Source organism: Pseudomonas sp. IPO3774, assembly GCF_013386835.1.
Taxonomy (GTDB): Bacteria; Pseudomonadota; Gammaproteobacteria; order Pseudomonadales; family Pseudomonadaceae; genus Aquipseudomonas.
Map to the genome: position 1 here is coordinate 16,387 of NZ_JACAQY010000023.1, position 55,221 is coordinate 71,607.

A 55,221-nucleotide genomic window follows, 5' to 3' on the forward strand; every position below is an offset into this window, starting at 1 on the left:
AACGCAGGTATTGCGCAGCGGCGGCCCTCGCTGTAAGAGCGAAACCATAGGTAGCCGGTACCCAGATAACGGATATACACCCATACCAAAAGAGTATCAAACCATACCAACCCGATATTAGACGAAAGCAAAACCAGCAGAGGAAACTACCCACAATTACAAAAATACCTAAAGAGTATAAAAAATGCCCACCCACTCCTCATGGATCGTACTGTCCATCACCGGCCTGTACATGCTCAGCCTGGCACTGATCAGCTACGGCGTGCGCCGTCACTCCCGCAGCGCCAACAACTACACCACCGGCGGCGGCCACTTCCCGGCGTTCCTGATCGGCTTCCTGATGCTCTCGGAATTTATCGGCACCGCAGTCAGCATCGGCACCGCCCAAACCGGCTTCAAGGTCGGCATCTCCGCCGCATGGAACCTGTTCGCCCTGGCCCTGGGCTTCGTACTCTTCGCCTGGCTACTGGCGCGCAAATACAAGGACCTGGGCGACAACACCATCTCCGGCGTACTCGCGCGCAACTACGGCCAACGCACCCGCTTCGCCACGTCGATCATTACCATCTTTGCCCTGGAGATCGTCGCCGTCTCGATCTACGCCAGCGGCGGCGCCGTATTGGCCAGCGTGATGCAAGTAGACCGAACCCTGGCGATCGTGATCGTCGGCGTAGTCTCGGTGGCATACGTCAGCATCGGCGGCATGCGCTCAGTGATCTACACCAACTTCGTCCACGCCGCCCTGAAATACCTGGGCGTCGGCCTGGCCTTGTGGTTCGGCTTGAAGCAGGTGGGCGGCATCGGCCAGCTGCAAGCGCAATTGCCCGCCAGCATGTTTGACTGGACCGCCGTGGGTTGGGGCCAGATCATCGCCTGGATGATCGCCGGGATCGGTTCGATCTTCTCCACCCAATACGTAATCCAGGCGGTGAACACCGTCAGCCATGCAGGCAAGGCCCAGCGCGCCTGTTTCTACGTGGCGGTGCTGATGGTGCCGTTCGGCATCGGCGCAGCACTGATCGGTATGTGCAGCGCGGTGCTGTTCCCCCATGTCGACTCCCTGCAAGCCTTCCCCACCCTGATCGCCAGCATGGACCAACTGACGGCCGGGCTGGTGGTGGCAGGCCTTGCCGGCTCGCTGTTCGGCACCATTTCGGCGGTGAGCATGGGCTCGGCGACGTTGTTGCTGCGGGACTTCTACGAGCCATGGTTCAACCCTGAAAAAAGCGACGCCAAGTCCCTGCGCTTCGTGCGCCTGGCGACCATCGCTGTCGGCCTGTTGCCGATTGCCCTGGCACTGACCTCGGACAAGGTGCTGATGATCGCCTTCCTCGGCAAGGCGTTGCGCGCCTCCCTGGCCGTGCTGGTGTTGATGGTGTTCTACGCGCCGAAATTCGGCACGGCGGCCGGGGCATTCCTGAGCATCATTGCCTCGTTGCTCGCGACCGTGGGCTGGTTCCTCGCCGGTAATCCGTGGGGCATCGACAACGCCTACATCGCCCTGTTCACGCCGTTGATCATCATGGGCATCAGCCATGTGACACGCCGCAAGACACCGGCCGAACCCCTGGTGGCGGCCACGAGCTGAGGTAGGATGGCAGCCTCACCCAAAAGGAACTTGTGAAATGCTGCCGATTCGCACCCCGTTGATCCTGCACCCCGGCTTGTCTACCGCTACCCGGCGGGTCTGGCTGAAGCTCGAGAACCTGCAACCCTGTGGCTCGTTCAAGTTGCGCGGCATGACCACGCTGTGCGCCTACGCGGCGAGCCAGGGCAAGACCACGGTGGTATGCCCCTCCGGCGGCAATGCCGGGCTGGCCACGGCCTTCGCGGCGCGCGGCCTGGGGTTACAGGCGCGGATCGTGGTGCCGACCACCACCCCCGAAGCCACCCGCGCACGCATCCGCCAGGCCGGGGCCGAGGTGGTGGTGCACGGTGATCTGTGGGATCAATCCAATGAGCTGGCGCTGCAACTCTCCGAATCACCTGAGGCACTGTATGTGCCGGCCTTTGATCACCCGCTGTTGTGGGAAGGCCACAGCAGCATGATCGATGAGATTCTCGAGGACTGCCCTCAGGTGGGCGCCATCGTGACCTCGGTGGGTGGCGGTGGACTGCTCGCGGGCGTTCTGACGGGCCTGGAGCGTCATGGGCGGTTCGGCTGCAAGGTGATTGCGTGTGAAACGGCGGGCGCGGCTTCGTTTGCTGCTGCCGTAGAGGCTGGAAAGCCCGTGCGGCTGGCGAAGATCGATACCGTGGCCAAGTCGTTGGCCGCGACCCAGGTGGCGGCGTGGCCGGTGCAGCATATCGGCAGGTTTGCCCATCAATGCGTGGTGTTGAGTGATGCCGACGCGATGATGGGCGTGGCGCGGTACGCCGATGATTTACGCCAGTTGGTGGAACCGGCATGTGGGGTTTCGTTGGCCGTGGCGTATCTGGAGCATGGGGCGATTGCCGGGATTGAGGATGTGGTGGTGATTGTGTGTGGTGGGGTAAGCATCAGTGCCGAAACGGTTGCCCAGTGGCAGAACACGGTCTCTCTACCGAATTAAATCCCCCTGTGGGAGCGGGCTTGCTCGCGAAGGCGGTGGTTCAGTCGACATATCCAGCGCCTGACACACCGCCTTCGCGAGCAAGCCCGCTCCCACATTTTATCGGTGGTGCACTCAGGCATCCTGCAGGATCAGATCCGCACCCTTCTCCGCCACCATCAACACCGCCGCATGGGTATTGCCCGAGGTCACGTTGGGGAAAATCGACGCATCGACAATCCGCAGCCCTTGCATCCCGTGCACCTTCAGGCGCTTGTCCACCACCGACACCAGCGGGTCCGAGCCCATGGCGCAAGAGCCACACAGGTGATAGATCGAGCCGCTGTTCTCGCGGAAGTACTGCAGCATCTGCTCATCGGTTTGCACCGCCGGCCCCGGCAATACCTCGGCCACCGTCACGCCCTTGAGCGCCGGAGCCTGCATGATCTTGCGCATCAGCCGGCTGCCCTGGATCACCTCGTCGATGTCCTTTTGAGTGCTCAGGTAGTTGGGGTCGATCAAGGCCGCGTCCCGTGGGTTTTTCGAGGCGATGCGGATCGTCCCGCGGCTGGTAGGCCGGCACGGGTTGAAGCACAGCAGGAAGCCTGAATACGGCTCGGGCTTGAGGCTGGCCTTGTTGTTTTTCGGGATCTGGTACGACAGCGGGTTGAAGTACAGCTGCAGATTGGGGTGCGCCTGCCCTTCGTTGCCGCGAAAGAACCCGCCGGCCTGGTTGACGCTCATGGCCAGCGCGCCCTTGCGGGTCAGCAGGTATTTGAGGCCGAGTTTGAACTGGCCAAACAGCGAACTGAGCTGGTCGTTCAGGGTCGGGATATTGGCCTTGTAGTAATAGCTGGCGCAGAGGTGGTCCTGCAGGTTCTGCCCCACTGCAGGCAGGTCCTTGACCAGCGGGATGTTGTGTTCGGCGAGCAATTGCTTGTCCGCCACACCCGACAGTTGCAGGATCTTCGGCGTATCCACCGCCCCGGCGCACAGGATCACCTCCTTGCGCGCGGTAAAGGTGCGAACCACGCCGTGCTGGGTCACGCTGATGCCGGTGGCGCGTTGTTGATCGTCGAACAGCACGCGGTCTACCAGCGCATGCAACTCCACGGTCAGGTTCGGCCTACCCAACGCCGGGTGCAGGTGCGCAAAGCTGCTGGAGCAGCGCTCACCGTTGCGGGTGTTGACGTCGTAGAGGCCCGCACCTTCGAAGTTCGGCCCGTTGAAGTCATCGCTCAGGCCATAGCCCAATTGCTCGCAGCCCTTGAGAAATACATCGCAGATGGCGTGAGTCTGGCCCTTCATCGGGGTGATGCTGATGGGGCCGCTGCTGCCGTGGTATTCGGTGTCGCCCAGGGGGTGATTTTCCAGCTTGCGGAAGTACGGCAGCACGTCCTTGAAGCCCCAGCCGTCGTTGCCATTGGCCGCCCAGTCATCGAAATCATGGGCCTGGCCGCGCACGTAGATCATGGCGTTGATCGAGCCGGAACCGCCCTGCACCTTCCCCCGCGGGGCATAGATGGCACGGTCGGCCAGCTGTTTTTGCGGCTGGCTGTAGTACATCCAGTTGAAGGTCGGGTTGTAGTACATCTTGGCGAAACCGACCGGGATCTTGAACCACCAGGAGCTGTCCTTGCCGCCGGCTTCCAGCAGCAATACCGAATGCTCGCCCGAGGCGGAGAGTCGGTTGGCCAGGACGCAACCTGCGGCGCCGGCGCCGGCGATGATGTAGTCGTATGTCATTCACGGTTACCGCATAAGTCGTTTTTTTTAGCCCTTGGCGGGCGAAGTGTCTTTCACGTCAGCAGGCGTGGGCGCCATTTGCAGGTGCAGCCGCTCGCCGGTGTACGGCGTGTGCTTGCGCACCACGTCCATGTTCAGCTCCACCCCAAGGCCCGGCTCGGTGGACGGGATGATGTAGCCGTCCTCCCATTGCAGCGGCTTGGTCAGCACTTCGGCATGGAAACCGCCCCAGGTCATGATGCTTTCCTGGATCAGGAAGTTCGGCGTGCACGTGGCCAACTGGAAACTCGCCGCTGCGCCGATCGGTCCGTTGTACAGGTGCGGGGCGATCTGCGCGTAGTAGGCCTCGGCCATGCTCGCGATTTTCTTGGCTTCCAGCAGGCCGCCGCAGCGGGCCACGTTCATTTGCAGGATCGATGCACCACCGGCCTGCAAGAGCTTGAAGAACTCGTACTTGGTGGTCAGGCGCTCGCCGGTGGCGATGGGAATGCTGGTCTTCGCCGCGACCTGGGCCATGGCCTCTTCCTGGCCTGGTGGCACCGGTTCTTCGAACCACAGCGGGTCGTATTTCTCCAGGCGCTTGGCCAGGCGAATCGCCGACGACGGCACCATCTGCCCGTGGGTGCCGAACAGCAGGTCGCACTTGTCGCCCACCGCCTCGCGAATCTTGCGGCAGAAGGTTTCGCAGCGTTCCAGCACTTCCAGGGAGATCTGGTGGCCGGAGTACGCGGTGTACGGGCCTGCCGGGTCGAACTTCACGGCGGTGAAGCCCTTGTTCATGTTCTCGATCGCGCATTCGGCGGCCAGGTCCGGGTCGTCGTAGTCGTACTCGCCCTTGCTGTTGACCGGGTACAGGTAGGTGTAGGAACGCAGGCGTTCGTTGACCTTGCCCCCCAGCAACTCATAGACCGGTTTGTTGGCGGCCTTGCCGATGATGTCCCAGCAGGCCATTTCCAAGCCGCTGACCACCCCCATCATGGTCAGATCGGGGCGCTGGGTGAAACCGCTGGAGTACGCCTGGTGGAAGAAGCGCTCGATGTGGTGCGGGTCGTGGTTGAGCAGGTAGCGCTCGAACACGTCCTCGATGATCGGCAGCATGGCCTTGGGGCCGAAGGTGGCGGCGTAGATCTCGCCCACGCCTTCGATGCCGCAGTCGGTTTTCAGTTTGACGAACAGCCAATACATGCCGCCGATGTGCGGCGGCGGTACGGCGACAATATGGGTTTCAAGGGCGACGATTTTCATCTCAGGCACCTGTCTGGTTGAATTTTTTACGATTGATCCGGGCGCGCAAGGTCAGGGCCGCGAGGGTCCCGAGCACGCCGATGAAGGCGATGTAGCCGAAGTACAGGTTGTAGCCGACCTGCCCCGGGTATGTGTCGGTGAGGTAGCCATTGATCAGCGGGATAAAGGTGTCCGGCAGGTAACCCACCACCGAGACGATGCCGATGGCCAGGCCGGTGATGCGCAGCGGGATGTCGCAGCTGTCGAGGATCGCCCAGTACAGGCCGCGAATCGCGTAGGTCATCAGGCCGATAAAGATCACCGTGCCGATCAGCAAGCCGAGGCTGCCAATGGCCGGGAACACGATCAGGCCGACCATCGCCAGGGTCACCAGCAGCAGCGCGACGATCAGCACCGAGATGTTCGAAAACTTGTCCCCCAGCCAGCCGCCGCCGATCCCGCCGATGGGTCGCATCCACAACTTGATGGTGGTGATGGTGCCGGCCATCACGGCGGTCATGCCGCTGCCTTGCAGGTAATCGGAGAAGCTGTAGGTGGCCCAGAACATGTGGTAACCGCAGAACACGATGGCGGTCACCAGCCACAGCTCGGGGATTTTCACCAGGGTGGTGAGGTCGGCGATCAGGTTGAACTTGCCCTTCTCGACCGCCGCAGTTTCGGCCATGGACTTGGGGTCCTTGAGCAGCACCAGCACACAACCAATGGCGATACACACGAACGAATACAGGTACACCACGTGCTTGAAGCCTTCGGCCGCAGTTTGGCTGCGGGTCTCGGTGGCGTAGGCGAACAGCCCCAGGGCCACGGTCGCCAGCAAGGCTTCCACCAGGCCACGGCCGCCGTCGAGGATGCCGAAGAAGCGGCCCTGCTCACTGTGATGGGCGATCATCTTCACCCGCTTGAGCACCGAAGCCCAGAAGGTCAGGCCGGTGGTCAGGCCCCAGCAGCCGAAGATGATCATCAGGCCGGTCATCGACGGCACGGTGGAGTACCAGATACCCAGGGCCCCGGTGGCCACCAACGAAAAGAAGATCAGGAAGCGTGGCGGCAGGCGATCGGCCAACCAGCCGCTCGGCAGGTAGCTGAGCAGGAAGATCGTACCGAGCATCGAGTACAGATAACCCAGCTGGCTGTGGTTGATCTGGAACACCTCGAGCATGGTGGTCTGGTAGACCTGGCGCAGGTAGAGGATCGGGTAGATCGCCCCGGCAGCCAATACCAGCAACATCAATTGGAAGTAGCGACTGGCTTTGTCGCTGTTAGCCGCGGACACGGCATCGAAACCCTGGGCAACGGGTGCAGGCTTGGACATCTTGTAGACCTCGAGCACCCACTGTGCAGGTGCCCCGATAATTGTTTTTATTGAGGTGAAGCCGGTGGTCGGTGAATCAGTACTTCATGACCACCAAACGGGTCTGGGTGAATTCAAGCATCCCGTGCTTGCCGTCATCGCCGCCCAGCCCTGAGCGTTTCCAGCCGGCGTGGAAACCCTGGTAAGGGTCGGCCGGGGTGCGATTGACGTACAACTCGCCGGCCTCGATGGCGTTGGCGACTTTCATGGCCGTGCGGTAGTTCTCGGTATAGAGCACCGACGACAGGCCGAACTGGTGATCGTTGGCCATGGCCAGCGCTTCGTCGATATCGCGGTACTTGAGCACCGGCAGCACCGGGCCGAAGATTTCTTCCTGGATGATTTCCATGTCCTGGCGGCAGGCGCTGAGCAGCGTCGGCGGGTAGAAATGGCCCGGACCTTCGGGAAGTACGCCGCCTGTTTCCAGTACAGCACCGTCGGCGATGGCGCGCTCGACCATGGCGTGAATATTCTGCCGGGAGCTGGCGTTGACCAGTGGGCCCATCAGGCCCGCATCCGTGGCACGGTCACCGAATTTGACGGCGCTGATCTTGGCCTTGAGCAGGGCCAGGAATCGGTCATAGACGCTTTCCTGCACATACACCCGCTCGACGGCCGTGCACAGTTGGCCGCAGTGGGTGGTCTTGGAAGCGATGATGTCGCTGGCGGCTTTTTCCAGGTCGGCGTCGGCCTCGATGATCGCCGGGGTCTTGCCGCCCAGCTCCAGGGACGGCTTGGCGATGTTGGCCTTGCAGTAGTCGAGCACGATGCGCCCGGCGTTGACGCTGCCGGTCAGGGTGATCAGGCCCACGGCCTTGTGGGTGCACAGGGCGGCGGCGGTGGCGTGGTCCATGGTCAGGATGTTGATCACGCCGGCCGGCATGCCCGACTGCTCGACGGCACGGGCGATTTCAAAGGCGGACAACGGCGTGTTGTTGCTCGGGCGCACCACCACGGTGTTGCCGGCAATCAGCGCCGGGGCGATTTTGCGCAGCAGGGTATAGACCGGGTAGTTGAACGGAATCAGGCAAGCCACGACGCCAATGGGCTCGCGTTGCAGGAACAGGTTTTCGTCCGGGGTGTCGCTGGGGATGATTTCGCCTTCGATGCGGCGTGCCCATTCGGCGTGGTAGCGGGTGATCTGGGCGGCGTAGCGCGCTTCGTTGCTGGCGTCGTCGAGGCTTTTGCCGGATTCGCTGGCCAGCGCCCGGCCTATGCTTTCAGCGCAGGTTTCGAGGGCGGCGGCGAAAGCCCGCAGGTGTTCGGCGCGCTGGATGCTGGTGAGCTTGCCCCAGGTTTTCTGTGCGCTGGCGGCGGCATCGACGGCCGCAATGGCTTCATCAGGGGTGGCGGCGGACACCCGGCCTACCTGGGCCTCGGTCGCGGGGTTGTAGACCGCGATTTGGGCGGTGCTGGCAGGTTCGGCGAAGTGGCCGTTGTAAAAGTTGCGCTCGATTTGCATATGGTTTTTTGCCCAATCGTTGTTGTTTTGCGAGTGACTTGCAGTTTTGTCATTGGGCGGGGGTTGGACAAACGATTTATTGACGGGGGTAACGTGCGAAAAATGCAGGTTAGTGGCTGATCCGTATTAATGACCCGGGTCTGAGTCTGTATTGTTCTACCCATACTTCCTACAGTGCCGCCCACTTGGAACCGTGGGAGGACTAAGCATGCAACCACCATCAACCGCACAGGCCTACAACTACAAGGTCGTGCGTCAATTCGTCATTGCAACCATCGTCTGGGGCGTGGTCGGCATGGCCATGGGCGTGTGGATCGCCTCGCAACTGGTGTGGCCCGAGATGAACCTCGACCTGCCGTGGACCACCTTCGGCCGCCTGCGCCCGCTGCACACCAGCCTGGTGATTTTCGGCTTTGCCGGCAGCGCGCAATTCGCCGCCAGCTACTACGCAGTACAGCGCACCTGCCAGGTACGGCTGTACTCGGACAAGCTCGCTGCCTTTACCTTTTGGGGCTGGCAGTCGGTGATCGTGATCATGCTGGTCAGCCTGCCACTGGGTTACACCACCACCAAGGAATACGCCGAGATCGAGTTCAGCGGCGCGGTGTGGATGACCGTGGTGTGGGTGGCCTATGCGATCGTGTTTTTCACCACTGTGGTGCAGCGCAAGACCCAGCACATCTACGTCGGCAACTGGTTCTTCGGTGCGTTCATCGTGGTGATCGCCATGCTGCACGTGGTCAATCACCTGTCGATCCCGGTGGACTGGTTCAAGTCCTACCCGGTGTATTCCGGGGCCACCGACGCGATGGTGCAGTGGTGGTACGGGCACAACGCCGTGGGGTTCTTCCTGACCACCGGTTTCCTGGGGATGATGTACTACTTCGTGCCGAAGCAGGTCGGGCGGCCGGTGTATTCCTATCGCCTGTCCATCGTGCACTTCTGGGCGCTGATCACCCTGTACATCTGGGCCGGTCCGCACCACCTGCACTACACCGCGCTGCCGGACTGGGCGCAGTCGCTGGGGATGGCGATGTCGCTGATCCTGCTGGCGCCGAGCTGGGGCGGGATGATCAACGGCATGATGACGCTTTCCGGGGCCTGGCATAAATTGCGCACCGACCCGATCCTGCGCTTCCTGGTGCTGTCGCTGGCGTTCTACGGGATGTCGACCTTTGAAGGGCCGATGATGGCGATCAAGACCGTCAACGCCCTCTCCCATTACACCGACTGGACCATCGGCCACGTCCACGCCGGCGCCCTGGGCTGGGTGGCGATGATCACGTTTGGCTCGCTGTACCACATGATCCCGAAAATCTTCGGGCGCGCGCAGATGCACAGTGTGGGGCTGATCAATATGCACTTCTGGCTGGCGACCATCGGCACGGTGCTGTACATCGCGTCGATGTGGGTCAACGGCATCACCCAGGGCCTGATGTGGCGGGCGGTGAACGATGACGGCACCCTCACCTACTCGTTTGTGGAAGCGTTACAGGCCAGCCACCCGGGATTTGTGGTGCGATTCGTCGGCGGGGTGTTCTTCCTCAGCGGCATGTTGCTGATGGCGTACAACACCTGGCGCACGGTGCGAGTGGCGGATTTGAAGGTGGCGCAGCTTGACGCGCAGATCGCCTGATGTGGGAGATAGTGCTGAACCTGGCGGCGGTGATCAGTCTGTATGGCGCGGTGGAGTATTGCCTGCGGGGCCAGTCGAAGGAGAGCCTGGATGAGGCCAGCCTGATGCCGTTCGCCGATGACCCGGAGGTGGCACGGCGGGTGGAGCTGGCCACGGGCAAGCGGGTCAACGCGGTGGCGCCTGAGGAAACAAAGCAGGACTGGGGCAATATAGAGATCTAATTGTGGGAGCGGGCTTGCTCGCGAATGCGGTGGTTCAGTCAACATATACAGCGACTGACACACCGCTTTCGCGAGCAAGCCCGCTCCCACACAAGCACCACATTGAGCGACTAGCCGCGTTCGCGGGGAATCAGGCTCTGCAACTGCAACGCCAGGAAGTTGGCATCGAAGCCGAACGTATCCGGGTCTTTCAAACCGTTGGTTTTCTTCCACAGCCAGTCGTTTTTCCCCGGCAGCAATACCAGGGAAATGCTGCCGTAGCGGGCGGCGGTCAAACCCATCACCGACAGCGAAATCAAACCGCCGGCGCCCATCACATCCGGCACGAACTCCACCGGTTTGCCGGCGATATGGATGGTCAGTTTCTCGGTCTTGAAGGTGGAGGTCTCCACCGGCACGCTGGGGCCGGAAGCCACGTACGCCTCGCGCTGCACTTCCAGCAAACCGACCGTCTTCACAGGCGCAAGCCACTGCTCGATCTGGCCGAACAACTCGCCGATCTTCTGCGCCCAATGGGCCGACTGCACTTCGAACTGCTGTTTCTTGTGGGCTTCGCTGTCGGCGTAATGACGCAGCATCTCGCCCAGTTGTTGTACATCGTCCATTGCCGTGTTCCTTGGGTGACCCATGTTGCGAGCCTTGATCATGGCAGATGCCGCACACCGGCGTATGACTAAAGCGCAGCGCGCGGGTAATGTGGTGCCCTCGCCCGTCCAATTCAGGAGCATCGCATGCGCACCATCGGCCTTATCGGCGGCATGAGCTGGGAGTCCAGCGCCGAGTATTACCGCATCATCAACCAGAACGTGCGCGACCAGCTCGGGCCTCTGCGCTCGGCACAACTGTTGATGTACAGCGTCGACTTCGGCCCGGTGGAGCAGGCCCAGCACGCCGGGCGCTGGGACGACGCGGCGCTGATCCTCGAAGACGCCGCCCGCCGCCTGCAAGCCGGTGGCGCCGAATGCATCGTGCTGTGTACCAACACCATGCACTTGGTAGCGCCGCAGATTGAAGCGGCGGTGTCGATACCGTTTCTGCATATTGCAGACGCTGCCGGCGCGGCGGCCGTGGAAGCTGGCACCCTGAGCGTTGGCCTGCTGGGTACCGCGTTTACCATGGAGCAGGAGTTTCTCAAGTCACGCCTGGCGGCGCAGGGGCTGACCGTGCTGGTGCCGGACGCTGAAGAGCGCCAGGCCGTGCACCGGATCATTTACGAAGAGTTGTGCGTCGGGGTGATCAGCGACGCATCGCGTGAGGTGTACCAGCGGGTGATCGAGTCTTTGGCCGCCCGTGGCGCCCAGGCCATCATCCTCGGCTGTACGGAAATCAGCCTGTTGATCAAGCCGCAGCACAGCGACCTGCCCTTGCTGGACACCACCGAGCTGCATGCGCAGGCTGCGGTGGCGTTTGCGTTGCAGGACGACTAGGCCGGCTTGCGGATGCGCGCCATGGTCAGCGTGTCGACGAATGCGCCGTCACGCACGGCGTAGTCGCGCAGCAGGCCTTCGGTCTCGAAGCCGAACTTGTGGTACAGCCGGTGGGCGGCTTCGTTGTCGGCGTACACCGTGAGTTCCACCCGGTGCAGGTTCATCCAGTTATCCGCCACCTCCAGCGCCGCGCCCAGCAGCCGGGAGCCCACGCCCTTGCCCTGCCAGGCGGTGGCGACGCCCATGCCGAATGAACCGACGTGGCTTTGGCGCACGCGCAAATACTGTTCCAAACCCAGCTGGCCGATCACTTCACCGGCATGCAGCGCCACCAGCTGTAGCCGCCGCTCGTTGTCCTGCACCAGGCGTTTGCGCCAGGCCTCGACTGACTGGAAAGGCATTTGCAGCACCTGACGGCAGACAGCCGGGTCGTTGTAGAGCGCAGCGACGCCTTCAAGGTGGGCCTCGGTGAAGCGCGTGATCACGATTTTGGGTTCAGGTGTGTGCATGGTGTTTCGTCCTTTGAAAAACACGTGGCCGACCAGTGTAGGCGGCACAGCGGTTTTTTGGCGAGTACAAATCCTGCCGCACATCATGCATCTGTAGGATAGCGATCAGCCCCCGCAGCGCCGATACTTCACCCAGGCCCTGCCCCGTTTCGGCCTTTAAACCCTGTGACTAGAACAATAAAAAAGTCCCACAGAGGAACGCCCATGAGCCGTCTTGATCCCCCCGGCCTGTTACAGGCTTTCAGCACCCTGACGCTTGATCTGCAACGCCTGGCCCAGCATCAGGACATCGAACAGTTTCATGGCCATGCCCTGTCGCGCATCAGTCAACTGCTGCCCTTCGACAGCGCATGGTGGGGGCGTGCCGCGATCATCGATGGCCTGCCGGAAGAACACAGCAGCTACCTGCATCACCTGCCAGACACGTACTTGGCCGACTGGCAGTCGATCCGCCATGTGGACGTGACGGTCGGGCTGGTGCACGAAGCACCCGGCCAGGCAGTGATTGTCGACATGCTCGACCCCGCCAACGGCCCGGGCCAGAATTGGTTGGGTCAGCGCCATGACATTGGCGAGTTGTTGTGTGTGATCCACGTCGACCCGCAAACCCGCCTCAGTGACCACTTGAGCCTGTACCGCAAACCGGGAGCGCCACGGTTCAACCAGGACGACTGCCAACTGCTGAACAACCTGATGCTGCACCTGGTGGCGGCCGTCTCGGCGAACCAGATCCGCACCCTGGTGGCCATGCGCGAAACCCTTACCAGCCCGCGCAACCTGGCCCTGGCGGTCTGCGACCAGCGCGGGGTGTTGCAGTGTGCCGAACGCGGGTTTGTCGACCTGCTGCTCAGTGAGTGGCCGCAATGGAGCGGCCCCGCCCTGCCGGTGCCGTTGAATCAGCGCGGGCATGAGGGCAAGCACATCCATATCGAAGCCTCGGCCGTGGGCGATCAGTTTCTGTTGGCCGCGCGCCTCAACCGCGCCCTGCCCCAGCTCAGTCCCAGAGAGAACGACGTGGCCCAGGGCTTTGGCGAAGGCAAGACCTACAAGGAAGTCGCCCGCGACCTGGGCTTGTCGCCGAACACCGTGCGCCATCACATCCGCGCCATCTACAGCAAGCTCGGGGTCAAGGACAAGGCGCGCATCGCGCACTTGCTGCACGCCCCGCCCGACTGACCTCACCCCTTAATTCGTTGCTTTTTTGCGCTGTCGTTTTGACGGCCTCGGGCGCCCTTTGCCCATTTTCCGCTGCCATCCATCACATTCCATAAGAGATGCCTTGCGATGAATCACTCCACCTTGCGTCACCTGGCCATGCTGCTGGGCGGCACCCTACTGAGCCTCGACAGCCAGGCCGCCGACCTCAACGCCCGGGACTTTTTCGGCGCGCCGTCCGGTACCAGCCTCGGCGTGCTGTACTTGCCGGCGACGCGCTACGATGATTTCCACGGCCCGGCCGACACCACCGGCAAGGCCGACTTGAAGGTCAACGCCGTGGCGTACCGCCAGGTGTTTTTCACTGACGTCTGCGGCACGCTGTGCACCCCGCAATTTATCCTGCCCTTCGCCGACATCAATGCGCGCTTGCCCGGCGCCAGCCAGCACACCGGCGAGAGCGGCTTTGGTGACCCGCAGGTGGGCGGCACGCTGTTTTTCATCAACGACCCGGCCTCACGCACCTACAGCGGGCTGTTGAGCCTGATCACCGTGCCGGTGGGCGAGTACCACAGTAAAAACCCCGACGTGTCCCCCGGGGCCAATCGCTGGGGCGCGACCTTCGTTTACAACTACACCCAGGGCATTGGCGAGAAATGGGTGCTGGAAGCCAACCTCGAAGCCCAGTTGTACGGCACCAATGACGACTATTTCGGCAGCGACCTCAAGCAAGACCCGCTGTACCGCCTGCAAGCCTTCGCCTCCTACGACTTCAGCCCGGCCACCTACGGCGCCCTGCGTTTGATCCACGCCGATGGCGGCGAGCTGCGCATCAACGACCAGCGCATCGACGACACCCACAAGCGCTACACCCAGGTGGGTTTCGAGGTAGGGCATTGGCTCGACCGGCAGAACCAAGTGATGTTCAGCCTTTCGCAAAACGTCGCGGCATCCAACGGCTACGCAGGCACCGACGCCCTGTTGCGGCTGGTCCATGTGTTCTGAATCACTTTCCCGGAGCTTGCCCATGAACACTCAGACCCACGCTGCAACCGCCGGCCTTTCAGCACGGTCATGGCCGTTGCTGGCGGCGATCATTCTGTTCGCCGCCATTACCCCGACCATCCTGATGACCGCACCGGCGGTGGCCGCGCAACTGGCCAGCCAATGGCAGTTGAGCCCGTCCCACATCGGCGACCTGTTCTCCACCGAGTTGGGGGCGATGAGCCTGGCCACCCTGCCCGCCTTCTGGTGGCTGAAACGGGTGGACTGGCGCCTGGCAGCCCTGGTCGCCGCCGTGGCATTCATTGCCGCCAACCTGTTGTCGATGCTCGCCGACACCTACGCCACCTTGCTTGCCTTGCGTTTTATGAGTGCCTTGGCGGGCGGTTCGTTGATGATCATCTGCCTGGCCAGCGCGGCTGCCACTACCAATCCAAGCCGGGTCTACGGCTTGTGGGTGATGGGGCAACTGGTGGTCGGAGCGGTCGGCCTTGGCGTGTTGCCCGGACTGTTTGCGCGCTATGGCCTCGGCGCCTGCTACCTGATTCTTGCGGGACTGATGACGCTGCTGTTGCCACTCGCCCGGTGTTTCCCGTCCGGCAGCCCGCCGCGCGAGCAAACCGATGCAGCGCCGATACCTGTCTCCCGGGTGAAGGCTGCACTGGGCATCGCCGGGATCCTGGCCTTCTACGTCAGCCTCGGCGGTGTCTGGACCTTTATCGGCGCCATCAGCAGTGGCGCCGCAATCTCCGCGCAACACAGCGGTGAAGTGCTGGCCCTGGCCACCGTGATGGGCATCGTCGGCGCCGGCTGTGCCTCGCTGATCGGTACGCGCCTGCCACGCCTGCTGCTGTTGCTGGTGGGCTACGCCCTGATGGCCGGTGCGGTGCTGTTGCTGAGCGGTACGCCAACACTGCTGCGCTTTGCCCTGGCAGCGCTGCTGTTCAAATTCACCTGGACCTTCATCCTGCCGCTGATTCTCGCCTGCCTCGCCGACCTCGACCGCAGCGGCAAGCTGATGAACACCTCCAACCTGGTGATCGGTGCGGGCCTGGCCATCGGGCCGGCCATTGCCGGGCGGCTCATCGAAGCCAGCGGCGGGTTTGCCTCGCTGCTGGTGGGCGGCGCCGCCGTCACCCTGTTGTCCCTGGCGCTGATGCTCGGCAGCCGCGCCACGCCTGACGCTGTTTTAACCCGCTGAACTGGAGACTCTGATGAACCGAACCACCGCGTTTTTCTTTGATGAACTAAGCCTCTGGCACAGCGCCCGCGCCCACGCACTGACCTTGCCGGTGGGCGGTTGGGTGCAGCCGCCTGCCGGCAGCGGGCATGCCGAGTCGCCGGAGACCAAGCGGCGCTTGAAAAGCCTGCTGGACGTATCCGGGCTGAGCCGTCACCTGCAACAGCACAGCGCAGTTCCGGCCACTGACGAGGACTTGCGACGGGTACACGGTGCCGACTACCTGCAACGCTTCAAGGCCCTGAGCGATGCCGGCGGTGGCGAACTGGGCCCACAGGCACCGATCGGTCCGGGCAGTTACGAGATCGCCCGACTCTCCGCCGGGCTGGCCATCGCTGCAGTGGACGCAGTGCTGAGCGGGCAGGTCGAGAATGCCTACTCACTGTCGCGGCCGCCGGGGCATCACTGCCTGGCGGACGGCGCCATGGGCTTTTGCTTCCTGGCTAATATCGCCATCGCCATCGAGGCCGCCAAGGCGCGCCGCGGGCTGGGCAAGGTCGCCGTGATCGACTGGGACGTGCACCATGGCAACGGCACCCAGTCCATCTTCGAAACACGTGGCGATGTATTGACGATCTCCCTGCACCAGGACGGTTGCTATCCGCCGGGCTACAGCGGTGAACAGGACCGTGGCCGTGGCGCCGGCCTGGGCGCCAATATCAATATCCCGTTGCCGCCAGGCAGCGGCCACGAAGCCTATCTGCACGCGATGGAGCGCATCGTGGTACCGGCCCTGGAGCGCTTCGAGCCGGAACTGATCATCGTCGCCTGCGGCTATGACGCCAACGCCGTGGACCCGCTGGCGCGCATGCTGCTACACAGCGAGTCGTTCCGCCTGATGACCCGCACAGTACGCCAAGCCGCCGAGCGCCTGTGCCAAGGGCGCCTGGTGCTGGTGCATGAAGGTGGTTACAGCGAAGCCTATGTGCCGTTTTGCGGGCTGGCGGCGCTGGAGGAGTTGGCCGGCGTGCGCACGGCGGTGGAAGACCCGATGCTGGAGTTTGTCCAGTTGCAGCAGCCCAAGGACGTACTGCTGGGGTTTCAGCGCCAGTGGATCGACCGACTGGCGCAGGGCTTTGAGGCTTAGACCGCCAGGGCGGCCACACGCCAAACCCGGGCAATGTCCGAGGCGCGCTCGCGCAACAGGCGCGGTGCCTCGCTGCAGGCCTGTTCCAGGGTAGTCGGGCCGGACGGCAAGGCGAACGCGGCATCCACGCCGTGGGCGTACATTTGCTCGTAGCCATCCCCCAGGGTGCCGGCGATCACGATCACCGGCACGTTGTGCTGCCTGGCGATTCGCGCCACGCCAAACGGGGTCTTGCCGCGCAGGGTCTGGGCATCGAACCTGCCTTCGCCGGTGATCACCAGGTCGGCGCCACGCACGGCTTGCTCAAGCCCAACAAGCTCTGCGACCACTTCAACACCCGCGCGAAACTGCGCGCCAAGGAACGCCTTGGCGGCGAAACCCAAGCCACCGGCGGCACCGCTGCCGGGTTCGTCGCGTACGTCTTTGGGCAATACCCTGGCGCAGTGATCGGCAAAATGGCCGAGGGCCGCATCCAGTTGTTCGACTTGCTGGGGATTGGCGCCCTTTTGCGGGCCAAAAATCGCCGAGGCCCCGTGAGGACCGCATAAAGGGTTGTTCACGTCGGCGGCGATTTCGAAGCGCACTTCGTTCAGGCGGGGGTCCAGTTGTTCAAGGCTGATGCGCGACAGCTTGCCCAGCGCCAGGCCGCCAAGGGGCAGCGCTGCTCCCTCGGCATCAAACAACTGCACACCCAGGGCTAGCATCGCCCCGGCGCCGCCGTCGTTGGTGGCGCTGCCGCCAATGGCCAGGATGATGCGCTGGGCGCCGGCATCCAGGGCGGCGCGGATCAGTTCGCCGGTGCCGAAGGTGCTGCTGGAACACGCATCTCGCTGACCCGGTGGCACGAGTTGCAGGCCGCTGGCTTCGGCCATTTCGATGATTGCGGTGTGGCTCTCGGCCAACCAGCCCCAATGCGCGTCGACACTGCCGCCCAATGGCCCTTGCACACGGCTGGTGCGCAGCTCGCCCTGGCAGGCGGCGAGTACCGATTCCACCGTGCCCTCACCACCGTCCGCCATCGGGCACTTGATCAGCTCGGCGTCGGGCCACACGCTGGCCAACCCCTCGGCAATGGCATTCGCCACGCCTTCAGCACTCAGGCTGTCCTTGAACGAGTCGGGGGCGATGATGATTTTCATGGGCTTTCTCCGGTTTTTATAACGCCCATGCTGCCAGTTGGCACCGGCAATAACGCCGGTCCATTGCACAAGAGTGGCTGGGGTTTGTTGTTCATTTGGACAAAGCTTGCGGCAATAGCTGCACGCCGAGGTACAACGCGAGCATGCCGTCGAGGGTCAGCGGGTCGACGCCGCTCAGCTCGGCGATGCGTTCCATGCGGTAGCGCAGGCTGTTGCGGTGGATCCCCAGGGCATCGGCGCACGCCTGGCTTTGGCCGTCGTGATCGCACCAGCTGCGCAGGGTCGCCAGCAACTGGCCGTTGCTGTCCTTGGCCAGTACCTTGCGCAGCGGGTTGAGCAATTCATCGAGGGCGTCGTCGTTGCGGTGGCGCCAGAGCATGACCGGCAGGCGGTAGCGATTGAGGGTCAGCAACCGCGATTCGGGCAGCACATCACGGCCATAGGCGAGCAGGTCGCCGACCCGCCGGTAACAACGGCGCAGGCCGGCCAGCCCGTCCGCTTGCCCGCCGACGGCGACCCGCAGGATGTTCCAGCCCAGGCCGTCGAGCTTTTCCAGCAGGCGCGGGTTATCGACTTGCACCGACGCAGGCCGGCACCACAGCAGGGAAAACTGCGCGGAGCTGACGCACCAGCTGTCGGGGTAGCGCGAGGTCAGCCAGGCGCTCAAGGCCTCGGCCGACTGGCCGCTGCCCAGCTCGAACAGGTACGGCGTGCGCGCCAGCTGCGGCTTGAGGCCCAGTTGCTGGGCTTCATCCACCAGGCGCGGTGAATCACCGGTCTCGGCCAGCAGCAGTGCCAGCAGATCATCGCAGCGCTGGCGCCGCCATTGCTGCTCGGCTTGCTGGTGACGCTGGCTGACCAGCATTTCGGCGGTCATGCGCACCAGTTCGGCATAGGTGCGCAGCAATTCCGGCTCACCGGTAATGCCCAGCACGCCGATCAGGCGCTGGTCGTGCAGCAGCGGCAGGTTGATCCCGGGTTGCACGCCCTTGAGGTGTTTGGCGGTCTGGCCGTCGATCTCCACCACCCGCCCGTTGGCCAGCACCAACTGCGCGCCTTCGTGGCGGGTGTTGATCCGCTCGGGTTCGCCGCTGCCCAGGATCAGGCCCTGGCTGTCCATGACGTTGACGTTATAGGGCAGGATCGCCATGGTGCGATTGACGATATCCTGCGCCAGGTCATGATCCAGCTCGAACATGGGGCTAAATTCCTGAAAAAAACCGGTTGTTCATAGGCACAGCGCAAACCATGCTTCACTGTGCGCGAGCACAAAGACAGCACCCCTTGAGGTGGCCGAGACTCGTTGGGCGATCAACGTTACCCTCGCATCGCGAAAAATCATAATAAAGAGAGACTGCCATGTCACAGAGCGCCGCTGTTACCCAGGCCACCGATGACGATAAAAACGCCGTATACAAGCGCATCACCCTGCGCCTGATCCCCTTCATTTTCATCTGCTACCTGTTCAACTACCTCGACCGCGTCAACGTCGGCTTTGCCAAGTTGCAGATGCTCGACGACCTGAAATTCAGCGAGACCGTGTACGGCCTCGGTGCCGGGATCTTCTTTATCGGCTACGTGCTGTGCGGCGTGCCGAGCAACCTGGCGTTGACCAAATTCGGTCCACGGCGCTGGATTGCGCTGATGATGATCGTCTGGGGCGCCCTGTCCACCTGCCTGTTGTTCGTTACCACACCGACGCACTTCTACGGCTTGCGCCTGCTGACCGGCGCCGCTGAAGCCGGGTTTTTCCCGGGCGTGGTGCTGTACCTCTCGCAGTGGTTCCCGACCTTCCGCCGTGGGCGGATCATGGCGCTGTTCATGTCGGCGATTCCGGTATCCGGCCTGCTCGGCAGCCCGTTCTCCGGCTGGATCCTCAACCACTTCGCCGCCGGCCAGGGCGGGCTTGCGGGCTGGCAGTGGATGTTCCTGCTGCAAGGCGTGCCGACGGTGATCCTCGGCGCCCTCGCCTACTTCCTGCTCAGCGACAGCTTTGCCAACGCCAAGTGGCTCACGCCCCATGAGCGCGCGGTGCTGGAAGCCGACCAGGCGACCGACCTGGCCAACAAGCCGAAGACCACCAGCGACTCGCTGCTGGAAGTGTTCAAGAACCCGGCGATCTGGGCGTTCGGCCTGATCTACTTCTGCATCCAGAGCGGTGTGTACGCCATCAACTTCTGGCTGCCATCGATCATCAAGAACATGGGCTTCAGCGATAACCTGGTGATTGGCTGGTTGAGTGCGATCCCGTACCTGCTGGCGGCGGTGTTCATGCTGCTGGTGGGCCGCTCTGCCGACTTGCGCAAGGAGCGTCGCTGGCACCTGGTGGTGCCGATGCTGATGGGCGCGATCGGGCTGGTGATTGCGGTGAACTTTGCAACCACGCCGGCCATTGCGATCCTCGGCCTGACCATCGCCACCATGGGTGCCCTCACCGGCCTGCCGATGTTCTGGCCGGTGCCAACCGCGATGCTCAGCGCAGGTGCGGCAGCGGGTGGTCTGGCGTTGATCAACTCCATGGGCCAGATGGCGGGGTTCCTCAGCCCGTATATCGTCGGGTTTGTGAAAGATGCCACCGGGTCTACGGACCTGGCGCTGTACCTGCTGGCGGCGGTGATCGTCGCGGGCAGTGTGTTGGCGTTGCGCATGACGCGCACACTCAAGGCTTGAATCAGCGCTGACCGGTGCCGCGATATCGAGGGCGGCGCCGGTCATCTATCTGCTCATATAAAGGCGTGTTTTTATAGGCAAACAACTGCCTGACAGCCGTATTAACCTCTACGCCCATTCCAGGTAACAAATAGGCTACAACCTTTACCCAGCCTTTACTTTCGTACTCCATCATCCCGTCCGAAACCGCTGTCTGAAGCCTATGCCCGGGGATATTATCAAGACCGGTTCGGTGCATACGTAGAGGACTTATCATGATCAGTCGACTCTCAAAAATGAAAGTAGCCATGTTGCTCATTGCCACCCTCGCCATCGCAGGGCAAGCAGAAGCCCGTGGAGGATATGGCTATGGCTGGGGTCACGGTTATGGGTACGGGCATGGCGGTGGTTGGGGCTGGGGTGGCCCGGCTTTGCTGGGTGCGGTTGTCGGCGGTCTCGTAGTGGGTTCGGTGGTCGCCAACTCCCAGCCTCCGGTCTATGTGCAGCAGCAACCGGTTTACGTGCAGCCGCAGCCGGTGTACATCCAACAGCCGCCGCCGGTCTATTACCAGGCGCCGCCTCCAGGCTATTACTACCCGCCACAACCGGTTCCGGTGCCACGTTATTAAGCACGGCCCTATTACTGATAATGCAGGTCCCGCCTGAAAGCGGGACCTTTTTTATTCAGCTGCCTTTAGAGTAATCCGCCGCCGTCGACATCAATCACGCTACCGGTAATAAACCCGTTCTCCATCGCCAACACATACCCGGCAGCCACTTCTTCGGCCTGCCCCACGCGCCCCACCGGCAACGCCCCGCCCGCCTTGGCAAACATTGCCAGTCGCTGCTCATCGGACAACCCGGCATACGCCTCGGTGTCGATCACGCCCGGGCTGACCACATTGACCCGGCGTGGCGCCAGTTCCTTGGCCAGTTGCTTGCCCAGCGCTTCGGTCGCCGCATTGATGCCGGTCTTGATGAATTGCCCCGCAACCGTTTTGCGCCCCAACTGCCCCGACGTCAGGGTGATGCTGCCGCGCTCGGCGAGAAATGGCAGCGCCGACTGGATCGCCCGCAGCGAACCCCAGAGCTTCACGTTGAAGTTGTCTTGCGCCAGGTTCAGGTCGGTCTCGATCAGGGCCTTGGCCTGCACCGCAGGCCCTGCGGTGTAGACCAGATGGTCAAACGGCCCCACGGTTTCGAACAAGCGCTGTAATGAGGCTGCGTCGGTCACGTCCACCTGCTCGCTGCGCACCCCGTTCTCCACGGTTGAAGACAAGCGCCGCCCGGCCAGCACCACATGGGCACCGCGTGCCACGGCCTGCTTGGCCACCGCGGCACCAATGCCGCTGCTACCGCCAATGACGATGATGGTTGTGCCGTTGAGGGGAGATGTCATGGGGAAATACCTGGCTGAGAAAATGAGCTTTCATCTTCCCAGCTTGGCAATCGTTGAAAAATCCCGGTAAAACGACAAGATCTTTAAAGGATTTTTACAAATGAGCTCAATCCTCGACCTTGAAGTGTTCGTACGCACCGCCGACACCGGCAGCCTGTCGGCAGCCGCCCGCAGCCTCAGCCTGACCCCGGCCGCAGCGAGCATTGCCCTCAAGCGCCTGGAAACCCGCCTGGGCATCCGGCTGCTGGCGCGTTCCACCCGCAGCATGCGCCTGACCGAAGAAGGCCGGCGCTACCTCGACAGTGTGCGCGTGGCCCTGGAGGCGCTGTCGGAAGGCGAACAGGCGGTCAAGCAGCAAGGCCAGAGCCTCAGCGGATTACTGCAATTGGCCGCGCCCTCGGATTTCGGGCGCAATGTGCTGCTGGGCTGGCTGGATGAGTTCAAGCTCGAACACCCGAACGTGCGCCTTCAGTTGCTGCTCAACGACAGCAATGCCGACCTGTTCCGCGAAACCGTCGACATCGCCCTGCGTTTCGGCGTACCACGGGACTCCAGCCTGGTCGCGTTGCCGGTGGTGCCCGACCACACGCGGGTGGCGTGCGCCAGCCCCGACTACCTCGCGCGCCACGGTACGCCACGCCTCCCCCAGGACCTGGCAGAACACAGCACGCTGCGCTATATGCGCCAGGGTCGGGCGAACAACACCTGGTACTTTCGCCAGGGCGAGGTGCTGCAGGAAGTCGAGGTCGGCGGCGACTACCTCAGTGATGACGGCGAGATCGTGCGGCGCTGGGCATTGGCCGGGCACGGCATCGCCTATAAAGCGCGTCTGGATGTAGCGCGCGATATCAAGGCCGGGCGCCTGGTGCCGTTGCTCACCGATTGGCAAGGCGAACCGACCCCGTTCAATCTGATGTGTCCCCATCGGTTGCAGGTGTCGGAGCGGGTCAAGGTACTGCACCGCTTCCTGCAACTGCGCTGCGCCGAACTATTACCGCAATAACCGTCGCGGGGCTTGTTCCAGAGCCTTGCTCTCTGGTATTGGATAGGGCCTGTCTCCCCCTTTTGAGGTGTTCACGATGATTTACCGCACACTGGGCCAGTCCGGGTTGAAGGTCAGCGCACTGACCCTGGGCAGCATGATGTTTGGCGAGCAGACCAACACCGAGGACTCGCTGCGCATCATCGACAAGGCCTGGGATCAAGGCATCAACTTTATCGACACCGCCGACGTCTACACCGGCGGGCGCTCCGAGGAAATCGTCGGCGAAGCCATCGCCCGCCAGCGCCAGGATTGGGTGCTGGCCTCGAAGGTCGGCATCGGCCCGGCGGATGGCCTGCCGAACCGCAGCGGCCTGAGTCGCAAGCGGATTTTCAATGCGCTGGAAGCCAGCCTGACGCGCCTCGACACCGATTACCTGGACATCTATTACCTGCACCGCGAAGACCACAACACGCCACTGGAAGTCACGGTTTCAGCGATTGGCGACTTGATCCGCGAGGGCAAGATCCGCCACTGGGGCTTGTCCAACTACCGCGGCTGGCGGATCGCCGAAGTGATCCGCGTGGCCGAGCGCCTGGGGGTGGACAAACCGATCATCAGCCAGCCGCTGTACAACATCGTCAACCGCCAGGCCGAGGTGGAGCAGATCACCGCCGCCGCCGCGTATGGCCTGGGCGTGGTGCCTTACAGCCCGCTGGCCCGTGGCGTGCTCAGCGGCAAATATGCGCCGGACGTAACGCCTGAAGCCGGCAGCCGTGCCGGGCGCCAGGACAAGCGCATCCTGGAAACCGAATGGCGCGTTGAATCCCTGCGCATCGCCCAGCAGATCCAGCAATACACCCAGGGCCGTGGCGTGGGGATTGTCGAGTTCGCGATTGCCTGGGTCCTGAACAACTCGGCGGTCAGTTCGGCGATTGTCGGGCCGCGCACCGAGGCGCAGTGGGATGCCTACACCGGCGCGCTGGAGGTGAAGATCACGGCGGAGGACGAAGCGTTCATCGACTCGCTGGTCACGCCAGGGCATGCGTCGACGCCAGGGTTCAATGATGTGAGCCACTTTGTGTCGGGGCGAGTTGCCCGGCCATAAGTCCCTTTTATGGGGGGACCTGAGAAATCCTCCCATAAACCGCTCCAAAACAGAGCAAACATCTCACCTCAAAAGCACTATATTCCCTCCCTGAAATCCCCCCTTCTTTTGTATCAATCGGCTTTCGTGAGGACAGTGTGTCTAAAGGTGTTGTGTTATCGGTCTTGGCCTCGGTGTTGTTTGCCGTGATGTATTACTTCACGTCGCTGCTTACGCCCTTGAGCGGCCTGGAGATCTTCGGCTGGCGCATGTTGTTGACGGTGCCCTGCATGACCGTGTTCATGATTGTCAGCGGCGAGTGGCGACGGGTGTGGGAACTGGTTCGGCTGGTTGCGGCCAAACCCGCGCTGATCGGCGGGGTCGTGGTGTCTTCGGCCCTGCTGGGGGTGCAGTTGTGGCTGTTCATGTGGGCGCCGCTCAACGGTCGCAGCCTGGATGTATCGCTGGGCTATTTCCTGCTGCCATTGACGATGGTGCTGACCGGTCGGCTGGTGTATGGCGAACAATTGTCACGCCTGCAAAAGATTGCGGTGTTCTTCGCCGGTGCTGGTGTGCTGAACGAGTTGTATCAGGTGGGCGGATTCTCCTGGGCAACCCTGGTAGTGATCATCGGCTACCCGGTTTACTTCGTATTGCGCAAACGCCTGAAGACCGACCACCTCGGCGGGCTGTGGCTCGATATGGCGCTGATGTTGCCGGTGGCACTGTGGTTCGTGCAAAGCGGCGAACAGGGTTTTGCCGTGCTCGACGCCCACAAGGGCTTGTACGCCTTGATCCCGATGTTGGGCTTGATCAGTGCGTCGGCGCTGGTGTGCTACGTCGTCGCCAGCCGCTTGTTGGCCTTCAGCCTGTTCGGGCTGCTCAGCTATGTAGAACCGGTGCTGCTGCTCGGCGTGGCCTTGTTGTTGGGCGAAAGCATCAAGGCGGGGGAATGGCTGACGTATCTTCCGATCTGGCTCGCGGTGATGGTGCTGGTGTTTGAAGGCTTCAAGCATTTGGTGCGTCAGCAGAAGGCCTGACAGCGCTTTTTTTTGCTGCCATTTCGAGCATTACAGCCGTTTGCGACAACCCCCCTCGGATGGCCCCGTAATACGGAATCCTGCCTTGGATTTCGTCGCCTATTTGGGTCAGTGCGGCGTCCATTTGCGCCTTTTCAACGCCAAACAGCTTACCGAGCCGGTTGCCATGGTTGAGTTCAAGCAAGGTGCCGGTGACGGGGTTTTTGACGATTTTTTCGATGGACTGCGCCACATCCTCAGGCACGCCCAGTGCGATCAAGGCCGTCCCAATGCCTGAACCCGGATTCTTCAGTTGGCGGATGAACTCGTCGAACAGCCCCCATAAATCGTTGGCACCTACATTATCCAGGCTGACACTGACGACCGTTTTCAAGTATTGCTCTCGCGAGACAGGCGACAGCGGCTGGTCATTGTTCAGGCCGTTTTTCACAAAGTAGAAGTTGCCCTTGTTACCTCCTCCATGGAAGTTGCCGTAGGCATCGTACTGATAGAGTACGGTTTCTCCGTCCGGACGTGTGCCTGCGAAAGTCACCCGGCCATCACGGGTCTCAACTTTCAGGTAGGTCCCCGTCAGCCCGTTGACCGGTACCGGCGGCACGCTTGTGTGCTTGTCCAGGCGATTGAAGATATCGCCCTTTTCGTAGCCAAAAGGCCCGACCACGGCATTGATATCGCCTGCGGCGAAGCGCGTCATCGTGTCTTTTACCCGCTTTGTCTGATCGGCAGGCGCATTGCGGGAAAAATGCCCGGCAAATACATCCAACTTGTCAGGGTCGATGGCGACCTCTTTGAGCCAGGCGTTCATTTCTTCAAGGTTATTGAATTCGAAGAACGAATTGCCCTCCACGTCAGGAATGTACAACAGGATATTCGTTCCGGTTTCAGAGGCGGGTACGCGTTTGACCACCAGAATGTCGCTCGACTGGATCCCGTCCACCGCGAACGTGCAGACCTGCGCGCCGACGGTTGATGAGGTACCCGGGGCCAATACGGCATTGGCCAGTTCGACGCCTGCGGCGGTCAGCTCGCCCTGCGCACTGCTCCATTCCACGTTCGAGGAAAACGTCACGCGGGCGACAGTGGCAGGACTTAATGGGGAGGGAACAGTTGGGGCCAAGGGACTGATGGCGGGTACGTCGTTGACGGCTGCTGCCTGATTCAAACCTGGAGGTGGACTACCGGTGTGCGTAATGACTGTCATACATGAACCTCAACTGGGCATATGACACTGAGTAACGCTGGCAGTGAATTCCGTTCCTGGCCGCTGGCAACCGCCTGTGTCCCGATGTTTCTGCCGGGCAACAAAAAGCCCGGCCGGGTGCAATCCCGGTCGGGCTTTTTTGTGTATCGCCCAGGCGATCAGTCAGCGGTCAACACACCACGACGCACTTGGTCGCGCTCGATGGATTCGAACAGTGCCTTGAAGTTGCCTTCACCAAAGCCGTCGTCACCCTTACGCTGGATGAACTCGAAGAACACCGGGCCCATCAGGGTTTCCGAGAAGATCTGCAGCAGCAGGCGCTTGTCCCCCGCCACTGACGAGCCGTCCAGCAGGATGCCCCGTGCCTGCAGTTGATCCACCGGCTCGCCGTGGTTCGGCAGGCGGCCTTCGAGCATCTCATAATAGGTGTCTGGCGGCGCGGTCATGAAGCGCATGCCGATCTTCTTCAACGCATCCCAGGTCTTGACCAGGTCATCGGTGAGGAAGGCAACGTGCTGGATGCCCTCGCCGTTGAACTGCATCAGGAACTCTTCGATCTGCCCGGCACCCTTGGACGATTCTTCGTTCAGCGGGATGCGGATCATGCCGTCCGGGGCGCTCATGGCCTTGGAGGTCAGGCCGGTGTATTCGCCCTTGATGTCGAAATAGCGCGCCTCACGGAAATTGAACAGCTTCTCGTAGAAGTTCGCCCAGTAGGCCATGCGGCCGCGGTACACGTTGTGGGTCAAGTGGTCGATGACCTTGAGGCCCGCGCCCACCGGGTTGCGCTCGACACCTTCGAGGTACACGAAGTCGATGTCATAGATCGAGCTGCCTTCACCAAAGCGGTCGATCAGGTACAGCGGCGCGCCGCCAATGCCCTTGATCGCCGGCAGGTTCAGCTCCATCGGGCCGGTTTCGATATGGATAGGCTGGGCGCCCAGTTCCAGGGCCCGGTTGTAGGCCTGTTGCGAGTCCTTGACGCGAAACGCCATGCCGCACACCGACGGGCCGTGCTCGGCCGCAAAGTAGGAGGCGATGCTGTTGGGTTCGTTGTTGAGGATCAGGTTGATCTCGCCCTGCCGGTACAGGTGTACGTTCTTGGAACGGTGGGTCGCGACCTTGGTGAAGCCCATGATCTCGAAGATCGGCTCCAGGGTGCCCGGGGTTGGCGATGCGAATTCGATGAACTCAAAGCCCATCAGGCCCATTGGGTTTTCGTACAGGTCTGCCATTTTCGGTGCCTCATCATCATTCTTGTAATTAACAAATGTTTATTTGCGAGCAAGGATGAGGTCAGCGGGTGGCGCACAGGAGATACCCCGCACGCTGCGGGCGAGGAAGTCACCAAAGATGAGGGGGGACCCGAGTAGCTTCATGGTTACATCAGTCTCTGACGGGCGAGGCTTGCGTTAGCGCAAGTCCTTATTCTTGTATGCGTAAATCGATTCTACACAGCGTAAACAGATTTGTCCGTACTCTTATCAAATCCCCATTGCCCTGGCCCGCGCAAGGGGTTTGTTGCACAGATAGATGCCCAGCAGGATGACCGCCCCACCCAGCAGCATCGGCACGGTCAGTTGCTCGCCAAGCAGCAATGCGCCGCAGATCACTGCCGTCAGCGGATTGAGGGCGATAAATACACCCGCACGGGTGGCGCCGATGCGGCGCAGGCCATCGTAGTAGCCGATGTAGGCCAGTGCCGAGCCCAGCACGCCCAGGTACAGCAAACTCATCAGTTGGGGCAGATCAATCCGGCCCAATGCGGCCATCGTTAGCCGACCCGTCACCAGCGTGGTGATCGTCAGCATCAGCGTGCCCAGCAGGATCGACCAGGTCACGGTTTGCAACGGCCCCAGGCGCTGGTTGAGACCCCGGGAAAACAGCGAGTACACGCCCCACCCCACCACGCAGCCGAAAATCAGCAGGTCACCGACCCACGCATCTGCCGTGCCCTGCAGCAACTGCGGGTTGCGACTGACGATCACCAGCCCTGCGCCACCCAGGCACAGCGCGATCCCCACCAGCTTGAAGCAGCCCAGGCGTTCCTTGAACAGCAGCCACGAGGCCAGGCCAATCACTGCCGGGTTCAGCGCCACGATCAACGACGCCCGGGACGCATTGATGTAATGCAGGCCGTAGAAAAAACACAGGTTGTAGAAAAAGATCCCGAAAAAGCCCAGCACCATCAATTGCACCCATTGCGCGGTGGTCGGACGCACCAGGCGAATACGCGCGACGCCCAGGAAGGCCAGCAGCGCCAGGCTGGCCAGTGCAAAGCGCACGGTCGCCGCCAACAGTGGGTCCAGGCCTGCCGCCAGATAGCGCCCGGCAACGAAGGTGCCGCCCCAGATCATGGTCACGGCCGCCAGCTTCAGATACGTCAGACGGTCAGGGCTCGGGTTCATCAGATTTCTACTCACAAGACACGGGATTGGCTTATTGTTTGGCTAATCCCCGATCATCGTAAAATGAGTAAATACTCATGACCCTTACCCAACTGGAAATCTTTTCCCTGGTGGCCGAACTGCAAGGTTTCACCAGCGCCGCCAATCGCCTGGGCATCAGCCAATCGGCGGTGTCCCATGCGATCAAATCCCTGGAGCAGGAACTGGGTGTGGAGTTGATCCGACGTCATCAGTCCCAGGTCGAACTCAGCGATATCGGCCAACAACTGCTGTTGCGCGCCCGGGCCATGCTCGGGTTGGCCAACACGCTGCAACAGGAAGCCGCCGATGCCCGCGGGATGAAGCGCGGCACGCTGCGCATCGGCTCGTTCGGGCCGACCTCATCGATTCGCTTGTTGCCCGCGATCCTGCAGCATTTTCGCGAGCAGCATCCGGGCATCGAGGTGCATGTCGACGAAGGCCCCGATCGCCAGGTGACGCAGTGGCTGGAAGAGCGGCGCGTCGACGTTGGGTTTGTGGTGCTGCCTGAAGAGCGCTTCGATACGTTCCCGTTGATTGAGGACCAACTGGTCGCGCTGCTGCCCTTGGGGCATCACTTGGGCGCGCAGCCAAGTGTCAGCCTGAAAGCGCTGTGTGGTGAACCTTTTATCCTGACCCAGGCCGGTTCGGCCGAACTGGTCTCAAGGCTGTTCGTCGGTGCAGGGTTGCAGCCGGATGTGCGTTACCGCTGCTCACAGCTGCTCAGCACCCTGGACACCGTGCGCCGGGGCGACGGCGTGACCATTGTCGCCGAGTTGTCGCTGCCTGAATCCACGCAGGCGGATTACCTGATCAAACCGCTCAAGCCTGCCGTCAAACGCCAGGTGGGGCTGGCGGTACTGGACCGTCGGCAGTCCTCACCGGCAACCCTGGCATTTATTCAACTGGCCACACGGTTGAAGCTTTATTGAACATGCACAGACGCCTGCCGCCATCTATCATGGCCAATACCAATACGCTTTGTTGGAAGGCCACCGAGGTTGTCCCGACCGCATTTGAGCGTCCTATTGCCCTCTCCCGCTACAGGCTGCGCAAATGCCACTGACCGTCAAAGGCCCCCGAAAGGCCTCCACTCGCCATCTGATCACCCTGCTCAGTGGCGCGCTGCCCATTTTGCTGGGTGTGCTTATCCTGTATTGGCAAGCCGGGCGCACCCTCGAGCACAGCACCGCGCAAACCGCCCAGGAGGCCGTGCGCCAGTTTGACCTGATGCTCGACAACACCGCACTCGCCGCCCAGGACCTGCTGCCACTGGCCGGCCATGAATGTGATAACCCGACTCAACTGAAGCTGCGGGAACAGGTCACCCGCCGGCCTTTCGTGCGCGCCACCACCTTGTCCTGGCAGCGCAACATCTATTGCAGCTCGTTGTTTGGTGGCAACTACCAGTCACCGGTCAACCCTGAGGACTACGTCGGCGGCCGTCTCTGGCTGATGAAAGGCAACCCGGTGACACCCGACACCGCATTGCTGGTGTATCGCCTCACCGAGGGAGACCGGGGGGCCTTCGCCTCCATTGATGGCTACCACTTGACCAACGCGTTGCGCCTGATCAGCCGATATACCGACCTGGTGTTGCAGGTGGGGCCTAACTGGCTGGCGGCGGATGGCAAGGTGCACAGCACAGCGCTGCCGACATTTTCCGTCGCGCATCATCATCTCGACTCCACACGGTATACCTACAGCGTGGAAGCCGGGATGCCGGAGGGTGAAACCTGGCGCTACATGCAGGCGCGGTATCCTGCACTGTTCGTTCTGGTGGTGTTTTTCGGCGTGCTGGCAGGCATCCTCGCCCACTGGCTGCAAAAGCGCTCATCGGCACCGACCCTGGAACTGCAACGGGCCCTGGGCGCCAATGAATTTGTGCCCTATTACCAGCCAGTGGTGCGTGGCGACAACATCCGGCAGTGGGCCGGCTGTGAAGTGCTGATGCGCTGGAATCATCCCAGGGAAGGCCTGGTGCGCCCGGACCTGTTCATTCCCCTGGCCGAACATTCGGGCCTGATCGTACCGATGACCCGCGCCCTGATGCGCCAGACCGCCGCACAGTTGGCGCCCCACACCGCGCAGTTTGCCGACAATTTTCACGTGGGCATCAACATTACCGCTCGCCATTGTCACGACCTGGGGCTGGTGGAGGACTGCCGGGAGTTCCTCGCTGCCTTCCCGCCGGGCAAGGTGATCCTGGTCCTTGAGTTGACCGAGCGCGAGTTGATCGAACCCACGGATATCACCCGCCAGCTGTTCCAGGCGCTGCATGAAATGGGGGTAATGATCGCGATCGACGACTTTGGCACCGGCCACTCCAGCCTCGGTTATTTGCGCAACTTCAATGTCGATTACTTGAAGATAGATCAAAGCTTCGTGGCAATGATCGGTGTTGATGCACTCTCGCGGCATATACTCGACAGCATCATTGAACTGTCTGCCAAGCTGGACCTGGGCATCGTTGCCGAAGGCGTCGAAACACAAGAACAATGCGACTATCTGGCGGCCCAAGGCGTTGATTTCTTGCAAGGCTACCTGTTTGGCAAGCCTGTACCTTGCGACGAGTTCATTAGATTCCTGAACAGCCATTGAATAGCCAGCCACTTCAACGGAAATATTGTTATTTATACAAAAGACATGATTTACTCATGACTGATTAACTACTACAATTTTTCCTGCCTGTGCTGAATTGGCAGGAAGGCCACTTTCATTGAGTCGCCTTAAGGCTCTTGGCTTATCGCTTTGTTTGCAGTAGATATCAGCCAAATACACTATTGGAGTATAGATTTTGTCCAGACTCGCCGAATTTCGCGCAGCAGAAAAAGCCCTTCAAGAGCAGCTTGCCCAGCTGGAATCCCTGAAGAACGATGCTGGTTTGAAGAAAGAAATCGAATTCGAAGAAAAGCTGCAAGGGCTGATGAAGACCTACGGCAAAAGCCTGCGCGACATCATCTCCATCCTGGATCCTAACCCGGGCAAGTCCGGCGCTTCCGTCGCTGCCGCACCCAAACAGCGCCGTGCCCGCGTCGTCAAGGTTTACCACAACCCGCACACGGGTGAACTGATCGAAACCAAGGGCGGCAACCATCGCGGCCTGAAGGCGTGGAAAGAACAGTACGGCGCAGCCACAGTAGACTCCTGGCTTCGCGGCTAATGCTTTGCGGCTAGTACAAACGCACTAAGAAAAGCCCTGCACATGCAGGGCTTTTTTGTTTACAGGCATCGATAGTGAAACAAATCAGGACGCTGGCACTTTCAAAAGCGAACTTTAAAAAACATTTCACTTTGTTCAAATCGACTTATTTGTCGCGATGCCTACAACGCTCAAAGTTTAAGGCTGTCACGCACCGAACTGACTTCATCCTTGCTTGATTCGTAAGCGTCGGCCTGGCCTGCGTATGAAAAAACATAGGCCTTATCGGTATCGACAGCCCCCACCAACGTTTGCGACAGCACATGCCGACCGTTCTCGGTGATTACACAGGTAGTTTCCAATGCCTCAAGCCGGCTCAATGTTGTGGGGTGCATCTTGGTGCACACACTTTGATAACCACCCTGGGCAAAGTCCTTCTGGATGGATTTGCGCATTTCCAGCAGCACACCTTGCAGGTTGACCGTATGCCCCGCTTCGATTGGCGTGCCTGTCAACTCCATGACCATCAAGGTCGCGCCATTCTCATCATTCTTTATGGCCCGCTGGCGGGACACCGCCGACGGTTGCGCCGGGGCCTGGTCGTCGGGCGCCACTTCCTCTACCTGCCAGCCGCTGGGCCAATGAATTTCCGGGTCAGCCGCCCATGCAGCGGTGCTGCCCAGCAACAGGCCCAGGGTACTCAACAACGGTGCGCGAAATCCGGTCATTACGAAAAACACTCAAGGTTCAAGCGACAAAGTTTGGGCCCCTGCACCCGCTGGCCGCAAGGGTTGCGTGACCTTTTTCATTTGGCGCAACCGGCAGGGCTGCGTATCATGGACCGGCTGCACGGATGCCAGCCGCAAGCCAAGGGATGCTCCAACCGGAGCCACGTTTGCCCCATTTTTCTCTGGAGGGCCCATGAGCCTGCACGAACTGAACGCTTTCCCGGGCGTCACCGCCCAGCCTGACGCCGCCACCACGAACTTCGTATTCAACCACACCATGCTGCGGGTCAAGGACATCACCAAGTCGCTGGATTTCTACACCCGCGTACTGGGTTTTTCCCTGGTTGAAAAACGTGACTTCCCGGAAGCCGAATTCAGCCTGTACTTCCTGGCCCTGGTCGACAAGGCCCAGATCCCGGCCGACGCTGCCGCCCGCACCCAGTGGATGAAGTCGATCCCGGGCATCCTCGAACTGACCCACAACCACGGCACCGAAAACGACGCGGACTTTGCCTACCACAACGGCAACACCGACCCGCGTGGCTTTGGCCATATCTGCATCTCGGTGCCGGACATCGTTGCTGCCTGCGCGCGCTTTGAAGAACTGGGCTGCGACTTCCAGAAGCGCCTGAGTGACGGCCGCATGAAAAGCCTGGCCTTCGTGAAAGACCCGGATGCGTACTGGGTTGAAATCATTCAGCCAACGCCGCTGTAAGGTTCCGCCGGCAATAAAAAACCCCATGATCACTCATGGGGTTTTTCATTTCCGGGCCGGAATTTACGCCGGGGCGGAAGTGCGGATCAGGTGATCGAAAGCACTCAGGGAAGCCTTGGCGCCCTCGCCTACTGCAATCACGATCTGCTTGTACGGCACAGTCGTTACGTCACCGGCGGCAAAAACACCTGGCAGCGAAGTCTCACCACGTGCATCGACGATGATCTCGCCACGTGGAGTCAATTCCACAGTGCCTTTGAGCCAGTCGGTGTTGGGCAGCAAACCGATCTGTACAAAGATGCCTTCCAGGTCGATAGTCTTGAATTCGCCACTGTCGCGATCCTTGTAGGCCAGGCCGGTAACTTTCTGGCCATCCCCCTTGACCTCACTGGTCAGCGCGCTGGTAATCACGTCAACGTTCGGCAGGCTGTACAGCTTGCGCTGCAACACGGCGTCGGCGCGCAACTTGCTGTCAAACTCAAGCAAGGTCACGTGGCTGACGATACCGGCCAGGTCGATGGCTGCTTCAACGCCGGAGTTACCGCCGCCGATCACCGCCACGCGCTTGCCCTTGAACAGCGGGCCGTCGCAGTGCGGGCAGAAGCACACGCCCTTGGCCTTGTATTCCTGCTCACCCGGTACACCCATTTCGCGCCAGCGGGCACCGGTGGCCAGGATCACGGTCTTGGACTTGAGGGTCGCACCGCTTTCGAAACGGATTTCGTGCAGCTCACCGTTGTTTTTCGCCGGGATCAGCGCAGTAGCACGCTGCAGGTTCATGATGTCCACGTCGTACTGACGCACGTGGGCCTCCAGGGCGCTGGCGAGTTTCGGCCCTTCGGTTTCCTGTACCGAGATAAAGTTCTCGATCGACATGGTGTCCAGCACCTGCCCGCCGAAGCGCTCGGCTGCAACACCGGTACGGATGCCTTTACGTGCAGCGTAGATAGCCGCTGCCGAACCCGCTGGGCCACCGCCGACGACAAGTACGTCGAACGCATCTTTGGCGCTGATTTTCTCGGCGGCTTTTTCGATACCGCTGGTGTCGAGCTTGGCGAGGATTTCTTCCAGGCCCATGCGGCCCTGGCCGAAGTTCACACCATTCAAGTAAACGCTGGGCACGGCCATGATCTGACGATCATCGACTTCTGCCTGGAACAGCGCACCGTCGATGGCGACGTGGCGGATGTTCGGGTTCAGTACTGCCATCAGGTTCAGCGCCTGGACCACGTCCGGGCAGTTCTGGCACGACAGCGAGAAGTAAGTCTCGAAGCTGAACTCGCCTTTAAGGGCGCGAATCTGTTCAATCACTTCGACACTGGCCTTCGAGGGGTGGCCGCCGACTTGCAGCAGCGCCAACACCAGCGAAGTGAATTCATGGCCCATTGGGATGCCGGCAAAACGCAGGCTGATATCGGCACCCGGGCGGTTGATGGAGAACGATGGCTTGCGCGCATCATTGCCATCGCTTTTCAGGGTAATCAGCGTCGAAAGGCTGGCTACATCCTGCAAGAGGGCAAGCATTTCCTGGGATTTCGCACCGTCATCGAGGGAGGCGACGATCTCGATCGGCTGGGTGACCCGTTCCAGGTATGACTTCAACTGAGCTTTAAGATTGGCGTCCAACATACGGGCGATTTCCTATTAATTCGGTTTATTGCAGACAAAAAAACGCCCGAGCGAATCTCGCCCGGGCGTTTCGAGGGCGGATGCAGCTTACTTAGGTGCGGTAACCCGCCCTTGGCATTTCACAGACTTAGATCTTGCCGACCAGGTCGAGGGACGGAGCCAGGGTGGCCTCGCCTTCTTTCCACTTGGCTGGGCAGACTTCGCCCGGGTGAGCAGCAACGTACTGGGCCGCCTTGATTTTGCGCAGCAGCTCGGAAGCGTCACGGCCAACGCCGCCATCGTTCAGTTCAACGATTTTGATCTGGCCTTCAGGGTTGATCACGAAGGTGCCACGGTCTGCCAGGCCAGCTTCTTCGATCAGCACGTCGAAGTTGCGGGAGATGGTCAGGGTCGGGTCGCCGATCATGGTGTACTGGATTTTGCCAATGGCTGGCGAGGTGTTGTGCCAGGCAGCGTGGGCAAAGTGGGTGTCGGTGGAAACGCTGTAGATTTCGACGCCCAGTTTCTGGAATTCGGCGTAGTTGTCAGCCAGGTCTTCCAGTTCGGTTGGGCAGACGAAGGTGAAGTCGGCTGGGTAGAAGAACACGACAGACCATTTGCCTTTCAGGTCAGCATCAGTCACGTCTACGAAGTTGCCGTTTTTGTAGGCGGTAGCTTTGAACGGTTTTACTTGGCTGTTGATGATAGGCATCGTTGACTCTCCGTCAGGTTTGTAGAAGGGCTTAGTAAGTTGATGAGGTGAATCCTACCCACTCTCCCGGCCGATGGCTCATTGGCAAACCTGATGCTGACGATTGGTTTTCACTATCAAGAGACTGTATTAATAGAAGAAACCTTGAATCACTCGAGGGATGCCCGGGTCATGCCGAGAAAGGGCGTCGCTTCAACATAGCGCATGGCCGATTTCATGTCTTTCCAGCCGACGTAAGTCATCAACGACTTCAAGTCCCAGCCACTGCGATGAGCCCAGGTAGCGAAGCCCCGGCGCAGGGAGTGGCTGGTGTACTGATCGGCCGCAATCCCGGCACGCTCCAGCGCCTGGCGCAACAGCGGGATCACGCTGTTGGCGTGCAAGCCCTCCTCGCCCAGGTTGCCCCAGCGATCAATGCCGCGAAACACCGGGCCGCGCACCAGCGCTGAAGCGCTGAGCCATTCGCTATAGGCCTGCACCGGGCACAGCCGCAACAGCGCCGGCGTCTGGTAAGTGCGGCCGATATTTTCCCGATCACTTTTGCTGCGCGGTAGATACAGGGTGATGCCCGAACCGGGCACCGCCTGCACGTGCTCGATATTCAACCGGCATAACTCATCGCTGCGAAAGCCACGCCAGAAACCCAGCAGGATCAACGCTGCGTCACGCTTGGCCCGCAGCCATCGGGGATGGTCTTCTGCGGCTCGGGCGTCGTGGCCTTCCTGTTCGAGGAACTGGATGACCTGCTCCAGGTGCTGCAGTTGCAATGGCTCTGCCTGCTTTTCCTGAGCCGGGTGCAGGGCACGAATGCCTTTCAGGACTTTGCGCACCACTGGCGCCTTGGTCGGATCAGGAAACCCCTGGCTGGTGTGCCACTGGGCCAGCGCCGATAAACGCAGCTTCAACGTGTTGACCGACAGCACGCCCGCATGCGCCACCAGATAGCGCGCCACGCTGTCGCTGGTCGCCGGCAGGAATCCACCCCAATTCACCTCGAAATGCTCGATTGCCGCTCGATAGCTGCGGCGGGTGTTATCGCGGGTGGCCGCATTCAGATAACGGTCCAGCTCACTCATGCCCGTACTGCCATTGGCTGTTGTCCATTTCAAAACCTGTATCACACGGGATAATACGCCAATATCCCATCTGATAAATCATCAATTTCGGCTTTAAAACAATCGTGATATAGTACGTATATACATGCTACGTACCACAGTACTAAATCGACGGAGACTCCATGGCTCGCGGCGGCATCAATAAAGCAGTAGTTCAAACGGCACGCCTGGCAATCCTTGCCCGTGGCGAAAACCCGAGCATCGATGCAGTACGCATCGAGATGGGCAATACCGGCTCGAAAACCACGATTCACCGCTATCTGAAGGAGCTGGACGAAAGCGAAACCCGCCAGACCATCACCGAAGCGCCCATTGACGACGAACTGGGTGAACTGGTGGCGCGACTGGCCCAGCGCCTGAAGGAGAAGGCCCAGGAGCCTATCGACCTGGCCCTGGCGCAGTTCCAGCAACAGAAAACCGCCCTGCTCGCCCAGGTTGAGGAGCTGGAAGCGGCCCACTCCCAGCTCAAGCAGCAGTTCGATATCCAGTCCGCCGCCCTGGCCGATGAAAGCGCGGCCTTGCAAAGCACTCGCTCCAGCCTGCAAACCGAGCAAACCCGCAACGCCGGGCTGAGCCAGGCGTGCAGCGATTACGAGTTGCGGATCAACGACAAGGACGAGCAGATTCGCTCACTGGAAGAGAAGCACCTGCATGCCCGGGACGCCCTGGAGCATTACCGCAATGCGATCAAGGACCAGCGTGAGCAGGAACAGCGTCGCCATGAAGGCCAGTTGCAGCAGGTCCAGGCAGAGCTGCGCCAGGCCCAGCAGAGCGCGATGGTGCGCCAGGATGAAATCACTCAGTTGCACCGCGATAACGAGCGCCTGCTGATCGAGCATCGGGTGACCGTGAAGGAATTGAGCGCACTGCAGGAACAGGCTCGCCAGGACCGTGAACAGCAGCGCCAATTAAGCGAACAAGTGAGTGTGATCGACAGCGAGCGCACCCTGCTGCAGGAACGCTTGCGGGTTGCCCAACTGGAGAATCAGGCGCGCCAGGAAGCGCTGGCCGAGCATCAGAAGACCAACAAAACCCTGGAACTGGACCTGGTCAAGGCCCAGGCCAGTATTGATGCGCTGCGCCTGGCAGCCGTCGTCGCGACGGTGCCGGAAGCAACTACCGAGGGCTGATTACTGCGCCACTGGCGTGCGCATGGTGACGAACTCTTCCGCCGCCGTTGGGTGCACGCCGATGGTTTCATCGAAATGCTGCTTGGTCGCGCCCGCCTTGAGCGCGATCGCCAGGCCCTGCACGATCTCGCCAGCGTCGGGGCCGACCATGTGGCAACCCAGGACCTTGTCGGTCTCGGCGTCGACTACCAGCTTCATCAGGGTCTTTTCCTGGCAGTCGGTCAGGGTCAGTTTCATCGGCCGGAAGCGGCTTTCGAACACCTGCACCTTGTGCCCGTCTTCACGGGCCTGCTCTTCGCTGAGGCCCACGGTGCCGATATTCGGCAGGCTGAACACCGCCGTCGGGATCATCGCGTAGTCCACCGGACGATATTGCTCAGGCTTGAACAAGCGACGTGCCACGGCCATGCCTTCAGCCAGGGCCACTGGCGTCAGTTGCACGCGGCCGATCACATCACCAATCGCCAGGATCGACGGTTCGGCGGTCTGGTACAGCTCATCCACTTCGACAAAGCCGCGCTTGTCCAACTTGACGCCAGTGTTTTCCAGCCCCAGGTTATCGAGCATCGGGCGTCGGCCAGTGGCGTAGAACACGCAATCGGCTTCCAGCACGCGGCCATCTTTCAAGGTGGCCTTGAGGCTGCCATCGGCCTGCTTGTCGATACGCTCGATGTCGGCGTTGAACTGCAGGTCCAGGCCGCGCTTGGTCAGTTCCTCCTTCAAGTGCGTGCGCACCGAGCCGTCAAAACCGCGCAGGAACAGGTCGCCGCGATACAGCAGCGAAGTCTGTGCGCCCAGGCCATGGAAAATCCCGGCGAACTCGACGGCGATATAGCCACCGCCGACTACCAGCACACGCTTGGGCAGCTCCTTGAGGAAAAACGCCTCATTGGAGCCAATGGCGTGCTCGCGCCCCGGGATGTCCGGGATCTGCGGCCAGCCACCGGTGGCTACCAGAATGTGTTTGGCGGTAAAACGCTCGCCGTTGATTTCTACCTGGTGCGGGTCCACCAGCCGCGCATGCCCTTCGTGCAGGGTTACGCCGCTGTTGACCAGCAGGTTGCGGTAGATGCCATTGAGGCGGTTAATTTCACGATCCTTGTTGGCGATCAGGGTCGCCCAATCGAAATTCGCTTCACCCAGGGACCAGCCAAAACCGCTGGCCTGCTCGAAGTCTTCGGCGAAATGCGCGCCGTACACCAACAGTTTCTTCGGTACGCAGCCCACATTCACGCAGGTACCGCCCAGGTAGCGGCTTTCAGCCACCGCCACTTTGGCGCCAAAACCCGCAGCGAATCGTGCAGCGCGCACACCGCCGGAACCGGCACCAATTACATAAAGGTCAAAATCGTAGGCCATTTCACTCTCCTCGGCAGGACAACAGCATACCTGCTGCCGCGCCAGAGGTCAGCGCCTTACCAGCGATACGTCGCGCTGGCCTGCAACGAACGGGTTGCGCCCCAGTAGCAAAGGAAACCGTTGCTGCAGTAGGCCAGGTATTCCTTGTTGAACAGGTTGCTGGCGTTGAGGGCCAGGCGCCAGTTCTGCACGTCATAGTGCGCCGCGGCATCAAACAGCGTGCGCGATGACACCTCCAGCGTGTTGTCGGCGCTGCCGTAGCTCGGCCCGAAATAGCGCGCACCCGCCGCGAAACCGACGCCCTGCAGCGGGCCGTCGTGGAAGGTGTAGTCCGCCCACAGCGAGGCACTCTTGCCCGGGATGCCGGTCGGGTGTTCGCCCTGGTCGCCGTCATTGGATTTGAGGATGCGCTGGTCCATCCAGGTGTAAAAACCGATCAGGCTGAGGTTCGAGGTGACCTCGGCATGGGCTTCCAGCTCGATGCCGCGGGAGCGGATTTCGCCTTTCTGGGTGGCAAAATTGGGGTCGACATCATCGGTGGTCAGGACGTTTTGCTGACGCAGGTCGAACACTGCCGCGCTGTACAGGCTGCGGGAGCCCACAGGCTGGTATTTAACGCCGGCTTCGTACTGCTTGCCGGTGGTCGGCACAAATGTCGCGCCCAGCCGGTCAGTGCCCAGTTGCGGCTGGAACGATTCGCTGTAGCTGACATACGGCGCAACGCCGTTATCAAACACGTAGCTCAGGCCCGAACGCCAGGTGAGTTTCTCGTCGTGCTGGCGCGTGTTGCTCAGGTTGGCGCCGGTCAACGCGCTGTCCTGATTGTCGTAGGTACGCGCCCAGTCTTGCCGCACACCGATCAGCCAGCGCCAATGGTCGAAGCTGAGCTGGTCCTGCAGGTACACGCCAAACTGGCTCTGGGTGGTGTATTGGTTGATGGACACCGGCACCCTCGGCAAGGCGCTGAAGTCGGGGTTGTAGATATTGATCGCACTCGGGAAATACTGACCGCCCCGGTTGATGGTCTGCAACAGCCGCTGGAAGTCCGCCCCCATCAGCACAGTGTGCTTGACCGGGCCGGTGCTGAAGTCGGACTGCAACTGGTTATCAAGGGCGAACTGGCCAAGGTGCTCATGATTGACGTTGGCCCACAGCGGCGCGGTGGCAAGGTTGGCGTCCAGCGGCCCGGTGAGGGAAGTCTGGTAGTAGTCGACGTCATCATGCATATAGCGCAGGTGCTGGCGAAAGCTCCAGGTGTCGTTGAACCGGTGGCTGAACGCGTAGCCCAGGGAAAACTGATTGCGCTTGAAGCGATCGCGGTCCGGGTCGCCCAGGTAATCATCGGGGCGCAAGCGCCCATTCGGGTTGTGCAGCGCGGTGCCATACGCGGGTACCGGGTTGAACAGCCCACCTTCCGGGTCGTATTGATAGTTGGCCAGCAGGGTCAGGCTGGTGTCGTCGTCGATGTTCCAGGTGATGGCCGGCGCGATGGCGATGCGCTGGTCCTTGATGTGATCGGTCTGGGTATCGGCCATGCGGCCCAGCCCGGTCAGCCGATAGGTCACATCGCCCTGCTCGTCCAGGCGCCCGCCAAAATCGAAGCCGGCCTGATAGCGGTTGTCATTGCCCACGCTCATTTGCAACACGTGCAGTGGCTCATCCGTCGGCCGCTTGCTCTGCATGTCCACCAGGCCGCCCGGCCCGCTCTGGCCGTACAGCACGGAAGCTGGCCCGCGCAGCACGTCGATGCGCTCCAGAAACCAAGGGTCGACCCGAGGCGTAGCGAACCAGGTCGTGCGATTGAGCTTGAGCCCGTCGAGGTAGGAGTCGGCATCGAAGCCGCGAATGCTCAACTGGTCAAACCGCAGGTCGTTATCCTGGGAGTAAACCCCTGGTGTGTAGCGCAATGCCTGGTCGACGGTTTGCGCCGCCTGGTCATCCATCTGCTGGCGGCTGACCACCGAGATCGATTGCGGCGTCTCCACGATCGGCGCGCCGGTTTTGGTGCCCACGGTGGTGTTGCGCGCCACATAGCCTGGCACCACGCCGTCTGCCGGCTCGGCCTCGGCGGCTGTCACCGCGGTGTCCTTCAACACGATGGGCGCGTCATCGGCCCACACAACAGGAGCAAGCGCCAACACCACCAGCGCCAGCCTGGAAAGGTAAAACGGAGGAGAAGACAACGCACCGGACATGACGATTCCTTGAAAAGTCTTTTTTGTTAATCGTTCTTATTTAATATTGAATCGCGTTAAAGATCCGGTCATTCTTCTACGCGCACGGGTCAATTAATGACCGTTCCAACCTACATCTCAGGAATCATTCTTGATTGGACAACATCTGGCGTAAACGCTTTGGGGCGCCCGCTCGCAGCACCAGCGAGGAATTACGGGTTCGGGCCCATGACTATGTCGATGGCGCACGAGAGATTTGGCACAGCCATGAATATGGCCAACTGGTGCACGCCACCCAAGGCGTGATCCGGGTGTTGACCCGCATGGGCGCCTGGACCGTCCCGCCGGCATACGGCTTTTGGATTGCGCCGGGTGTCGACCATGAATTGCACATGGTCGGTGAGGTTGCGATGCGCGCACTGTACGTGGAAAGCGATCAATTACCCACGGCGTGGCAATCCTGCCGATTGATCAGGGTAGAGCCGCTGCTGCGGGAGCTGATTCTGGGCATGCTCGCACCCGACGCCCACACTGCCCTGCTCACGCCATTGCTGCTGCACCAGTTGATATCCGCGACTCAAACCGAAGGCTGCAGCCTGCCATTGCCCCGGGACAAACGCCTGCTCAGTGTGTGTGAAATGCTTCTGGAAGACCCGGCGAACCCGGCCACCCTGGAAGACTGGAGTGAATCCATCGGCGCCAGCGTGCGCACCCTGCGCCGGCGGTTTCGGGATGAAACCGGGCTGAGCTTCAACCAATGGCGCCAGCAGCTACGGATTGCCGAAGCCGTTTGCCAGTTAGCCCAGGGCCGACCATTGGGGGCTATTGCACGGGACATGGGCTATGCCAACGGCAATGCGTTTGGTGCAATGTTCAAGCGGGTACTGGGCGAAGCCCCCAGCCGCTATTTGGGCAAGGCATAAAAAAACCTGCGGTCTTTCGACTCGCAGGCTTTTTCAACGGGCTGGCAACGATGAATCAGTAAGCCTTGCCAGTCTTGTAGAAGTGCTCGTAGCAGAAGTTGGTCGCTTCGATGTAGCCTTCAGCGCCACCGCAGTCAAAACGACGACCCTTGAACTTGTAGGCAATCACGCAACCGTCTTTTGCCTGCTTCAGCAGGGCGTCGGTGATCTGGATCTCGCCACCCTTGCCTGGCTCGGTTTCTTCGATCAGCTTGAAGATGTCAGGGGTCAGGATGTAGCGGCCGATGATCGCCAGGTTCGACGGAGCATCTTCCGGCGCTGGCTTTTCAACCATGTCGCGTACGCGGATCAGGCCATCACCGATATCGTCGCCGGCAATCACGCCGTACTTGTTGGTTTCCTGAGGATCGACCTCTTGAACCGCGACGATGGTGCAACGGTACTTCTGGTACAGCTTGACCATCTGGGTCAGGACGCCGTCGCCTTCCAGGTTTACACACAGGTCATCGGCCAGTACCACGGCGAACGGTTCGTCACCGATCAGCGGACGACCGGTCAGGATCGCGTGCCCCAGGCCTTTCATTTGGGTCTGGCGGGTGTAGGAGAACGAGCACTCGTCGAGCAGCTTACGGATGCCGACCAGGTATTTTTCCTTGTCGGTGCCCTTGATCTGGTTTTCCAGCTCGTAGCTGATGTCGAAGTGGTCTTCCAGGGCGCGTTTGCCACGGCCGGTCACGATCGAGATTTCGTTCAGGCCGGCATCCAGTGCTTCTTCCACGCCATACTGGATCAGTGGCTTGTTCACCACCGGCAGCATTTCTTTGGGCATGGCCTTGGTCGCTGGCAGGAAGCGAGTGCCGTAACCGGCTGCTGGGAACAAGCATTTCTTGATCATATGAGTCCTTACAAAGGGCTGTGCGTACGAAATTCGGCGCAGTCTAATCAGGCCGCAGTCACCTTACAATGGGTCCTGCTGGCGTTGCGATGTCAACATAGAGAAAAAATGTCGGCGTAAGTTCCGCCGGCATTCAATCAAGTACCTTCGCCGCTGTTAGAAATCGTCGGCTTGTGCCCGTCATTCAAAGGGCTCCAACCTTTTTAGCACGCTTTATGGCGATCGGCACTGACCTGCAACAACTTGCGCCGTCCCACGCCGTTTGGCGCTATCATTACGCCCTTGAACCAGACAACGAGATTGATAGATGTCAGAACCAAAAGGCGTGAACGGCTACCTGATCACCAAGCGAGCGGACGGCTGGCACTTGATCAACTTCCATGGCGACAGCGTTGCCGGCGCATTCGCGACCGAAGCTCAAGCCTGTGCCGTGGCCGAAGTGTTTGTGGATGAAGCCGGCCACGCGTCGAGCAAGCGTCCGAAAACCAAGTAACACCGCGGTAACGCCAATCAAGCCTCGTTTGACGGGGCTTTTTTGTGTTTGTCTGTACGTTGATGGCGGTTCGCTATAATCTCGCCTGTAACGCCCCACGACAGTGTCAGCGCTCCCCTCCAACACCCTGATGACGACTCCTACATGAACAAGATCCTGGCACTGATTGCGGTACTGGCGCTTACCGGTGGCTGCACCACCACTTCCGACACGGTCCTGAAGAACGGCGAACAAGGACTGGCCATCGACTGCTCCGGCGAAGCCAACTCCTGGGCCAGCTGTTATGAAAAGGCTGATGCGTCCTGCGCGGGCACCGGCTACCGGATTGTCGGCACCGAAGGCACACCGGCCCTGAAAGAAAGCGACAAGACCCTGGGCAAGGATGTCGGCAACTACAAGACCCGCAGCGTGACGGTGGTCTGCAAATAATTACATGTGAATTTCGGCGAACTTGATGCCCAGGCCGCGAATGGTCTCGATCAAGTCGTCCATGCGGGAGAAGGATTCGACTTCATCCTGGTCATCCACCAGGAAGTAGCTGCGACCGCCGCTCTTCTTGAAGAACACGATCCACTCGCCCGTATCCGCGGGATTTTGAATCACATGGGTCGCAGAAATATGCCCCCCTGCATGCTGTTCCCTGACTTGCTCACGTTTCATGACTGAGTTTCCGAAAAGACAATGCCGCTGATTCAGCGGCATTTTTTATGGGTTATCGACAGTTTAACGGATGCCTTGCCCGATCAGTACGCCATCGACCGTCTGCCCGTAAAGATTGACGCCGTCATTGGCGTGGAACTTCACCCGGGTTTTCTCCACGGAGCCGTCCACCAGGCGCGGGTCCTGAGGACGCTCGTGACGGTTGACGTAGGCCGCCACGTCCCAGGCTTGCTGGTCGGTCAGGCTGCCGCCCTGGCCCAGGGGCATGTTGTGCTTGATGAAGGACGCTGCCGTATTGATTCGATGCATCCCGGCGCCCCAGTTGTAGGAGTCTTTACCCCAGAGCGGCGGCATCACGTAGTTGTCGCCCACTTTCTGGCCCTGGCCTTCGGCGCCATGGCACACCGCGCACTGGCCCTTGTAGACCTCTGCGCCCTGGGCCAGGTCGTAACCCTTGGCGGGTGCCGGCACGTCCGGGTAGCCACGGCCCGGCAGTTCGACGCCCAAGGGAGCCTTGCTCGCCAGCCAGTAGGCATACACCGACAGCGCGGTAATCTCCGGGCTGTCTGCAGCCGGTGGCGTGCCGCCATTCATGCTGAACTGGAAACAGCCCTGCAAACGCTCGGCGAAGGTGTTGACCTTGTCGTTCTTTTTTCGATACGCCGGGTACATCGGGTAGGCACCCCACAGCGGCGCCGAATTGGCCAGGCGACCCTGGTCCAGGTGGCAATTGCTGCAATTGAGGCCATTACCGACAAATTGCGGCGCCAGGCGCTTGGTGTCGACAAACAGCGCGTAGCCCTGTTTCACCAGCTTGCCGTAGGCGTTGTCCGGCAGCTCGCTTTCTTTGGGCGGCTGGAACTGCACGGCAGCCCCATGAGCGCCGGCTGGCTGCAACTGTGACTGGTCTTCCATGGCAATAGGGGCGGCATGGACGGGTACGCCGATCAGGCTTCCCAGCAGCGGAGCAAACAAGAAGCGCTTCATGGCTTGGCCTCCTGGCCGCTCAACGAGGCAAAATAGGTGGCCACGGCCTGCACTTCTTCAGCGCTGAGGGATTTGGCGATATGGCCCATCAGATCATTCGGATCGTTATGGCGCGTGCCGCTGCGCCAGGCGTTCAACTGCGCCGCGAGGTAGGCCGCAGATTGTCCGGCCAGGGGTGGGAACCCGTCGCCGACGCCCACGCCGGCCGGGCCATGACAGCTGACACAGGCCGGAATCTGGCGCTCCCACGCACCTTGCAGGGCAATCTTTTGCGCAGCGTCAGTAGGCATCTCGCTGCGGTGCACCGGCACAGGTGCGGGCGCAGGCATTGCCGCCAGCTGCCGGGTTACAGCGCTGACTTCCTCTTCCGTGAGGGCGTTGGCCAGTGGCTGCATCACCGGGCTGTTCCGGGCGCCACTTTTAAAATCCTGCAGTTGCTTACGCAAATACCCCGCCGATAAACCGGCCAAACGCGGAAAACCCGCGGCTGCCAGCCCCAGGCCATCAGCCCCGTGGCAGGCCACGCACGGCGCAGCTCCCGGCTGCGAGCCGCCCTGCATATAAACGTTTTTCCCCTCCAGCGCGTGGGCATTGCCCAACATCAGCAACAACGCGCTACCCATCAGAACTCGTTCCAGAGACATCATCACGACTCCATTTTTATAGTTATATGCTTAGGCGAATTAGGCATAAGCCTACAAATGGTAGGGCAATGGCCCGGTCGCGACAACACTCATCCGCGAGCAAAAGGACGGTGTACTGAACCTCGCGCACAAAAAAGCCCGACGCTGCGGCAGCAGGGTCGGGCTTCTTGATCGGATTCGAGGTGGGCGGCTACAGACTCAGCCGGAAATGCACGCTTCCCCCGCAGCCTTCACGTCACCTGGACGAATAGGCACATTGGACATGCTCTCGTAGAGCTTGATACTGCTCCCGCTGGAGCGCTCTTCAATTTCAAAAATGGCCGACGGGTCGGCAGAAAACTTCTGCGGTACGATAACTTGAACACCATCCTTGTGAGGCTCGATCTGCGAAGGCCTGCGGGTTTTAGACAATTTCTGGACAACGCACGCCGCGTATTCCTGTGGTTTTTTCCCGGAGATCACTGCCAGCGTTGGTGGGGTCTGCTTGATATCCGCCACCGAAGCACATCCACCCAACGCCAGGGCCAGAACCAACACACTCCACTTCATATAAAAACCTCCGATAAAGACCCTACGACAGCGAAGAAGGTATTTTTCTCCCGCCCACGTAGGATTTATCCCTGATAACTCGGTAAATAACTGTTTTAAATTGTCGAAGTCGTCGACGACGGTCCGATAATAAACGTGCTGGGGCTGATAAACTCCATCTTAACCTACGTATCGTTCTGATTTTTCAGAAAAAGCCCTTCTGGAGACACCTTATGAAATTCATCCACCAGCGTGAGCACCTCAATGAAGGAGATATTGTCGTCATTGAATGCTCGCAAACCTGCAACATCCGCCTGATGAGCGATGCCAACTTTCGCAGCTTCAAGAACGGCGGCCGCCATACTTACCACGGCGGCGCGTTCGACAAGTTCCCGGCAAAAATCACTGCGCCCAGCACCGGGTTCTGGAACATCACCCTGGACGTCGTGACCCGCCGCGCCATCAGCGTGACCAAAAAGCCGACGTTGTCCCACAAGATCCGCATTGTGCGCCGCACCAATTCGAAACTGAGCTGACAGGAATGCCCGTGACTACCACCAAATATGTGATCAAGTACAAACTCAACGGTGAGCGCCGCTTCGAGTTCGCCCAACTGCAAGCAGGCAGCGTGGAGGAAGCCAAGGAAGCCCTGGCGAAAATCCACGATGCCAGCGATGAGATTACCGACATCAATGTGAGCAAGGCGCTGTAATTCGAGCGCAAGCATCGGAGTGTTCTGACCCTGACGACTTTCTAGACTGGCAGCCCTAATGCGCTGCCACAGGAACTTGTCGATGCCTTCCACTCCACTGCATGAACGCCTGGCCAAGCTGGACTGGGCCGCCATCGAGCAAGCCCTCGATGAACAGGGTAACGCACTGATTCCGGCCCTGCTGGATCAGCAGGAATGCGCTGAACTGAGCGGCCACTACCCCCGACCCGAACTGTTTCGCTCCCATGTGATGATGGCCAGGCACGGCTTTGGCCGGGGCGAATACAAATATTTCCGCTACCCGCTGCCAGCGCCGATCTGCGCGCTGCGTGAACAGCTGTATGGGTTCCTGGCGCCCCAGGCCAATCGCTGGAACGAACAGATGAACCTGCCGATCACCTATCCGGCGCACCATGCCGACTTCATTGCCCGCTGCCACGCTGCCGGGCAGCAACGCCCTACCCCGTTATTGCTGCAATACGGCCCAGGCGACTACAACTGCCTGCATCAGGATCTGTACGGGGAACATGTGTTTCCCCTACAAGTAGCCATCCTGTTGTCGCAGCCGGGAGAGGACTTTCGTGGCGGGGAGTTGGTGCTGACGGAGCAGCGGCCAAGAATGCAATCCCGGGCTCAGGTTGTCCCTCTCAACCAGGGTGACGCGGTAATCTTCGCGGTCAATCAGCGACCCATGCCGAGTGTGAGGGGGTTTCATCGGGTGACCTTGCGCCACGGGGTCAGTGTTCTGCACAGTGGTACCCGGCATACCTTGGGAGTGATTTTTCACGATGCGCAGTAAGACCCTTCCCGGATCAACCGCCGATTTGTTCGCCGATGAGGCGCTGCAACAGCCCCCGGGGCGCGAGCAAATCGGTGAACAATCCTACGTCCTCAGGGGCTATGCCCTGCCCTGGCTCGAGCGTTTGCTACCGGAACTGCGACGGGTATTGGCTCAATCGCCCTTCCGGCAAATGGTCACGCCCGGTGGTTTTACCATGTCGGCGGCGTTAAGCAGTTGCGGTGACTTGGGCTGGACGACCGACTCCACCGGTTATCGCTACTCCCCGATTGACCCGAATAACCAACAACCCTGGCCAGCCCTGCCGGCCGCATTGCGCGAACTGGCCGTGATGGCCGCAGCAGATGCAGGTTTCGACGATTTCGAGCCGGATGCCTGCTTGATCAACCGCTATGTGCCAGGCGCGAAAATGTCCCTGCACCAGGACAAGAACGAGCGGCGCTATGCCGCCCCGGTGGTCTCCGTGTCATTGGGTTTACCGGCGATCTTCCTGTTCGGCGGCCATGAGCGCAGCGACAAGACGCAAAAAGTCTCGCTGTTCCATGGCGACGTAGTGGTATGGGGCGGCGTGGACCGCCTGCGCTTTCACGGCGTGATGCCGATCAAGCCCGGCACGCATCCGGTCATGGGGCCGCAGCGCATCAACCTGACGTTTCGCACGGCCGGATGAATTTGACCGCAAGCATCGGAGTGATGGGAATGCCCCACGGGACTAACCTGGCATTCTTCAACCAGGAGCCACCACCATGACCGCGCGCCACGCCACCGAACAAGACCCCCGCTGGGCCGCGATTGTCGCCCGAGACGCCAAGGCCGACTTGACCTTCGTCTATGGTGTGAAAACCACCGGTGTGTACTGTCGCCCCAGCAGTTCCGCACGGCGCCCGCGCCCGGAGAACGTCGAGTTCTTCGACACCCCGCAACAGGCTGAAGCGGCGGGCTACCGGCCCAACAAGCGCGCGTCGGGGGACCAGACCCAGGTGGCCGCACGCCATGCGCAACTGGTGGCAGCGGCCTGTCGGCACATCGAACAGGCCGAAACCCTGCCGCCCCTTGAAGATCTGGCCGCCCTCGCCGGCTTGAGCCCGTTCCATTTTCATCGGGTGTTCAAGGCGGTGACCGGCCTGACGCCCAAGCGCTACGGCAGCGCTCATCGCTCGCGCAAGGTACGGGACGGCCTCAAGGACCAGCACTCGGTGACTGATGCGCTGTACGACGCCGGCTTCAATTCCAACAGCCGCTTTTATGAGGCTGCCGACCAATTGCTCGGCATGAAGCCCCGCGACTACAAAGCCGGCGGCACCAATACGGATATTCGCTTTGCCGTTGGCCAATGCTCGTTGGGCGCCATTCTGGTGGCCCAGAGCAATCGCGGTGTGTGCGCGATCCTGCTGGGGGATGACCCGGACAAACTGGTGCGCGACCTGCAGGACCAGTTTCCCCGCGCCAATCTGCTGGGTGCCGATCACGACTTCGAACAATTGATCGCCCAGGTGGTGGGCTTCATCGAAGCGCCGGCCCTGGGCCTGGACTTGCCCCTGGACTTGCGCGGCACTGCGTTTCAGGAACGGGTGTGGCAAGCCTTGCGGGAAATCCCGGTGGGGTGCACCGCCAGCTACGCCGAGATCGCCCAGCGCATCGGCGCGCCGACCGCCTATCGCGCCGTGGCCCAGGCGTGTGGTGCCAACAGCCTGGCGGTGGCGATTCCCTGCCATCGCGTGGTGCGCGCCGACGGCAATCTGTCGGGCTACCGCTGGGGTGTCGAGCGCAAGCGGCAGTTGCTGGAGCGCGAAAGCCCGGCAGAATCCTGAGGACGTCTACACCAGTTTGCGCTTGCGAAACTCGGCCACCTTATGCCGATTGCCACACAGCGCCATGCTGCACCAGCGGCGCCTGTGGCCCTTGGTGCGGTCGTAGAACCACAGCACGCACTCGGGATGTTCGCAGGTGCGGATCAGGCCGAAATCCCCTTCCACCAGTAACGTCGCGGCGGCCTCGGCAATCGGCGCCAGGAACTGCTCGGCAGTCTGCACCTTGCGCTGGCGCTCCAGCCGCAACTCGCCAGGCGCCGGCCAAGCCAGTTGCGGGTGACTGACCGCCTTGCGCAGGAACGCATTCAGCGCGCCGGGATCGCCCTGCTGGCCGGCCTTGCGCTGTTCCAGTAACACGCGGATCACTTCCCGCAATCCCCGCGCCGCGCCCAGCAGTGCCCCCTCCTCAAATACCGGTACTGCGCCCTCCTCGGCCCAGCCAAGCCGCACCAGCCAGCGCTCGACATCGGCATCGCCTTGCCAGAATTCAAAGGGCACACCGTCGACATTCGCCCGGGTATTGAGCATGTCCAGCACGGGATGATCAGCCAGGACGTAGGGTTCCAATGGGGATGGGGTGATGGCGGGCATGGCGAATCCTCTTCAAGTCCGCGCCATCGTAACCGCTGATTTCGCTTTTGAATAGTTACTAAATTCGTCAATCAGTAACCCATTAAATTAATTTGACAGGTTACATTTTCAAGTGCAGCCTGCAAAACCAGTAACCCAACAAATCAATTTAACCAGTTACAAAGAGGACTACGATCATGTCGATTTCAGCCCCGGTTGTTCGCTATCAGCACGTTGATGCCGATGGTGTGCGCATTTTCTACCGTGAAGCCGGCGACCCCTCCGCGCCGGTGTTGTTGCTGCTGCATGGCTTTCCCAGTTCGTCCCATATGTACCGTGACCTGATCCCGCTGCTTGCCACCCGTTACCGGATCATCGCCCCGGACTTGCCAGGCTTCGGCTTCACTGAAGTCCCCGCCGAACGTAATTACCACTACAGCTTCGATAACCTGGCGATCACCGTTGGCCACTTCGTCGACGCCCTGAACCTCAGTCGCTATGCCCTCTATGTGTTCGACTACGGCGCACCGGTGGGCCTGCGCCTCGCCGTGGCCCACCCGGAACGGGTCAGCGCGCTGATATCGCAAAACGGCAATGCTTACCTGGAAGGTTTGGGTGACGCCTGGGATCCGATCCGGGCCTACTGGGCCGAGCCGAGCCAGGCCAATCGCGAGGTGATCCGCAACGCGGTCATCAGCCTGGAAGGCACGCGTTATCAGTACCTGCATGGCGTGTCGCAACCGGAGCTGGTGGCGCCGGAGTCCTACATGCTCGACGTGCTCCTGATGCAGCGTCCCGGCAATGACGAGATCCAGTTGGACCTGTTCCTCGACTACCGCAACAACCTGACGCTGTACCCGGCGTTCCAGGCGTTTTTCAAGGCCACGCAAGTGCCGGCGCTGGTGATCTGGGGCCAGAACGATCCCTTCTTCATCCCGCCGGGCGCCCATGCCTACAAAGGCGACAACCCCAACGCCGTGGTGGAATTACTCGACACCGGCCACTTCGCCCTGGAAACCCACGCCGCGCACATTGCCCAACGGATTCATGCAGTACTGGGCGACGCCATCAACTGATAACCGCCCATGAAACACTGGATTCGTCCAGTGAATAATACAGACTGGCCTGGTGCTGCCTGGCCCTGCTAAAACGACGGAACAGCATTCCACCGTTGGAGAAGCGTCCCATGAGCACCTGGCCAGACACCCGAATTCTTGACCTGCTGGGCATCGAGTTACCGATCATTCAGGCGCCCATGGCCAATGCCACGAGCACGGCTATGGTGATTGCGGCCAATCAGGCCGGCGCCCTCGGTTCAATGCCGGCGGCGGCGCTCAGCATCGAGCAACTGCGCGAAGCACTCACCACGATTCGCCAGGCCAGTTCGCGGCCGCTGAACGTAAATTTCTTCTGCCATCAGCCACCGACGCCGGATGCTCACCGCGACCTTCAGTGGAAGAACCTGCTGGAAACCTACTACCGCGAGCTGGGCGCCGATTTTGACGCGCCGACGCCCGTCTCCAACCGCGCACCGTTCAACAACGCCGCCTGTGAAGTGGTGGAAGAATTCCGCCCGGAAGTGGTGAGCTTTCACTTCGGCCTGCCGGAAAAATCCCTGCTGGACCGGGTCAAGGCCACCGGGGCGAAAGTGCTGTCGTCGGCTACCACCGTCGAAGAAGCCATCTGGCTGGAACAGCACGGCTGCGATGCAATCATCGCCATGGGCAGCGAAGCCGGTGGCCATCGCGGGATGTTCCTCAGCGACGACCTGAATAGCCAGATCGGCACCATGGCCCTGGTGCCACAGGTTGTCGATGCCGTGCGCGTGCCGGTGATTGCGGCCGGCGGCATCGGGGATGCCAGGGGCATTGTCGCGGCCTTCGCCCTTGGCGCGTCAGCGGTGCAGATTGGCACCGCGTACCTGTTTACCCCCGAGGCCACCGTCTCGAAGTCACACCACCACGCCTTGCGCACTGCCCAGGCCAGTGAAACCGCGCTGACCAACCTGTTCACCGGGCGCCCGGCGCGGGGCATCATCAACCGCGTAATGCGTGAGTTGGGCGCGATCAACCCCACGGCGCCGGCGTTCCCGCTGTCCGGCGGTGCGTTGATGCCGCTCAAGGCCAAGGACGAAGCCGGCTTCAGCAACTTGTGGTCGGGCCAGGCGCTGCGCCTCGGCAAAGACATCTCCAGCTATGACCTGACGCTCGAACTGGCCGCGCAAACCCTGGAAAAACTCGGCCGACGCTGAACCTGAACTCCCGGGACAACTTTGCGCTGTACCGGCAGTGGCCAACCGCTATATATTCCCATACATAGCGGTAGCCCCCCTCTGCCTAACAAGCCGCAAACCCCAAGGAGCTTCTTGATGATGATTCGCGCCTCACGCCTGGCCCCCACGGCCCTCGCTACCCTGATCGCCGCGTTTGGCTTCTCCTCGGCGAATGCCGATGAAGTACAGGTGGCCGTGGCTGCCAACTTCACCGCACCGATCCAGGCGATTGCCGCCGACTTTGAAAAAGACACCGGCCATAAACTGGTCGCTGCTTACGGCGCTACCGGCCAGTTCTACACCCAGATCAAGAACGGCGCGCCGTTTGAAGTGTTCCTCAGCGCCGACGACACCACCCCGCAGAAGCTCGAAGCCGAGGGCGACACCGTCAAGGGCTCGCGCTTCACCTACGCGGTCGGCACCCTGGCGCTATGGTCGGCCAAGGAAGGCTACGTCGATGCCAAGGGCGAAGTGCTGAAGAAAAACCAGTTCCAGCACCTGTCCATCGCCAACCCGAAAGCCGCGCCTTATGGCCTGGCCGCCACCCAGGTGCTGGCGAAGGAAGGCCTGACCGAGAAGGTCAAGGACAAGCTCGTTGAAGGCCAGAACATCACCCAGGCCTATCAATTCGTCTCCACCGGCAACGCCGAACTGGGTTTTGTAGCGCTGTCGCAGATCTACAAGGACGGCAAAGTCACCAGCGGTTCGGCCTGGATCGTGCCGTCGTCGATGCATGACCCGATCAAGCAGGACGCGGTAATCCTCAACAAGGGCAAGGACAGCGCCGCCGCCAAGGCCCTGGTTGAATACCTCAAGGGTCCGAAAGCCGCCGCGGTGATCAAGTCCTACGGTTACGAGCTGTAAATGCCGCTGTCGAGTGCCGATTTTTCCGCGATCTGGTTGACCCTGAAACTGGCATCGCTGACCACGGTCATCCTGCTGATCATCGGCACTCCGATAGCCCTCTGGCTGTCGCGCACCCGCTCGTGGTGGCGCGGCCCCATTGGCGCGGTGGTGGCCTTGCCGTTGGTGTTGCCACCCACGGTGATCGGCTTCTACCTGCTGTTGACCATGGGCCCCAACGGCTACTTCGGCCAGTTCACCCAATGGCTGGGCCTGGGCACCCTGACCTTCAGCTTCGCCGGGCTGGTGATTGGCTCGGTGATCTATTCGATGCCGTTCGTGGTGCAGCCGTTGCAAAACGCCTTCTCCGCCATTGGCACTCGCCCACTGGAAGTGGCCGCGACCTTGCGGGCCAATCCCTGGGACACCTTTTTCACGGTGATCCTGCCCCTGGCGCGCCCGGGGTTTATCACCGCGTCGATTCTCGGTTTTGCCCACACCGTCGGCGAGTTCGGCGTGGTACTGATGATCGGCGGCAATATTCCCAACAAGACCCGGGTCGTCTCGGTGCAGATCTACGACCACGTCGAAGCCATGGAATATGCCCAGGCCCACTGGCTGGCCGGGTCCATGGTGGTGTTTTCTTTCCTGGTGTTGCTGGCGCTCTACTCCAGCCGTAAAACCAAGGCGGGCTGGAGCTGATGTCGATGATCGAGGTACGCCTGCAACTGAAGTATTCCGGGTTTGCCTTGGATGTCGACCTGCACCTGCCCGGTCGCGGGGTGACGGCGCTGTACGGCCATTCCGGCTCCGGCAAGACCACCTGCCTGCGTTGCATCGCCGGGCTGGAGCGGGCTGAAGAGGGTTTCGTGCAGATCAACGACGAGGTCTGGCAAGACAGCCGCAAAGGACTGTTCGTGCCACCCCACAAACGCGCCCTGGGTTACGTGTTTCAAGAAGCCAGCCTGTTCCCGCATTTGTCGGTACTGGCCAACCTGGAGTTCGGCCTCAAGCGCATCCCGCGCCAGCAACGCCGGGTGGAGATGAGCCACGCCACCGAACTATTGGGCATCGGCCACCTGCTGGAGCGCCATCCGCAGCACCTTTCCGGCGGTGAGCGCCAGCGCATCGGCATCGCCCGCGCCCTGCTCACCAGCCCGAGCCTGTTGCTGATGGATGAACCGTTGGCCGCGCTGGACAGCAAACGCAAAAGCGAGATCCTGCCGTATCTCGAACGCCTGCATGATGAACTGGAGATTCCGGTGCTGTACGTCAGCCATGCCCAGGACGAAGTGGCGCGCCTGGCTGATCACATCGTGTTGCTCAGTGACGGCAAGGCCCTGGCCAGCGGCCCCATCGGCGAAACCCTGGCCCGGCTTGACCTGCCCATGGCCCTGGGCGACGACGCCGGCGTGGTGATCAACGGCACCGTCAGCGCCTACGACGAGCATTACCAGTTGCTCACCCTGCAATTGCCCGCGAGCCAATTGCAGATGCGCGTGGCCCATGCACCATTGGCGCTGGGCAAACCGTTGCGTTTCAAGATCCAGGCGCGGGACGTCAGCTTGAGCCTGCAGGCCGAGGAACACAGCAGCATCCTCAATCGCCTGCCGGTGACGGTGACCCAGGAAATCCCTGCCGACAACACCGCCCATGTGCTGGTGAGCCTGGACGCGGCCGGCACGCCGCTGCTGGCGCGCATCACCCGTTACTCGCGGGACCAGTTGCAGCTGCATCCCGGCCAGACGCTGTGGGCGCAAATCAAGGCGGTGGCGGTACTGGCCTGACTGCCCGACAGCTGCTATGGGGGAGCAAACTTGTTGGCACGACCGCAAAACCCTGCGGTCAATCAGAAATACCTGCCAA

Annotated in this window: 56 protein-coding genes; 32 read left to right on the plus strand and 24 right to left on the minus strand. The window is 61.1% G+C overall.

What is annotated here, in order from left to right; genetic code table 11:
- Positions 1-184: 184 nt before the first annotated feature.
- Both HYE77_RS15250 and HYE77_RS15255 read left to right on the plus strand, forming a co-directional pair.
- Positions 185-1,588, plus strand: a complete 1,404-nt coding sequence (locus HYE77_RS15250; protein ID WP_177068946.1) for a sodium:solute symporter family protein — start codon at positions 185-187, stop codon at positions 1,586-1,588.
- 37 nt (positions 1,589-1,625) lie between these two features.
- On the plus strand, positions 1,626-2,552 hold the full coding sequence (locus HYE77_RS15255) for a pyridoxal-phosphate dependent enzyme (protein ID WP_177068947.1): 927 nt from the start codon (positions 1,626-1,628) through the stop codon (positions 2,550-2,552).
- A gap of 114 nt (positions 2,553-2,666) precedes the next feature.
- On the opposite strand, the gene HYE77_RS15260 is transcribed toward HYE77_RS15255, so the two are convergent.
- The 4 genes from HYE77_RS15260 to aldA all read right to left on the minus strand — a co-directional run bounded on the left by HYE77_RS15260 (position 2,667) and on the right by aldA (position 8,335).
- Positions 2,667-4,277, minus strand: a complete 1,611-nt coding sequence (locus HYE77_RS15260) for a GMC family oxidoreductase (protein ID WP_003212548.1) — start codon at positions 4,275-4,277, stop codon at positions 2,667-2,669.
- Between the two features lie 27 nt (positions 4,278-4,304).
- Positions 4,305-5,522: a mandelate racemase/muconate lactonizing enzyme family protein gene (locus tag HYE77_RS15265; RefSeq protein ID WP_177068948.1), complete on the minus strand. Its 1,218-nt coding sequence runs from the start codon at positions 5,520-5,522 to the stop codon at positions 4,305-4,307.
- 1 nt (position 5,523) lies between these two features.
- Positions 5,524-6,834 carry a nitrate/nitrite transporter gene (locus tag HYE77_RS15270; protein ID WP_177068949.1) on the minus strand — a complete coding sequence of 437 codons (1,311 nt, stop codon included), beginning with the start codon at positions 6,832-6,834 and terminating at the stop codon, positions 5,524-5,526.
- Positions 6,835-6,910: 76 nt separating this feature from the next.
- Entirely contained in the window at positions 6,911-8,335 is a 1,425-nt protein-coding gene (gene aldA / locus HYE77_RS15275) for an aldehyde dehydrogenase (RefSeq protein ID WP_102604901.1), read from the minus strand.
- 208 nt (positions 8,336-8,543) lie between these two features.
- Here aldA and ccoN point away from each other — a divergent pair, with 208 nt between their 5' ends.
- Together ccoN and HYE77_RS15285 are read left to right on the plus strand one after the other, a co-directional pair.
- Complete coding sequence (gene ccoN, locus HYE77_RS15280; protein ID WP_008432550.1) at positions 8,544-9,971, plus strand: cytochrome-c oxidase, cbb3-type subunit I; 1,428 nt, start codon at positions 8,544-8,546, stop codon at positions 9,969-9,971.
- Positions 9,971-10,192 carry a cbb3-type cytochrome c oxidase subunit 3 gene (locus HYE77_RS15285; RefSeq protein WP_177068950.1) on the plus strand — a complete coding sequence of 74 codons (222 nt, stop codon included), beginning with the start codon at positions 9,971-9,973 and terminating at the stop codon, positions 10,190-10,192. Before ccoN ends, HYE77_RS15285 begins: the two co-directional genes overlap by 1 nt.
- 110 nt (positions 10,193-10,302) lie before the next feature.
- Here HYE77_RS15285 and HYE77_RS15290 read toward each other — a convergent pair whose 3' ends face one another.
- Entirely contained in the window at positions 10,303-10,797 is a 495-nt protein-coding gene (locus HYE77_RS15290) for a hypothetical protein (RefSeq protein ID WP_003212554.1), read from the minus strand.
- Positions 10,798-10,923: 126 nt separating this feature from the next.
- Here HYE77_RS15290 and HYE77_RS15295 point away from each other — a divergent pair, with 126 nt between their 5' ends.
- Positions 10,924-11,619 (plus strand): aspartate/glutamate racemase family protein, encoded by a 696-nt coding sequence (locus HYE77_RS15295; protein ID WP_008432548.1) that lies wholly within the window; start codon positions 10,924-10,926, stop codon positions 11,617-11,619.
- On the opposite strand, the gene HYE77_RS15300 is transcribed toward HYE77_RS15295, so the two are convergent.
- Positions 11,616-12,128, minus strand: a complete 513-nt coding sequence (locus HYE77_RS15300) for a GNAT family N-acetyltransferase (RefSeq protein WP_003212556.1) — start codon at positions 12,126-12,128, stop codon at positions 11,616-11,618. The genes HYE77_RS15295 and HYE77_RS15300 overlap by 4 nt on opposite strands.
- A gap of 204 nt (positions 12,129-12,332) precedes the next feature.
- On the opposite strand from HYE77_RS15300, the gene HYE77_RS15305 reads away from it, so the two are divergent.
- The 4 genes from HYE77_RS15305 (at position 12,333) to HYE77_RS15320 (ending at position 16,612) form a co-directional block, all read left to right on the plus strand.
- Positions 12,333-13,304, plus strand: a complete 972-nt coding sequence (locus HYE77_RS15305) for a helix-turn-helix transcriptional regulator (RefSeq protein ID WP_087693883.1) — start codon at positions 12,333-12,335, stop codon at positions 13,302-13,304.
- Positions 13,305-13,442: 138 nt separating this feature from the next.
- Positions 13,443-14,288 carry a transporter gene (locus HYE77_RS15310; protein WP_371317077.1) on the plus strand — a complete coding sequence of 282 codons (846 nt, stop codon included), beginning with the start codon at positions 13,443-13,445 and terminating at the stop codon, positions 14,286-14,288.
- A gap of 22 nt (positions 14,289-14,310) precedes the next feature.
- Positions 14,311-15,486 carry an MFS transporter gene (locus HYE77_RS15315; RefSeq protein ID WP_177068951.1) on the plus strand — a complete coding sequence of 392 codons (1,176 nt, stop codon included), beginning with the start codon at positions 14,311-14,313 and terminating at the stop codon, positions 15,484-15,486.
- Positions 15,487-15,499: 13 nt separating this feature from the next.
- A complete protein-coding gene (locus HYE77_RS15320; RefSeq protein WP_177068952.1) occupies positions 15,500-16,612 on the plus strand; it encodes a class II histone deacetylase in 1,113 nt (370 codons plus the stop codon).
- Here the strand turns inward: HYE77_RS15320 and HYE77_RS15325 are convergent.
- A complete protein-coding gene (locus HYE77_RS15325) occupies positions 16,609-17,751 on the minus strand; it encodes a glycerate kinase (RefSeq protein ID WP_177068953.1) in 1,143 nt (380 codons plus the stop codon). The genes HYE77_RS15320 and HYE77_RS15325 overlap by 4 nt on opposite strands.
- Before the next feature lie 91 nt (positions 17,752-17,842).
- Positions 17,843-18,949: a sugar diacid recognition domain-containing protein gene (locus tag HYE77_RS15330; RefSeq protein ID WP_003212558.1), complete on the minus strand. Its 1,107-nt coding sequence runs from the start codon at positions 18,947-18,949 to the stop codon at positions 17,843-17,845.
- 161 nt (positions 18,950-19,110) lie between these two features.
- Between HYE77_RS15330 and HYE77_RS15335 the strand changes: the two genes are divergently transcribed.
- On the plus strand, positions 19,111-20,421 hold the full coding sequence (locus HYE77_RS15335; protein ID WP_003212559.1) for an MFS transporter: 1,311 nt from the start codon (positions 19,111-19,113) through the stop codon (positions 20,419-20,421).
- 254 nt (positions 20,422-20,675) lie between these two features.
- Complete coding sequence (locus HYE77_RS15345) at positions 20,676-21,029, plus strand: hypothetical protein (RefSeq protein WP_023658819.1); 354 nt, start codon at positions 20,676-20,678, stop codon at positions 21,027-21,029.
- A 65-nt stretch (positions 21,030-21,094) separates the two neighbouring features.
- Here HYE77_RS15345 and HYE77_RS15350 read toward each other — a convergent pair whose 3' ends face one another.
- A complete protein-coding gene (locus HYE77_RS15350) occupies positions 21,095-21,799 on the minus strand; it encodes an SDR family oxidoreductase (protein WP_003212561.1) in 705 nt (234 codons plus the stop codon).
- A 100-nt stretch (positions 21,800-21,899) separates the two neighbouring features.
- Here HYE77_RS15350 and HYE77_RS15355 point away from each other — a divergent pair, with 100 nt between their 5' ends.
- From HYE77_RS15355 to rarD, 3 genes are all read left to right on the plus strand, one after another.
- Positions 21,900-22,802 (plus strand): LysR family transcriptional regulator, encoded by a 903-nt coding sequence (locus HYE77_RS15355; protein WP_003212562.1) that lies wholly within the window; start codon positions 21,900-21,902, stop codon positions 22,800-22,802.
- 76 nt (positions 22,803-22,878) lie between these two features.
- Positions 22,879-23,889 (plus strand): aldo/keto reductase, encoded by a 1,011-nt coding sequence (locus HYE77_RS15360; protein ID WP_003212563.1) that lies wholly within the window; start codon positions 22,879-22,881, stop codon positions 23,887-23,889.
- A gap of 137 nt (positions 23,890-24,026) precedes the next feature.
- Positions 24,027-24,908, plus strand: a complete 882-nt coding sequence (gene rarD, locus HYE77_RS15365) for an EamA family transporter RarD (RefSeq protein ID WP_023658818.1) — start codon at positions 24,027-24,029, stop codon at positions 24,906-24,908.
- Here the strand turns inward: rarD and HYE77_RS15370 are convergent.
- The 3 genes from HYE77_RS15370 to HYE77_RS15380 all read right to left on the minus strand — a co-directional run bounded on the left by HYE77_RS15370 (position 24,877) and on the right by HYE77_RS15380 (position 28,517).
- Complete coding sequence (locus HYE77_RS15370) at positions 24,877-26,109, minus strand: dermonecrotic toxin domain-containing protein (protein WP_256347238.1); 1,233 nt, start codon at positions 26,107-26,109, stop codon at positions 24,877-24,879. The genes rarD and HYE77_RS15370 overlap by 32 nt on opposite strands.
- A 158-nt stretch (positions 26,110-26,267) precedes the next feature.
- Complete coding sequence (gene hppD / locus HYE77_RS15375; protein ID WP_003212566.1) at positions 26,268-27,344, minus strand: 4-hydroxyphenylpyruvate dioxygenase; 1,077 nt, start codon at positions 27,342-27,344, stop codon at positions 26,268-26,270.
- A gap of 249 nt (positions 27,345-27,593) precedes the next feature.
- Positions 27,594-28,517, minus strand: a complete 924-nt coding sequence (locus tag HYE77_RS15380; protein WP_177068954.1) for a DMT family transporter — start codon at positions 28,515-28,517, stop codon at positions 27,594-27,596.
- A 77-nt stretch (positions 28,518-28,594) separates the two neighbouring features.
- Between HYE77_RS15380 and HYE77_RS15385 the strand changes: the two genes are divergently transcribed.
- The 3 genes from HYE77_RS15385 to HYE77_RS15395 all read left to right on the plus strand — a co-directional run bounded on the left by HYE77_RS15385 (position 28,595) and on the right by HYE77_RS15395 (position 31,698).
- Positions 28,595-29,467, plus strand: coding sequence for a LysR family transcriptional regulator (locus HYE77_RS15385; RefSeq protein WP_003212568.1), 873 nt, complete (start codon positions 28,595-28,597; stop codon positions 29,465-29,467).
- A 124-nt stretch (positions 29,468-29,591) separates the two neighbouring features.
- Positions 29,592-31,136 carry an EAL domain-containing protein gene (locus HYE77_RS15390; RefSeq protein WP_177054227.1) on the plus strand — a complete coding sequence of 515 codons (1,545 nt, stop codon included), beginning with the start codon at positions 29,592-29,594 and terminating at the stop codon, positions 31,134-31,136.
- 196 nt (positions 31,137-31,332) lie between these two features.
- Positions 31,333-31,698: a histone-like nucleoid-structuring protein, MvaT/MvaU family gene (locus HYE77_RS15395; RefSeq protein ID WP_003212570.1), complete on the plus strand. Its 366-nt coding sequence runs from the start codon at positions 31,333-31,335 to the stop codon at positions 31,696-31,698.
- Between the two features lie 170 nt (positions 31,699-31,868).
- Here HYE77_RS15395 and HYE77_RS15400 read toward each other — a convergent pair whose 3' ends face one another.
- Positions 31,869-32,405 (minus strand): DUF4946 domain-containing protein, encoded by a 537-nt coding sequence (locus HYE77_RS15400; protein ID WP_008432526.1) that lies wholly within the window; start codon positions 32,403-32,405, stop codon positions 31,869-31,871.
- Between the two features lie 193 nt (positions 32,406-32,598).
- Here HYE77_RS15400 and gloA point away from each other — a divergent pair, with 193 nt between their 5' ends.
- Complete coding sequence (gloA, locus tag HYE77_RS15405) at positions 32,599-33,120, plus strand: lactoylglutathione lyase (protein WP_177049506.1); 522 nt, start codon at positions 32,599-32,601, stop codon at positions 33,118-33,120.
- Positions 33,121-33,183: 63 nt separating this feature from the next.
- Here the strand turns inward: gloA and ahpF are convergent, their stop codons facing one another.
- The 3 genes from ahpF to HYE77_RS15420 all read right to left on the minus strand — a co-directional run bounded on the left by ahpF (position 33,184) and on the right by HYE77_RS15420 (position 36,516).
- Positions 33,184-34,749 carry an alkyl hydroperoxide reductase subunit F gene (gene ahpF, locus HYE77_RS15410; protein ID WP_003212573.1) on the minus strand — a complete coding sequence of 522 codons (1,566 nt, stop codon included), beginning with the start codon at positions 34,747-34,749 and terminating at the stop codon, positions 33,184-33,186.
- Between the two features lie 127 nt (positions 34,750-34,876).
- A complete protein-coding gene (ahpC, locus tag HYE77_RS15415; protein WP_003173835.1) occupies positions 34,877-35,440 on the minus strand; it encodes an alkyl hydroperoxide reductase subunit C in 564 nt (187 codons plus the stop codon).
- A 149-nt stretch (positions 35,441-35,589) separates the two neighbouring features.
- Positions 35,590-36,516, minus strand: a complete 927-nt coding sequence (locus tag HYE77_RS15420) for a site-specific integrase (RefSeq protein WP_087693896.1) — start codon at positions 36,514-36,516, stop codon at positions 35,590-35,592.
- 161 nt (positions 36,517-36,677) lie between these two features.
- Here HYE77_RS15420 and HYE77_RS15425 point away from each other — a divergent pair, with 161 nt between their 5' ends.
- Positions 36,678-37,685 carry a DNA-binding protein gene (locus tag HYE77_RS15425; protein ID WP_177027858.1) on the plus strand — a complete coding sequence of 336 codons (1,008 nt, stop codon included), beginning with the start codon at positions 36,678-36,680 and terminating at the stop codon, positions 37,683-37,685.
- Here the strand turns inward: HYE77_RS15425 and gorA are convergent, their stop codons facing one another.
- A complete protein-coding gene (gene gorA, locus HYE77_RS15430) occupies positions 37,686-39,044 on the minus strand; it encodes a glutathione-disulfide reductase (RefSeq protein WP_102369015.1) in 1,359 nt (452 codons plus the stop codon).
- A 56-nt stretch (positions 39,045-39,100) separates the two neighbouring features.
- On the minus strand, positions 39,101-41,239 hold the full coding sequence (locus tag HYE77_RS15435; protein ID WP_134326572.1) for a TonB-dependent siderophore receptor: 2,139 nt from the start codon (positions 41,237-41,239) through the stop codon (positions 39,101-39,103).
- Positions 41,240-41,373: 134 nt separating this feature from the next.
- Between HYE77_RS15435 and HYE77_RS15440 the strand changes: the two genes are divergently transcribed.
- Complete coding sequence (locus HYE77_RS15440) at positions 41,374-42,141, plus strand: helix-turn-helix domain-containing protein (RefSeq protein ID WP_177068955.1); 768 nt, start codon at positions 41,374-41,376, stop codon at positions 42,139-42,141.
- A gap of 55 nt (positions 42,142-42,196) precedes the next feature.
- Here HYE77_RS15440 and galU read toward each other — a convergent pair whose 3' ends face one another.
- Positions 42,197-43,036: a UTP--glucose-1-phosphate uridylyltransferase GalU gene (galU, locus tag HYE77_RS15445; RefSeq protein WP_003212579.1), complete on the minus strand. Its 840-nt coding sequence runs from the start codon at positions 43,034-43,036 to the stop codon at positions 42,197-42,199.
- 307 nt (positions 43,037-43,343) lie between these two features.
- Between galU and HYE77_RS15450 the strand changes: the two genes are divergently transcribed.
- Positions 43,344-43,529 (plus strand): hypothetical protein, encoded by a 186-nt coding sequence (locus tag HYE77_RS15450; RefSeq protein ID WP_003212580.1) that lies wholly within the window; start codon positions 43,344-43,346, stop codon positions 43,527-43,529.
- Between the two features lie 144 nt (positions 43,530-43,673).
- Positions 43,674-43,958, plus strand: a complete 285-nt coding sequence (locus HYE77_RS15455; protein WP_003212581.1) for a hypothetical protein — start codon at positions 43,674-43,676, stop codon at positions 43,956-43,958.
- Here the strand turns inward: HYE77_RS15455 and HYE77_RS15460 are convergent, their stop codons facing one another.
- From HYE77_RS15460 to HYE77_RS15475, 4 genes are all read right to left on the minus strand, one after another.
- Entirely contained in the window at positions 43,959-44,189 is a 231-nt protein-coding gene (locus HYE77_RS15460) for a hypothetical protein (protein ID WP_177068956.1), read from the minus strand.
- 63 nt (positions 44,190-44,252) lie between these two features.
- Positions 44,253-45,176 (minus strand): c-type cytochrome, encoded by a 924-nt coding sequence (locus HYE77_RS15465; RefSeq protein WP_003212583.1) that lies wholly within the window; start codon positions 45,174-45,176, stop codon positions 44,253-44,255.
- On the minus strand, positions 45,173-45,823 hold the full coding sequence (locus HYE77_RS15470) for a c-type cytochrome (protein WP_087693900.1): 651 nt from the start codon (positions 45,821-45,823) through the stop codon (positions 45,173-45,175). The genes HYE77_RS15465 and HYE77_RS15470 overlap by 4 nt, the downstream gene beginning before the upstream one ends.
- Positions 45,824-46,018: 195 nt before the next feature.
- Positions 46,019-46,369 (minus strand): hypothetical protein, encoded by a 351-nt coding sequence (locus tag HYE77_RS15475; RefSeq protein WP_003212585.1) that lies wholly within the window; start codon positions 46,367-46,369, stop codon positions 46,019-46,021.
- 212 nt (positions 46,370-46,581) lie between these two features.
- Between HYE77_RS15475 and HYE77_RS15480 the strand changes: the two genes are divergently transcribed.
- From HYE77_RS15480 to ada, 5 genes are all read left to right on the plus strand, one after another.
- Entirely contained in the window at positions 46,582-46,884 is a 303-nt protein-coding gene (locus tag HYE77_RS15480; RefSeq protein WP_003212586.1) for a DUF1883 domain-containing protein, read from the plus strand.
- Between the two features lie 11 nt (positions 46,885-46,895).
- The gene (locus HYE77_RS15485) at positions 46,896-47,060 is read left to right on the plus strand and encodes a hypothetical protein (RefSeq protein ID WP_166742130.1); all 165 of its coding nucleotides are present in this window, start codon (positions 46,896-46,898) and stop codon (positions 47,058-47,060) included.
- Positions 47,061-47,142: 82 nt separating this feature from the next.
- A complete protein-coding gene (locus tag HYE77_RS15490; RefSeq protein WP_008432503.1) occupies positions 47,143-47,859 on the plus strand; it encodes a 2OG-Fe(II) oxygenase in 717 nt (238 codons plus the stop codon).
- A complete protein-coding gene (alkB, locus tag HYE77_RS15495; protein ID WP_134326567.1) occupies positions 47,849-48,529 on the plus strand; it encodes a DNA oxidative demethylase AlkB in 681 nt (226 codons plus the stop codon). Before HYE77_RS15490 ends, alkB begins: the two co-directional genes overlap by 11 nt.
- Before the next feature lie 76 nt (positions 48,530-48,605).
- Positions 48,606-49,670, plus strand: a complete 1,065-nt coding sequence (ada, locus tag HYE77_RS15500) for a bifunctional DNA-binding transcriptional regulator/O6-methylguanine-DNA methyltransferase Ada (protein ID WP_008432501.1) — start codon at positions 48,606-48,608, stop codon at positions 49,668-49,670.
- 6 nt (positions 49,671-49,676) lie between these two features.
- Here ada and HYE77_RS15505 read toward each other — a convergent pair whose 3' ends face one another.
- Complete coding sequence (locus HYE77_RS15505) at positions 49,677-50,261, minus strand: ABATE domain-containing protein (RefSeq protein ID WP_177008530.1); 585 nt, start codon at positions 50,259-50,261, stop codon at positions 49,677-49,679.
- Between the two features lie 176 nt (positions 50,262-50,437).
- Here HYE77_RS15505 and HYE77_RS15510 point away from each other — a divergent pair, with 176 nt between their 5' ends.
- The 5 genes from HYE77_RS15510 to modC all read left to right on the plus strand — a co-directional run bounded on the left by HYE77_RS15510 (position 50,438) and on the right by modC (position 55,142).
- Positions 50,438-51,316 (plus strand): alpha/beta fold hydrolase, encoded by an 879-nt coding sequence (locus HYE77_RS15510; protein ID WP_102604916.1) that lies wholly within the window; start codon positions 50,438-50,440, stop codon positions 51,314-51,316.
- Between the two features lie 110 nt (positions 51,317-51,426).
- Positions 51,427-52,491, plus strand: a complete 1,065-nt coding sequence (locus HYE77_RS15515; RefSeq protein WP_003212593.1) for a nitronate monooxygenase family protein — start codon at positions 51,427-51,429, stop codon at positions 52,489-52,491.
- 117 nt (positions 52,492-52,608) lie between these two features.
- The gene (gene modA / locus HYE77_RS15520; RefSeq protein WP_003212594.1) at positions 52,609-53,376 is read left to right on the plus strand and encodes a molybdate ABC transporter substrate-binding protein; all 768 of its coding nucleotides are present in this window, start codon (positions 52,609-52,611) and stop codon (positions 53,374-53,376) included.
- On the plus strand, positions 53,377-54,057 hold the full coding sequence (gene modB / locus HYE77_RS15525; protein ID WP_003212595.1) for a molybdate ABC transporter permease subunit: 681 nt from the start codon (positions 53,377-53,379) through the stop codon (positions 54,055-54,057). It begins immediately after the preceding gene.
- Positions 54,057-55,142, plus strand: a complete 1,086-nt coding sequence (modC, locus tag HYE77_RS15530; RefSeq protein ID WP_177068957.1) for a molybdenum ABC transporter ATP-binding protein — start codon at positions 54,057-54,059, stop codon at positions 55,140-55,142. The genes modB and modC overlap by 1 nt, the downstream gene beginning before the upstream one ends.
- The last annotated feature ends 79 nt before the right edge of the window (positions 55,143-55,221 follow it).

Coding starts and splice junctions, on each gene's coding strand:
- HYE77_RS15460 (WP_177068956.1), bottom strand. CDS start 44,189: ATGAAACGTGAGCAAGTCAGGGAACAGCATGCAGGGGGGCATATTTCT.
- HYE77_RS15330 (WP_003212558.1), bottom strand. CDS start 18,949: ATGTTCGAGCTGGATCATGACCTGGCGCAGGATATCGTCAATCGCACC.
- hppD (WP_003212566.1), bottom strand. CDS start 27,344: ATGGCAGACCTGTACGAAAACCCAATGGGCCTGATGGGCTTTGAGTTC.
- modA (WP_003212594.1), top strand. CDS start 52,609: ATGATGATTCGCGCCTCACGCCTGGCCCCCACGGCCCTCGCTACCCTG.
- HYE77_RS15420 (WP_087693896.1), bottom strand. CDS start 36,516: ATGAGTGAGCTGGACCGTTATCTGAATGCGGCCACCCGCGATAACACC.
- HYE77_RS15325 (WP_177068953.1), bottom strand. CDS start 17,751: ATGAAAATCATCATCGCCCCCGACTCGTTCAAGGACAGCCTGAGTGCT.
- modB (WP_003212595.1), top strand. CDS start 53,377: ATGCCGCTGTCGAGTGCCGATTTTTCCGCGATCTGGTTGACCCTGAAA.
- HYE77_RS15290 (WP_003212554.1), bottom strand. CDS start 10,797: ATGGACGATGTACAACAACTGGGCGAGATGCTGCGTCATTACGCCGAC.
- ahpC (WP_003173835.1), bottom strand. CDS start 35,440: ATGCCTATCATCAACAGCCAAGTAAAACCGTTCAAAGCTACCGCCTAC.
- HYE77_RS15305 (WP_087693883.1), top strand. CDS start 12,333: ATGAGCCGTCTTGATCCCCCCGGCCTGTTACAGGCTTTCAGCACCCTG.
- HYE77_RS15310 (WP_371317077.1), top strand. CDS start 13,443: ATGCTGCTGGGCGGCACCCTACTGAGCCTCGACAGCCAGGCCGCCGAC.
- HYE77_RS15345 (WP_023658819.1), top strand. CDS start 20,676: ATGATCAGTCGACTCTCAAAAATGAAAGTAGCCATGTTGCTCATTGCC.
- ada (WP_008432501.1), top strand. CDS start 48,606: ATGACCGCGCGCCACGCCACCGAACAAGACCCCCGCTGGGCCGCGATT.
- HYE77_RS15505 (WP_177008530.1), bottom strand. CDS start 50,261: ATGCCCGCCATCACCCCATCCCCATTGGAACCCTACGTCCTGGCTGAT.
- modC (WP_177068957.1), top strand. CDS start 54,057: ATGTCGATGATCGAGGTACGCCTGCAACTGAAGTATTCCGGGTTTGCC.
- aldA (WP_102604901.1), bottom strand. CDS start 8,335: ATGCAAATCGAGCGCAACTTTTACAACGGCCACTTCGCCGAACCTGCC.
- HYE77_RS15400 (WP_008432526.1), bottom strand. CDS start 32,405: ATGACCGGATTTCGCGCACCGTTGTTGAGTACCCTGGGCCTGTTGCTG.
- HYE77_RS15510 (WP_102604916.1), top strand. CDS start 50,438: ATGTCGATTTCAGCCCCGGTTGTTCGCTATCAGCACGTTGATGCCGAT.
- HYE77_RS15490 (WP_008432503.1), top strand. CDS start 47,143: ATGCCTTCCACTCCACTGCATGAACGCCTGGCCAAGCTGGACTGGGCC.
- HYE77_RS15450 (WP_003212580.1), top strand. CDS start 43,344: ATGTCAGAACCAAAAGGCGTGAACGGCTACCTGATCACCAAGCGAGCG.
- HYE77_RS15475 (WP_003212585.1), bottom strand. CDS start 46,369: ATGAAGTGGAGTGTGTTGGTTCTGGCCCTGGCGTTGGGTGGATGTGCT.
- HYE77_RS15260 (WP_003212548.1), bottom strand. CDS start 4,277: ATGACATACGACTACATCATCGCCGGCGCCGGCGCCGCAGGTTGCGTC.
- HYE77_RS15470 (WP_087693900.1), bottom strand. CDS start 45,823: ATGATGTCTCTGGAACGAGTTCTGATGGGTAGCGCGTTGTTGCTGATG.
- HYE77_RS15435 (WP_134326572.1), bottom strand. CDS start 41,239: ATGTCCGGTGCGTTGTCTTCTCCTCCGTTTTACCTTTCCAGGCTGGCG.
- HYE77_RS15265 (WP_177068948.1), bottom strand. CDS start 5,522: ATGAAAATCGTCGCCCTTGAAACCCATATTGTCGCCGTACCGCCGCCG.
- HYE77_RS15320 (WP_177068952.1), top strand. CDS start 15,500: ATGAACCGAACCACCGCGTTTTTCTTTGATGAACTAAGCCTCTGGCAC.
- HYE77_RS15250 (WP_177068946.1), top strand. CDS start 185: ATGCCCACCCACTCCTCATGGATCGTACTGTCCATCACCGGCCTGTAC.
- HYE77_RS15270 (WP_177068949.1), bottom strand. CDS start 6,834: ATGTCCAAGCCTGCACCCGTTGCCCAGGGTTTCGATGCCGTGTCCGCG.
- HYE77_RS15285 (WP_177068950.1), top strand. CDS start 9,971: ATGTGGGAGATAGTGCTGAACCTGGCGGCGGTGATCAGTCTGTATGGC.
- HYE77_RS15360 (WP_003212563.1), top strand. CDS start 22,879: ATGATTTACCGCACACTGGGCCAGTCCGGGTTGAAGGTCAGCGCACTG.
- HYE77_RS15370 (WP_256347238.1), bottom strand. CDS start 26,109: ATGACAGTCATTACGCACACCGGTAGTCCACCTCCAGGTTTGAATCAG.
- HYE77_RS15465 (WP_003212583.1), bottom strand. CDS start 45,176: ATGAAGCGCTTCTTGTTTGCTCCGCTGCTGGGAAGCCTGATCGGCGTA.
- HYE77_RS15355 (WP_003212562.1), top strand. CDS start 21,900: ATGAGCTCAATCCTCGACCTTGAAGTGTTCGTACGCACCGCCGACACC.
- alkB (WP_134326567.1), top strand. CDS start 47,849: ATGCGCAGTAAGACCCTTCCCGGATCAACCGCCGATTTGTTCGCCGAT.
- HYE77_RS15350 (WP_003212561.1), bottom strand. CDS start 21,799: ATGACATCTCCCCTCAACGGCACAACCATCATCGTCATTGGCGGTAGC.
- HYE77_RS15425 (WP_177027858.1), top strand. CDS start 36,678: ATGGCTCGCGGCGGCATCAATAAAGCAGTAGTTCAAACGGCACGCCTG.
- HYE77_RS15315 (WP_177068951.1), top strand. CDS start 14,311: ATGAACACTCAGACCCACGCTGCAACCGCCGGCCTTTCAGCACGGTCA.
- HYE77_RS15295 (WP_008432548.1), top strand. CDS start 10,924: ATGCGCACCATCGGCCTTATCGGCGGCATGAGCTGGGAGTCCAGCGCC.
- HYE77_RS15335 (WP_003212559.1), top strand. CDS start 19,111: ATGTCACAGAGCGCCGCTGTTACCCAGGCCACCGATGACGATAAAAAC.
- HYE77_RS15300 (WP_003212556.1), bottom strand. CDS start 12,128: ATGCACACACCTGAACCCAAAATCGTGATCACGCGCTTCACCGAGGCC.
- ahpF (WP_003212573.1), bottom strand. CDS start 34,749: ATGTTGGACGCCAATCTTAAAGCTCAGTTGAAGTCATACCTGGAACGG.
- HYE77_RS15455 (WP_003212581.1), top strand. CDS start 43,674: ATGAACAAGATCCTGGCACTGATTGCGGTACTGGCGCTTACCGGTGGC.
- HYE77_RS15255 (WP_177068947.1), top strand. CDS start 1,626: ATGCTGCCGATTCGCACCCCGTTGATCCTGCACCCCGGCTTGTCTACC.
- HYE77_RS15390 (WP_177054227.1), top strand. CDS start 29,592: ATGCCACTGACCGTCAAAGGCCCCCGAAAGGCCTCCACTCGCCATCTG.
- ccoN (WP_008432550.1), top strand. CDS start 8,544: ATGCAACCACCATCAACCGCACAGGCCTACAACTACAAGGTCGTGCGT.
- galU (WP_003212579.1), bottom strand. CDS start 43,036: ATGATCAAGAAATGCTTGTTCCCAGCAGCCGGTTACGGCACTCGCTTC.
- HYE77_RS15515 (WP_003212593.1), top strand. CDS start 51,427: ATGAGCACCTGGCCAGACACCCGAATTCTTGACCTGCTGGGCATCGAG.
- gloA (WP_177049506.1), top strand. CDS start 32,599: ATGAGCCTGCACGAACTGAACGCTTTCCCGGGCGTCACCGCCCAGCCT.
- gorA (WP_102369015.1), bottom strand. CDS start 39,044: ATGGCCTACGATTTTGACCTTTATGTAATTGGTGCCGGTTCCGGCGGT.
- HYE77_RS15385 (WP_003212568.1), top strand. CDS start 28,595: ATGACCCTTACCCAACTGGAAATCTTTTCCCTGGTGGCCGAACTGCAA.
- HYE77_RS15480 (WP_003212586.1), top strand. CDS start 46,582: ATGAAATTCATCCACCAGCGTGAGCACCTCAATGAAGGAGATATTGTC.
- HYE77_RS15380 (WP_177068954.1), bottom strand. CDS start 28,517: ATGAACCCGAGCCCTGACCGTCTGACGTATCTGAAGCTGGCGGCCGTG.